The organism is Sediminicoccus rosea (genome assembly GCF_033547095.1).
Taxonomy (GTDB): domain Bacteria; phylum Pseudomonadota; class Alphaproteobacteria; order Acetobacterales; family Acetobacteraceae; genus Roseococcus; species Roseococcus rosea.
On sequence record NZ_CP137852.1, the window covers coordinates 967,121 to 1,021,302 of the forward strand.

A 54,182-nucleotide genomic window follows, 5' to 3' on the forward strand; every position below is an offset into this window, starting at 1 on the left:
TTCGGCATGGGCACCGCGCAGCGCCAGGCCAAAGACGCGCTCGCCCGGGGCGAAGCCGGCCACGCCCGCGCCCAGCGCCTCCACCACGCCGGCGAACTCCATGCCGGGCACCGGGTGGCGCGGGCGGAACAGGCCGAAGACGAGGCGCAGCGGCAGCCAGAAGAGCCCCGCGCCCCGGCAGCCGCGCAACCGCGCATCACCGGAGGTGACGGTGGTGGCATGGACGCGGATGCGGATCTCGCCCGGGCCGGGGAGGGGTTTTGGCGCATTGCCGAGGGTGAGGGTTTCGGGGGCGCCATAGCGGCGCCAGAGGACGGCTTGCATGGCTCCGCTCTAGGCGTGGCCAATGCATGCGGAAATTGCGGAAAATCGCATTTGCTTTATGCGTTCCCGCATGGATTGGCGCGCCGCCCGCTTCGACTGGAACCACGCCCGCGCCTTCCTCGCGACGGCCGAGGAAGGCTCGCTCTCGGCCGCCGCGCGCGCGCTCGGCATCACCCAGCCCACGCTGGGGCGGCAGGTCGCGGCGCTGGAGCAGGAGCTGGGCGCCGTGCTCTTCGAGCGCGTGGGCCGTGGGCTGCGCCTGACGCCGGGGGGTGAGGCGCTGCTCGGCCATCTGCGCGCGATGGGCGAGGCGGCGGGCCGCTTTTCGCTCGCCGCCGCCGGCCAGTCGGACAGCATCGCGGGGCGCATCCGCATCACCACCACGCATGTCTATGCGGCGCATCTCCTGCCGCCGGTCGTGATCCGGCTGCGGGCGCAGCATCCGGGGATCGAGGTGGAGATCGTGGCGGAGAACAAGCCGACCGACCTGCTGCGGCGCGAGGCGGACATCGCCATCCGCAACTACGCCTCCACCCAGCCGGAGCTGGTGGTGCGGAAGCTGCGCGATGATGCGGGGCATTTCTACGCGACGCCGGCCTATCTGCGGAGCATCGGCCGGCCGCGCAACGCGGCGGAGATGGCGCGCGGCGTCTTCATCGGCTTCCCCACGCCGGAGATGATGGCGGCGGCGCTACAGGCGCGCGGCTATGCGCTGACGCCGGCGCATTTCCCCATCACCTGCGAGAACCACCTGGTGCAGTGGGAATATGTGAAGCAGGGCGCCGGCATCGGCCTGATGACCGAGGCGGTGGGCGATGCCGAGCCGCTGGTGCGCCGCGTCCTGCCCCGCGCGGCCCCCATCCGCTTCCCCATGTATCTCGCCGCCCATCGCGAACTGCATGCGAGCCGCCGCATGCGTGTCGTGTTCGACGCGCTGGTGGCGGCCCTCGCGCGGCCCCCCATGGACGCGCCGCAACCCTGACGGCAGACTTCCCGCACAAAGCGAGGGAATGACGCGCATGGCCCATCTCAACATCGGCAGCCTGATCTTCGACGATCTCGACCAGGTGGACCTCACCGGCCCGCATGAGGTGCTTTCGCGCCTGCCGGATTCGACCTGGAAGATCTACGCCAAGACCATGGCGCCGGCGCGCGACATGAAGGGCCTTCGCATCCTGCCCGACGCCCTGCTGGAGGAGGCGCCGCAGCTCGATGTGCTGCACGTGCCGGGCGGCTTCGGCGTGGATGCGGCGATGGCGGACCCCGTGATCCTCGAATGGGTGCGCCGCCAGGCGATGGGTGCGCAGGCGGTCTTCACCGTCTGCACCGGCGCGCTGCTGCTGGGCGCCACCGGCCTGCTGCGCGGCAAGCGCGCCACCACCCATTGGGCGAGCCACCACATGCTGCCCATCTTCGGCGCGACCGCGGTGAATGAGCGCGTGGTGGAGGACGGCAAGTTCGTCACGGCCGCCGGCGTCACCTCGGGCTTCGACGGTGCGCTGCACCTGGCCGCCAAGCTGCGCGGGACGGAGGTCGCGCAGGGCATCCAGCTCTACATGCAATACGACCCGCGCCCGCCCTTCGATTCCGGCACGCCCGAGACGGCGCCGGCCGCGCTCGTCGCCTCGACCCGCGCGGCGATGGCCTCGGTGCTGGAGCGGCGCGAGAAGGCGGTGCGCGCTGTGGCGGCGGCCTTCACCTGAATCGTTCCGGGGGAGGATTGCGGAGCGTCCATCTTTCCCCCATGTGACGCGGCATGCTTCGCCGCCTCACCCTCCTGGCCCTGCTCTTCGCGAGCCTGGGCGCGCCCACCGCCCGGGCCGAGCCCGGGCTGCTCGCCGCGCTGCGCGAGGGGGGGCTCGTCATCTTCCTCCGCCATGCCGAGACAGGCAGCTCCGCGCCCGACCAGGCCAATGCCGTGCTGGGCGATTGCGCCACGCAGCGCAACCTGGACGAGACGGGCCGCGCGCAATCCGTGGCGATCGGCGCCGCCTTCCGTGACCTCGGCATCCCGGTCAGCCGCGTGCTGGCCAGCCCCTATTGCCGGACGCTGGAGACGGCGGCGCTGGCCTTTGGCGGCGCGGAGCCGGAGATCGGGCTCTCCCTGCCGCGCCATGTGGACGCGGCCGCCCATCGCGCGATGGGCGCGGCGCTCCGCGCCCTGCTGCCGGAGCCGGGCTTCGCGGGCAACTGGGTGCTGGTCGGTCATTCCTACCACATGATGGGCGCGGGCGGCCCGGCGCCGCAGCCGCAGGGCGCGGCCGTGGTGCTGCGGCCCGAGGGGCAGGGGCGGTTCACCGTGCTGGCCATGCTGCCGCCCGATGGCTGGGCCGGGCTTGGTCGCCTGCGCTTCGCGGGGACGCCGTGATGCCCGCCACCGCCCCCTATGCGGCGCTGCTGCTGCGCGTGACCATGGGCGTGCTCTTCCTCGCGCATGCCTTCGTCTGGAAGATCTGGACGGCGGGGATGGTGCATGTCGTCCCCTGGTTCGTGAGCCAGGGCTATCCGGCCTGGTTCGCCTGGTTCGTGACGGGGTTGGAGGCGCTGGGCGGCATCCTGCTCATCCTCGGCTGGCAGACGCGCTGGGTGGCGCTGGTGCTGGCCGGGCTGATGGCGGGGATCGTGCGGCAGCAATTCGGCAATGGCTGGATCTACAGCTCGACCCATGGCGGCTGGGAATATCCGGCCTTCTGGACCATGGCGCTGATCTCCCTGGCGCTGCTCGGGCCGGGTGCCTTCGCGTGGCGCGGGCGGGGCAAGGCGTCCTAACCCAGGGCCAGCGGCAGCAGGCTGAGCACCAGCAGCACCGCCATCACGATGTTGAAGGCACGCAGCCGGGCGCCCGCGCCCAGCAACTGGCGCGCGGCGCGGCCGATCCAGGCCCAGAACAGCAGGCAGGGCATCGAGACGAGGGCGAAGACCAGCGCGATCACCAGGGCCTGCGGCAGGATGGGCTGGCCCGGTACGGTGAAGGCCGGCAGGGCGGCGAGCGCGATCATCCAGGCCTTGGGGTTCACCCACTGGAAGGCTGCCGCGCCGAAAAAGCCGAGCGGCGGGCGGGCGGGCGTCTCCGGCGCCGGACCGACCGGGGCGGTGGCGATCTTCCAGGCGAGCCAGAGCAACCAGGCCGCGCCGAGGGCCTGCATGGCCTGGTGCAGCCCGGGGATCTGCGCGAAGGGCAGGCCGAGGCCGAGGGCGACGGCCACGATCATCGCCGGGAAGCCCAGCGTGATGCCGAGCATGTGCGGCATGACGCGCATGATGCCGACCTGCGCCGCACTGGCCGTCACCATCATGGTGTTCGGCCCCGGCGTGCCGGATGTGGCGAGGGCGAAGCCGATGAGGGCGAGGGCCTGGTCCATGGCACCAAGCCTCGCCGGCCCGTCCACGATATGTCAAATGCACTGACGTAATGGCGGTGCCCACGAAAAAGGGGGCCTCGCGGCCCCCTGATCCGTTCCAGCCTCGTGGGAGGTGGGCTTACTCGCGCGTGGCGGCGCCCAGCTCGGCCACCAGCTCGTCCTCGAGGGTGATCTCCTCCTCGCGGGCGATCTCTTCGCCACGGGCCTGCTTCTCGGCTTCCTCGGGGCTGCGGGCGACGTTGACGACGACCGGCAGCATCACCTCGGGGTGCAGCTCGACGCGGACCGTGGTCAGGCCGAGCAGCTTGATCGGCGAGTCCACCAGCACCTGCGAGCGGTGCACGGTCAGGCCGGCGGCGGTGCAGCCATCGGCGATGTCGCGCGCCGAGACGGAGCCGTAGAGGTTGCCGCTCTCGCCGGCGGAGCGGATGAGGACGATGGACAGGCCCTCCATGCGCTCGGCCACGCGCTCGGCCTCTTCGCGGCGCTTGAGGTTCTGGGCCTCGAGCTGCGCGCGGTCGGCCTCGAAGCGGGCGAGGTTCGCCTTGGTGGCACGCACGGCCTTGCCGCCGGGCAGCAGGAAGTTGCGCGCGTAGCCCGGCTTCACCTTCACCAGCTCGCCCATCTGGCCGAGCTTGTCCACACGCTGCATCAGGATGAGTTCAATCATGGCACGCCTCAGATCAGGTTTGGGGCGGCGCCGCGCGCCGCCGAATTTGGTCGTAGAGACCCACGCCGACCATCAGCGGGGCCATAATCTGGAGAAAAAGCACCATCAGCAGGTAGAAGCCGATGAGGAAGGCGACCCGTCCGGGGCGCCCGCGCAGCAGCCGGTGCACGCCCGCGACGCCGAGCAGGAAGACCGGCACCAGCAGGATCAGCATGGCCGAAAGCGCGACCGCGCCACCGACCAGCGCCCAGAGCGCCAGGCCCACCACCGGCAGCGGCAGGTACCAGTTCGGCAGGCGCAGATCCTCGGCCGGCGGCGTGGCATGGAGCGCCAGGCCCTGCCGGGTGACGAGGTGCTGCGCGGCCCAGCCATTGCCGACCATCAGCAGCGCCATCCAGAAACCGGCGGCGGCCGCCTTCACCTGCGCGATCTGCCCCACCATGCCCTCGGGCAGGGCCACGCCCATGCGGCGCACGCCCATCTCCACCGCGGCCCGCATCTCGCCCTCCAGGTCGGAGATCGAGACGGCGAGCAGCCCGAGCACCACCACCGGCCAGATGCCGAGGATGGCGAGCGGGAGGGAGAGGTCCATGCGGCCCGCCTGGACCGAGGTGCCGATGATGAGCGCCACCGGCACGCCGAAGACGGCGAGGAAGACCGCAAGCCCGATCATGGAGCTGCCGAACAGCACGGCGAGCGCCGCGATGCCGATGGCCAGGATGGCCGTGCGGGCGCCGAAGGCGAAGCCCGCCGCGAAGAGCGGCAGCGGCGTCGCCCAGAGCAGCATCCCGCCCAGCGGCATCCCGCGCATGGCCCAGAGGGCGAGCAGCGCCGAGCACAGCCCCGCGGCACCCGCCGCGAGGGCGCCGGGCTGGCCGAAGACCCCGCCTGGTGTTGCGCTCTGTGCCACCGGCCCGCCTGGGTGTCAGTCGTTGATCACGTAGGGCAGCAGGGCCAGGAAGCGGGCGCGCTTGATGGCATTCGCCAGTTCGCGCTGCTTCTTGCCGCTGACGGCGGTGATGCGGCTCGGCACGATCTTGCCGCGCTCGCTCAGGAAGCGGGACAGGAGGCGCACATCCTTGTGGTCGATCTTCGGCGCCTGCGGGCCCGAGAAGGGGCAGGACTTGCGGCGGCGATAGAAGGGACGGCGCGCGCCGACGGCGGCGCGGCGATTGGCGATGTTGGGTTCGGCGGATTCGCTCATCGGCTCACATCTCGTCGTTCAGGTTGAGGTCCATCTCGTCGCGCGGACGAGCCCGGAATTCCTCACGATCGTCACGGCCACCGGCGGCGCGGCCCGAGCCGAAGCGACCGGCGGGCTTGGGCCCACGGAAGCCGCGCTCGCGGTCACGGTCATCGGCGCGCTTGGCGAGGATGGCGGACGGCGTCTCCGGATCGATTTCCTCGACGCGGATCGTCAGCTCGCGCAGCACGTCCTCGTTCAGGCCGAGCTGACGGACGATTTCCTGCATGGCGGGGGCGGGGGCGTTGATCCCGAGGAGCATGTAGTGCCCCTTGCGGTTCTTCTTCACCTTGTAGGCGAGGCCGCGCAGGCCCCAATACTCGCGCTTGACGACGGCACCACCGTGCTCGCCGAGGGTCGTGCCGATATTGTCGGCGATCGCCTCGACCTGCTGCTGGGTCACATCATTGCGCGCGATGAACACGCATTCGTAGAGTGGCATGGTCTCTCCCTATGGCTGCTCAGCCCTGGCGGCCAACGGGGATCGTGGCGCGCAAGCGGGCATAGCCGCGGGCGTGCCAACGCCGGCGGCAGGGTGGCGCGCATAAAACACGCCTCGGCCTGCGAGTCCATGGGGGAATTGCGCGCTGCATGGCAGGCTTGCGCGGCTCCCTGCCGCCGGGGCCGCGCCGGGGAACCGCTAACGGCCGCGCGGCTTGCGGCCCGCCGCCACATAGGTGCAGCCATGCGGCGGCAGGTCGCCCGGCAGGAGTTCCAGCTCGGGCGCCTTCTCCGGCCATTCGGCGCGTGGGATCTCCAGCCGGGCGGCGGGCGGGATGCGCATCCATTGCCAGCCATCCATCGGCTGCCCGGGCAGCCACCAGAGCTTGAGCGGTGCGCGGCCCTTGCGCGGGATGGTGATCTGGCTGTGCGTCGGCCGGCTCAGCGGGCGGAAATGGGTCTCTGGCATCTGCGTCTCCCTGCGCTCCCTCATTGCATGCCGTCCGGCGGCGCGCGTTGCGCCACCGCAAGCCGCGGCCCCTCAGCGGCCGTCCAGCACGCGGCCCATGAAGCGGGTGATGCCGCGCTGCCAGCCCCAGGCGATGGCGGCCGGGCTGTCGGCGCCGAGCAGGATCACGCCCTCGCGCCAGGCGGGCAGGGCGGCGTCCAGCCGGGCGCGGGCGGCGGCATCGCCGGCCAGCAGCGCGGGGGTGAAGCGCAGACGGAGCTGCAGCCCGGCCAGCGCGCCCGGCCGCAGCAGGCGCAGAAGCTCGGGCTCCGCCTCGTCCAGCGCGAGGGTCCAGCCGCGCGCCGCGGCCAGGCGGCGCAGCAGGGCGAAGCCGGCTGGGTCGGCCAGCAGGTCCGCCACCGGGACGCCGACCATCAGGCGCGGCCGCCCGGCTGGGCCGAGCAGCGCCTCCAGCCGCAGGAACTCCGTCTCCAGCACGCTGGCCACGCTGAGCGGCAGGCAGGCATCGCCCAGCGCGCGCGCCTCCTGCGGGCGGGCCAGCTCTGCCAGCATCCGGCGCTCGGCGGCGAGGCGGAAGCGGCGCGCCAGCAGGGGGGCGGCAGCGAGGTCCCGCCCCGGCAGGACCGCGGCCGCGAGGTCGGGCAAGCAGGGGCGCAGCTCGGTCCAGAGGGGTTGCGGCTCGGCATCGCCGGGCGCGAGGCGCCAGATGGCCTGGCGGCGCAGGAAGGCGGCGAGGTTGGCGGTGACGAGCGCACGGGCCGCCGCATCCATCTCGGCCGCGCCGGGCGGGGGCAGGCCGGAGGGCGCGGGAAGCGGCGGCTCATCCCCCGGATCATCCAGGCCGAGCGCCGCCTCCACCACCGTCAGCAGCCGCGCCGCCTCGGCCGGCAGGCGCATCACCGGCAGCAGCGTCTCGGCCGGGATCTCGGGCAGCAGGCGGGAGAGGCCGCGCCGCGCTTCCTCCAGGTGGTCGCCGGGTGGCGGGGAGAGGGCGACGAGATCGCCGCCCGGCAATTCATAGAGACGCGCGCGGGTGGGGCGCAGCAGGGGCTCCAGCGCCTCGCGCACCAGGCGGTCATGCCGTGGCTCGCGCAGCCGGGGCGGGATGAGGGAGAGGCGGACATGCAGCACCCGCCGCTCCACGCCGGAATTGACGCAATCCCGCGCGAGGGCGGCCAGCGCCATGGCGTCGCGCAGCGTGGCGGCGGCATCCCAGCCGGGCTCGGGCGCGAGGGGGGCGAGGGCGTTCATGCCAGGCCCTCGTGCAGGATGCCAGGCGCGCGGCACCACCCGGGCACCGGCCGGCCGAGGGCGATGAGGCGGGGCGGCAGCAGGGGCGGCGGTGCCTCGGCGGCCGGGATCACCCAGGTGATGTCCGGCAGGTCCAGCGCAGCGGGGGCGGCCGCGTCATTCGCCAGCAGGCCGATCGCCCAGCCCGCCGCGCGCAGCGCGCCGGTGGCGCGGGCGAAGGCGCCGGGGTTGGCAAGGGCGGCGAGCGGCAGCAGGGCCAGCGGCCCATCCGGATCGCCCGGCGGGCCGGCGCGCAGCGCACCGCCCGACAGCCCGGCCAGCGGCACGTCGAGGATCAGGCGAAGGCCAGGGCGCAGCGGCGGCAATTGCCCGCGCTCGGCAGGATTGGTCAGCGCGGCGAGCAGGCGGCGGCAGAGCCCTTCGCGGGCCATCGCCTCCAGCCCGGGATCATCGAGGCCGAGCGGCGCGGGGCCGAGGCGCTGGGCCACCGGCGCACCCCCCGCGCCGGCGGCGAAGAGGGTGAGGCGCGCCGCCTCGGCCAGGCGCAGCCGCGCCACATGCGCCTCCAGCGCCGCGAGGTTCCAGGGCGGCGCGGGCGGGGCCAGGGCGGCCGCCTCGGCGCGGGCGGCGAGGGGCTGTTCCGCGGCGGGGAGGGGGAAGCTTTCGGGCGGCAGGCCGGTCAGTTCGGTGATGGCCTGGGCGGCGCGCTGGCCGGGGCCGGGGGTGGCGGTCAGCAGCAGGTCGCCGCCGGGCAGGGCGAGCACCTGGCCCCCGCCCAGCACCGCCGCCTCCTCCAGCAGGGCACGGGCCAGGCGGCGGGCGCCGCGCGGGCCGCGCGCAGGTTGCAGAACCGCAAGGCCGCCGGCGGGCAGGGCGGCCAGGGCGCTGCGCCAAGCGGGGATCTGGGGGGGTGGGATGGTCATTCGGACGGCACCTCCTGCGCCAAAACAGGGAGATACCGCGCAAGCCTTAACCAATGTTTATACCGGGCGGGTGAAAGATTCCGTCACAATCTGTTGCGGCCCCGCCCCCGGCTGCGCTACCCAAAGACCATATGCCCTCCAGGTTGCCCCCCTCGACCGGACGAGACGCCGTGACCCCCGCCCAACTCGCGGATGCGGTGCGCGCCATGGCGCGTGGCGCCGTCCTCGTCGTCGGCGATGCCATGGTGGACCGCTATGTCCATGGCCATGTCAGCCGGATCAGCCCCGAAGCGCCGGTTCCCGTCCTCACCGTGGAGCGCGAGGTCGTGCTGCCCGGCGGCGCGGGCAATGTGGTCCGCAACCTCACCGCGCTGGGCGCGGCCGTCGCCTTCGTCTCGGTGGTGGGGGACGACAATGCCGGCAGTGACCTGACGGGCCTGATCGGCGGCCAGCCGCGCGTCGAGCCCTGGCTGCTGGTGCAGGGCGGGCGGACCACCACGACCAAGACGCGCTTCGTCTCCGGCGGGCAGCACCTGCTGCGGACCGATCGTGAGCAGGCCGCGCCCATCCACCCGCGCCTCGCCGACCGGCTGGTGAAGATCGCCTCCGACGCGGTGGCCGCGACCACCACGCTGGTGCTCTCGGACTACAAGAAGGGCGTGCTGGCGGGCGACATCCCGGCGCGGCTCATCGCCTCGGCCCGCGCGGCCAATCGCCGCGTCGTGGTGGACCCCAAGGGCGGCGACCATGGCCGCTTCGCCGGCGCCGACCTCATCATCCCCGAGCCCGAGGAACTGGCCGGAGCCACCGGCATGCCGGTGCATGACGAGGCCTCGGTGGCGCTGGCGGCGAGCCACCTGCTGCGCGCCCACAATTTCCGCGCGGTGCTGGTGCCGCGCGCGCCGGATGGCCTCACCCTCGTCGAGCGCGAGGCGGATGGCAGCGAGACGGTGCGCCATTTCCGCGCCGAGGCGTCGGAGGTGCATGACCCCGCGGGCGGCGGCGATGCCGTCGTGGCCGTGGTGGCCGCCGGCCTCGCCACCGGGCTCTCGCTGGCTTCCGTGGCGCGACTCGCCGCTCTGGCGCTCGGCATCGTCAGCCGCAAGTCGGGCATCGCGCCGGTGCGGGCCGAGGAATTGCTGGAAGGCCTGGCGCCAGGCCGGACGGCCATGCGCAAGCTCGTCTCCCTGCCGCTCGCGGCCGAGGTGATCGAGCGCTGGCGGCACCGCGGCTGGCGCATCGGCCTGCTGCAGGTGAATGGCGCGCCCTGCCCCGAGGCGATGACCGAGCAGGCGCGCCGCTGGTGCGACCGCCTGCTCGTCGGCGTGCAGGATGAGGGCGAGATGGCGGGCCTGATGGCCGCACGGCCCGAGGTGGACCTTGTCGCCATCGGCGCGGACCATGGCGGCGAGGACCTGCTGCGCCTGCTGCGGCCCGACGTGCTGGTCGCGCCCTCGCCGAATGACGCGCTGGCGGCGCTGCTCAGCGAATGGGGCGGCGAGTTGCGCGCCGTCTGAGGTTCAGCGCGGCGTCATGCGCTCCACCAGCATGACATGCAGCGAGCGCCCGCAATCCATGTTGCCCTGGCACGAGGGATGCAGCACCTGGCCTGGCCGCCAGACCAGCGTCACCCGGCGGCCCATCACGGCCTCGGCCTGCTCGCACATTTCGAAGGACGCCATCCAGGTTCGGGTGCTGCCCGCCTCGTCGCGGATGCGCAGGTAGCAGGCGATGTCGCCCGCATCGGCGCCGAGGAGTGTGCCGCGCAGTGGCGGCGCGTTCTGCGCCTGGGCCGTGCCCGTGACGAGAAGCAGCGCGAGCGCCGCAGCGTGAAGGCCCCGATTGGCACGCATGGCCGATCCCTCCGTGGTTGCGGATAAAAATTCAGCGCGGACGATGCGGTTGTGCAATCACATTGTTCTGCAACCGGCCCGCCGCGCCCGGCGTTGCCTGCTGCATGAAGCCAGACGACAAGCCGCGAACCATCACCACCACCGAGGTCCGGCAGGGCCAGACGGTCAACATGACGCGCTGGGTGCTGATCTTCGGCCTGGCCCTCGTGGTGCCGGCCCTCGTCCTCGCCTGGCTGTTCACGCGCGGCTAGGGCGTGATGCGCTGTGGCGGAATCGCCGAAGCGCTGAATCATCTTCTCGGCCAGGGCCAGGCCCTGCGGGGTGAACGCAGCCTGGTCCAGCGCGCCGCCCTTCCGCGGCGGCTTGGCCCGGGGTTGCGCGATGGGGCTGGGGCCGGGATTTCCGGCCGCGCGCATCCGCGTTAGGGTCGCGCCATGCTCATGATCCCCGCCAGCCGCGCCAATGTGTACACCGGCAGCCCGCTCGACCGCTGCTCCGGCCAGCGGGACGACGAGGCCTTCATGGCCGCCGCGCTGGCCGATGAGGCGGCGCTCTTCGTCCCGGTCTGGCGCAGCCGCAGCCTGATGCTGGGGGTGGAGCAGGGCAAGCCGGAGGCGGTGCTGCTCAGCCGTGGCGGCGCCGAGGCGGTGCGGATGGCGGGCGGGCCCTGGGCCTTCCTCGGCCTCTGGGACAAGCGGCCGGTCTTCGCGGTGGATTGCTCGCACGCCGATGACCCGCTGCCGCTGCTGCCCGAGGGCATGGGCAGCTTTTCCGACCTCCGCGGCGTGGCCGGCCTGCTGCCCGAGGGCGAGGCGAGCGTGCTGGCGCATGCGCGGGGCCTGATGCATTGGCGGGTGAAGCACCGCTATTGCGGCGTCTGCGGCGCGCCCACCGAGCCGCGCAGCGCCGGCAATGCCATGCAATGCACGGGTTGCGGCGCGCAGCATTTCCCGCGCACGGACCCGGCCGTGATCATGCTGGTGGTGCGCGGCGACAGCTGCCTGCTCGGCCATTCGCATCGCTTCCCGAATGTGACGATGTATTCGACGCTGGCCGGCTTCGTGGAGCCGGGCGAGAGCTTCGAGGAGGCGGTGCGGCGCGAGGTGATGGAGGAGGCGGGCATCCAGGTCGGCTGGGTGAGCTATCACTCGTCGCAGCCTTGGCCCTTCCCGTCCTCGATCATGATCGGCTTCCACGCCGAGGGGTTGAGCGAGGAGATCACGATCGATCCCGAGGAGCTGAAGGATGCGCGCTGGTTCACGCGGGATGAGCTGCGCCGCCACCAGGAGCTTGGCTTTTCCCTGCCGCGCGCGGATTCCATCGCGCGGCGCCTGATCGAGGATTGGCTTTCGGCATGAAGACCCTGCCCCTTTCGCTTCCCCTGGCCCTGACCTTGTTGGTCGCCGGCTGCGGCGGGCTCGAGCCCGTTGCGGCGCCGCCGGTGATGAACGACCCGGTCTGCCGCGCCGAGGCGACGCGCGGGCCCGAGCGCGATGCGGCCCGGCAGTCGAACTTCACGAACCAGACGCAGGTGCGTTTCCTGCAGAACCAGGAGAACGAGGCGGAGCGCCGCCTCTACAATGACTGCCTCCGCCGCCGCGGCCTGCCCTCGCCGGGTGGTGTGGAAGCGATCCAGCGCAGCTGACGGGTGGCCCGAAGGGCCGCCCTCAGGACACAGCACCTTCCCCGCGAAGCCGGTTCCGCCCTCCAGGAATCCGCGCCGGACAGGCGCGGCGGGATGCTTCAGCATCCCGAAGCCAAGGCCGCGGACGCGGCCGCCCGACGTTTGAGGGCACAGCCAAGACTTATCCGCGCCGAACAGGCGCGGCGGGATGCTTCAGCATCCCGAAGCCAAGGCCGCGGGCGCGGCCGCCCGGCGTTTGAGGGCACAGCCAAGACTGATCCGCGCCGGACAGGCGCGGCGGGATGCTTCAGCATCCCGAAGCCAAGGCCGCGGCCGCCCGGCGTTTGAGGGCACGGCCAAGACTGATCCGCGCCGGACAGGCGCGGCGGGATGCTTCAGCCTCCCGGAGCCAGGCGCGCGGATGCGCGCGCCCGGCGTCCGAGGGCGTCAGTAATACCTCAGCTCCTTCGCCTTGCCGCCAAAGATGCGCCAGATGAAGAAGGTGTAGAGGCCGATCATCGGCAGCACGGCCAGCGCGCCGACGAGGATGATGACCAGCGATTCCGGCGCGCTGGCCGCCTGGAAGATGGTCAGCTTCTCCGGCACCACATAGGGCCAGAAGCTGTAGGCCAGGCCCTGGAAGCAGAGCACGAAAATCGCCGCGGTGGCGGCGAAGGGCACCCAGTCCAGGCTGTTGTCGGCACGCGGGAAGCGGCGCAGGAAGATGTGCAGCAGCAGGAACAGCGCGCCGGTGGCGAGCGGGATGGGCGCCAGCGCCAGCGTGTCGGGCATGCTGAACCAGCGCTCGAAGATGCGTGGGCTGGCGATGGGCGTCGCCGCACTCACCGCCAGCACGCCGGCCCAGCTGATATAGAGGGCGCGGCGCGCCCAGGTTGCGGCCAGCAGCTGCAGCGGGCCCTCGCCCCGCCAGACCAGCCAGCAGGCGCCGATCAGCGCATAGGCGGAGACGGTGAAGATGCCGGTGAGCATGGCGAAGCCGAAGGCGAGCCAGCCCTCGGCGAAGCCCAGGATGTAGCTGCCCAGCATCCAGCCCTGGCTGAAGGCGGCCAGGATGGAGCCGCCCTGGAAGACGACATCCCAGCGCGGCTTCTGCGTGACGGGCGCCTTGGCGCGGAATTCGAAGGCCACGCCGCGCAGGATCAGGCCCATGAGCATGAGCGCGACCGGGATGTAGAGCGCGGTGAGGATCACGCCATGCGCAGCGGGGAAGGCCACCAGCAGGAGGCCGACACCCAGCACCAGCCAGGTCTCGTTCGCGTCCCAGAAGGGGCCGATGCTGGCCACCATGCGGTCCCGCATCGCTTCGTCATCCGTGCCGCGCAGCAGGATGCCGACGCCGAGGTCGAAGCCGTCCAGCACGGCATAGAGCAGCATGGCGACCGCCATGAGCACCGCGAAGGTGATGGGCAGCCAGGCGCCTGGGGGCAGGGTGTCCATCGCTCTACTCCGCCGGAAGGGGCTTGGTGGAACCCTGCCCGCCGAGCTTCTCGGGCTCGGGCGCCGTCGGGCGGCGGGCCAGGTGCATCAGCGTCAGGATATAGGCCAGCAGCAGCGCCGCGTAGAGCGCCAGGTACATGATGAGCGAGCCGAGGATGGTGGTGGCCGCGACCGGCCCCGCCGCCTCGCCTGTGCGCAGGATGCCGGTGACGAGCCAGGGCTGGCGGCCGATCTCGGTCACGTACCAGCCGGCCAGCGTCGCCACCCAGCCGGAGAAGGTCATCCCCACCAGGACGCGGGCGAGGGTGGGCGTGATGCCGCGCTTGCGCAGCGTCCAGGCGCCCCACCAGGAGACGAGCAGCATGAGCACGCCGACGCCCACCATGATGCGGAAGGCGAAGAAGACGGGCGCGACCGGCGGGTGGTCATTGCCGAATTCGTTGATGCCCTTCACCTCGCCATCCAGCGAATGGGTCAGGATGAGGCTGCCGAGATAGGGGATCTTGATCTCGTAGTTGTTGGTGCGCGTGGCCGCGTCCGGGATGGCGAAGAGCACGAGGCCGGGGCCGCGCTCGGTCTCCCAGATGCCCTCCATGGCGGCGATCTTCTGCGGCTGGTGCTTCAGCGTGTTGAGGCCATGCGCGTCGCCCGCGAACATCTGGATGGGGATGAGGATGGCGCCCAGCACCACGCCGGTCTTCAGCGCGCGGACCACGCCCGGCGAATGGTCGCCGCGCAGCCAGCGCCAGGAGGAAAGCCCCGCCATGAGGAAGGCGACGGTGAGGCCCGAGGCCAGCATCATGTGCGCGAGGCGATACGGCATGGAGGGGTTGAAGATGATCGCCATCCAGTCCGTCGCGTGGACCACGCCCTCGCGGATCTCGTAGCCCGTCGGCGTGTGCATCCAGGAGTTCAGCACGATGATCCAGAAGGCGGACATGCTGGTCCCGCCGGCCACCAGCAGGGTGGCCAGGGTGTGGATGCGGTTGGGCACGCGGCCATAGCCGAAGAGCATGACGGCGAGGAACGAGGCTTCGAGGAAGAAGGCCGTCAGCACCTCATAGGCCAGCAGCGGCCCGGCGACATTGCCGACGCGCTCCATGAAGCCCGGCCAGTTGGTGCCGAACTGGAAGGACATGGTGACACCCGAGACGACGCCGAGCGCGAAGGTCAGCGCGAAGACCTTCACCCAGAACTTGTAGGCGTCCATCCAGGCGGCATCGCCCGTCTTGTCGAAGCGCAGCTTGAGGAAGAGCAGCACCCAGCCCAGCGCGATGGTGATGGTGGGAAAGAGGATGTGAAACGAGATATTCGCCGCAAACTGAATTCGGGCGAGGAGGATCGGGTCCATCAGATCAGGCCTTCTTCGAGGGGCGGTTGCGGCGGGTGACGATGTCCTGGAAGCGCTCGGTCGCCTCCAGCACGCGGGCGACGCGGCCGCCCAGTTTGAGCAGAGCGATCAGACGTTCATCTGGGAGTGATTTCACATCATCCATCCACCCGGTGAGAAGAGAAATCACTTCCAGCAGGTTTTCCATGCGGCCCTGGGCGTGCTCATCCGCCCGGGTGGCGGGCTTCTGCATGAGCACGTCGCGCAACAGCGAGAGCGTCGGGTCGATTTCCCGCTTGCGGCGCTCCTCCGCCAGGATGCGGACGATCTGCCAGACGTCGTCGGGGGTGGTGAAATGCTCGCGCCGGTCGCCGGGGAGGTGCTGGAGCTTCACGAGGCGCCAGGTCTCCAGCTCCTTCAGTCCCATGGAGACGTTGGAGCGGGAGAAGCCGAGCTGCGCCACGATGTCATCGGCGCAGAGGGGGCGGTCGGAGAGGAAGAGCAGGGCGTAGATCTGCCCCACGGTGCGGTTGATGCCCCAGCGCGAGCCCATCTCGCCGAAGTGGAGAACGAAGGCGGCGGTGGCGGGGGGCAGGTCCATGCCCGTCAGTATGTTCAGGAATTTCTGAAAATCAAGGTAACACGCTCGGACATTCCGCAGGCGGTCCGGCCGGGCGCAACGCTGCCGCCCGGCCCCGAACCTTGCAGGAAGCTGGCGTCAGAGGTTCGGGAGGTCCTCGGCGAGGATGGAGATGGTGACGTGGTAGGTCACCTCGCCATCCTCGGCGTCGCGGTCCACGGTGCCGATGGTCTCGGCGCCGGCCAGCACTTCGACCGGGCCGTTGCGCGTGGCCGCGGCGCGGATCATCAGGTTGGAGCTGCCGAGCAGCTTGCGGAGATGGGCCTGGACGGCCTGGATTTCAGCGGGCTTCATGCCGCCGGGCTTAGACCCGCGGGCGCGGCTTGGCAAACGCCGGGGAGCCGCGCGGCCTGCCCCATCACCCCGCCCGAGAGGACCACGCCCTCGGCCCGCACCGGCAGGCCGCCGGCGGCCAGCATCCCGGCGGTCCAGGTGTTGCAGGTATAGGCCAGGCTGTAGCCGCGCGCGGCCCGGAAGAAGCGGCGGCCGGGGCGCGCCTCGATCAGCGCCAGGCCGTGCGAGGCCGGGCCGGGCGCGAAGCTGGCCAGCAGCGCCTCGCCCAGCGGCCCTTCTCCCAGCCGCGCGGGGGCCACGGGGAGGCGCAGCGCGCGGGCAGGGATGCCGGACCAGGCGGTCACCTGCAGCGCGGCCTCGCCCGGGAAGGGGCCGGCCAGCCATTCGGCGGGGCCGGGCGATTCCGCCAGCATGAAGTGCCGCTTGCCGAAGCCGAAGAAGACCAGCGCCGCCTCGGGGAAGATGGCGGCGAGCGGGGGCGGCAGGAGGGCGGGCGGCAGGCCGATCTCGGTGTGCCAGCCGGCGTCGAGCAGCCAGAGCGCCGGGCCGGGCGCCGCCACGCAGCGGGGCAGATCAGCCAGAGTTGCGGGCATTGTGGCGCAGGCGGGCAGGGCCAGCGCCGCCAGCAGCACGCCACGCCGTGTCACGTCAGGTGACGCGGTCCAGCTCCGCATCGCTCATGCTACCGGGCACGATGGTCATGGGCACGGTCATGCGCCCGGCGAGCTTGCCGGTCAGCGCCGTCACCAGCGGGCCCGGGCCCTTGGCATTGGCGGCGGTGGCGAGCACGAGGATGGAGATGCGCGGATCCTCCTCCAGCAGGGCCAGCAGCTCGTCGGCCACCTTGCCCTCGCGCGTGATGAGGATGGGCAGGCCGCCGGTGATGTCGCGCACCTGGGCGGCGAGGCCGGCCAGCGTCGCCTCGGCCTCGTCGCGGCGCTCCTCGGCCATCATGGCGCCGATGCCGGCCCATTCGCTCTGCTCGACCGGCTCGACCACGCGCAGCAGGGCGACGCGGCCGCCGGACTTGGCGGCGCGCAGCGCGGCGTAGCGCAGCGCCACGGCACGCTCCGGGCTGTCATCCACGACGACGAGGAAGACGCGGTCGCGCCGGGCGGCTTCGGAAGCTTCGGGCATCAGTTTCTCCGAAAGAGCACGCTGCCGAGCCAGCCGGCGAGGGCGGCCAGGATGATGCAGATGAGAGCGTAGAGCACCGGCTGGCCGCGCGCGACTCTCTCGATCTCGGCCGCGGTGCCCACGCGCTCGACGATGAAGCCCAGTTGCTCGGTCGCCACCACGCGGCGGGCGCGGACCAGCATCACCTCGACGCGGTAGGAGCCAGGCTGGACGGTGGAGGGCAACGGCAGGCGCAGGTTGAACAGGCGCGAGCCCGCGATCTCGATCGGCTGCGCGTCCTCCTGCCAGAGGTTGGCGGATTGCTTCAGCGAGGCCAGCGCCCGGCGGAAGCCCGGCGCGCGCGCGCCGGTCGAGTTGAGCGGGATGGTGGCGAGGCCGATGCCGCGCGCCTGGCGGACATCCTCCGGCAGCAGGAGGGAGGCGGGGCGCGTGCCGGCGACGGCGTAGAAGCCGGGGACGTTCTCGAACCGGGCGGAGGGGCCGTTGAACCAGAGGCCCAGCACCTCGACCTTGCGGCGCACGACGAAGGGGCCGGAGGGGCCGCGCGCCAGGATGATGACCTCATCTCCGCCCGGCCCGAGCGGCTCCTCGGTGCTGCCGAAGACGAGGATGCTCTCGCCCACGAAGGCGGTGGTGATGGCGACGCGCTCGGTGGAGAGGCGGGCGACGAGGGGGGAGGGCTGGGCGAAAGCGAGGGCGGGGAGAAGCAGGAGCGCCGCAAGGCACGCGGCCCAGCCCAACCGCAGGGCCGCCAGTTGAAGATCCGGCCGCAACGCGGCCGGCGCCGCCCAACCGGACGCACGGCCTGGCGCGACAACGGCGCGGCGAAGCGAAGCCGCCGGAGGCGGCGCCCGGTGCCTGAGGGCATCAAGAAATTCGCGGGTGCCCATTACCAACCGGGCCCGACGGAGAACAGGTTCTCCGGCACCCGCCAGAGATCCCACAGCAGCGAGCCCGCGACCCCCAGCACCAGCAGGCCGAGCAGCGCGCGCGTCTCCTCGCCGCGCAGCTTGCCGCCCATGGCCGCGCCGAATTGCGCGCCCGCGACACCGCCGAGCAGCAGCAGCAGCGTCAGCACGATGTCCACGCCGCCCACCTGGATGGCCTGCAGGAAGGTGACCGAGGCGGTGACGCAGACCACCTGGAAGAGCGAGGTGCCGATGACCACCGCCGTCGGCATGCCGAGGATGTAGATCATGGCCGGCACCAGCATGAAGCCGCCGCCGACGCCCATGATCGCCGAGAGGATGCCGATGACGAAGCCCACCATCAGCGGCGGGATGATGGAGATGTAGAGGCGGCTCTTGCGGAAGCGCAGCTTGAACGGCAGGCCATGCGCCCAGGAATGCGTGTGCAGCCGGACCTGCTGCTTGCGGGAGCGGCGGAAGATGGCGCGCACGCTCTCCATCACCATCAGCGTGCCGACGGCGCCGAGCACGACGACGTAGAAGACGGCGACCGCCGCATCCACCTGGCCCGCGCGGCGCAGCATCGCGAAGATCTGCACGCCCACCACGCTGCCCACCAGGCCGCCCGCCACCAGCACGCCGCCCATCTGCCAGTCCACATTCTGCCGCCGCGCCTGGGCGATGAGGCCGGAGACGGAGGCGCCCAGCGTCTGGTTGGCGCCCGAGGCGACGGCGACGGTGGAGGGGATGCCGATCAGCATGAGCATGGGCGTCAGCAGGAAGCCGCCGCCGACGCCGAAGAGGCCCGAGAGCCAGCCCACGACGAAGCCGATGCCCACCAGCATCAGGGCATCCACGCTCATTTCGGCGATGGGCAGGTAGATCTGCAAGTGCGGCGACCGGGACATGACATGGGTCCACACGGCCCCGGGGGCGGCGCGCATGGCAGGGCCCCAGACTTCACCCGCAATGATGGCATGGCAAGGGCAGAAGCGATGTCATGCGGCATCTGCTTGCGGGCCGGGGCGTTTCGGCCACAGAAGAGGGATCATGTTCGCTCGCCGCACGCTTCCCCTCCTGCTGTCGCCCGGCCTGGGCGCCCCGGCCTTGCGCCCCGCCCGTGCCCAGGTGGCCACGCGCATGGCGCTGCTGCACCTGAACGACTTCCACAGCCGGCATGAGCCGATCGCGGTCACATCCGCCGTGTGCCGGCCCGATCCCCAGGGCGGGGGCGAGGCCTGCTTCGGCGGCTCGGCGCGGATGGCCACGGCGATCGCCGAGGGGCGGGAGGCGGCGCGGGCCGATGGGCGCGCGGCGCTGCTGCTGGAGGCGGGGGATGCGTTCCTCGGCAGCCTCTTCTTCACGCAGCATGAAGGCCAGGCGGAGGCGCAGGTGCAGCGCGCCTGGGGCGTGCAGGGCTTCGCGCTGGGCAACCACGAATTCGACCTGGGGCCCGAGGTGCTGGCCCGCTACATCGCGGCCGTGCCCTTCCCGGTGCTCTCGGCCAATCTGGACGCGACGGCGGAACCCGCGCTGGCCGGCAAGGTCTGGCCCACCATCGCCTTCCGGCGGGAGGCGATGCGCGTGGTGGTGGTGGGGCTGACCACGCCGGACACGCCGGGCATCTCCTCCTCCGGGCCCAACCTGCGCTTCACCGACCCGCTGGAGGCGGCGAACCGCGCGGTATGGGAGGCACGGCGCGAGGGGCCGGCGACGGTGGTCGTGCTCTCGCATCTGGGCCTCTCGCAGGACCGGCGGCTGGCGGCCGAGGTGGCGGGCGTGGACGTGATCCTGGGCGGGCATTCGCACACGCTGGTGGCGCCGCCCGTGGTGGTGGAGGGGCCGGACCGGCCGGTGACGATCGTCCAGGCGGGCGCCTTCGGCCGCTGGCTCGGCCGGCTCGACCTGGATCTCGCAGCGGATGGGCGGGTCACGCTTGCCGTGCAGCAGATGCGCGAATTGACGGCGAACATCGCAGAGGATGCGACGGTGGCGGCGCTGGTGGCGCAACTTGGCGCACCGCTGGAGGCGCTGCGGCGCCGCGTGGTGGGGCGGCTGCCGGCGCCGCTGAGCACGGCCGGCTGCGGCCTGGGCCCCTGTGAGATCGGCCAGCTGGTGGCCGAGGTGATGCGCGCGGCGTCCGGCGCCGAGATCGGCTGGCAGAATGGCGGCGGCGTGCGCACGGGGCTGCCCGCCGGCGAGGTGACGATGGGCGATGTGCTGGCCTCGCTCCCCTTCGGCAACACGACGGCGCGGATGGTGTTGCGCGGCGCGGCGGTGCTGGAGGCGCTGGAGAACGGGCTCTCGCGCCTGCCCGAGTCCTCGGGGCGCTTCCCGCAGACGGCGGGGCTGCGCTTCACCGCCGATGCGGCGCGGCCGGTCGGCAGCCGCGTGGTCGCGGCCGAGGTGCGCGAGGCGGATGGGACCTGGCGGCCGCTGGAGGCGGGGCGCGCCTACAGCGTTGCGACCAACAGCTTCCTGCGGCGCGGCGGCGATGGCTACCGCGTCTTCGCCGAGGGGGTGCTGGAGGCGCGGGATGACGGGCCCGCGCTGGATGACCTGCTGGCGCGGACGCTCGCGCGGTAGCACGCAATTCCGGCGTGACAGAGGGCGCGCGCCGGGCCCAGGATGCATGCCACGGCGCGCGAAGTCGCCGCGAGGAAGCATCCATGACGATCACCCGACGCTCCACGCTCGCCCTCCCGCTCGCCGGACTGGCCGCGCCCGCCCTGGCGCAGAACCGGGGCGACCCCAATGTGCTGCGGGTGAAGCTCTTCGGCGACCTGCGCGCGCTGGACCCCTTCATCTCGCCCGAATACATGGCCCGCAACCATGGCTACATGGTCTATGACACGCTCTTCGCGCTGGATTCCAAGCTGCGGCCACAGCCGCAGATGGTGGAGAGCCACAGCGTCAGCGCCGACCGGCTGACCTGGGATTTCACGCTGCGCGAGGGCCTGCGCTTCCATGACGGCGCGCCCGTCACCAGCGAGGATGTCGTCGCATCCTTGCGCCGCTGGGCCATCCGCGACGGTCATGGCGCGCAGATGCTGGCCGAGGGCAATACGCTGGTCGCGGTGGATGCGCGCCGCTTCCGCCTGACGTTGCAACGCCCCTGGGCGCTGGTGCTGGATGCGCTGGCCAAGCCCTCGGGCCTGCCTGCCTTCATCATGCCGGCGCGCGTCGCCGCCACGCCCATCACCACGCCCATCACCGACCCGACGGGCAGCGGGCCCTACATGCTGCGGCGGGAGGATTGGCGGCTGGGCGACCGCACCACCTATCGCCGCAACCCGGATTACCGCCCGCGGGCCGAGGCGCCGGACGGGCTGGCCGGCGCCAAGCTCGCGCGGATGGAGCGTATCGAATGGGTGGTGCTGCCGGATTCCAGCAATGCGCTGAACGCCCTGCAGACGGGCGAGCTGGACATCTTCGAGGAGCTGCCGCCCGACCTGTTCCCCATCGTCGCGCGCAACCGCAACCTTCGGCTCGCCGCGCAGGACGCGGCGGGCGTGCAGCCGATCTTCCGCATGAACCAGGCCGTCGCGCCCTTCGACAATGTGCGGCTGCGCCAGGCGATGCGCCTGCTGGTGGACCCGTCGGAGATGATGCCGGCCTACATGACGGATCGCGAGCGCTGGCGCGATTGCCGCAGCTTCTTCCCCTGCGCCTCGCCCTTCCACACGAATGAGGGCTGGGTGACGCCCAACCTGGATCTGGCACGCACGGCGGTGCAGCAGTCCGGCTATGACGGCACGCCGGTGGTGGTGCTGGACGCGCAGGACAGCACGATCAGCAGCACCTTCGCGCGCGTCTCGGCCGACCGGATGCGGCGGGCGGGGATGAATGTGGACCTCCAGGCGATGGACTGGGCGACGCTGGTGACGCGGCGCCTGTCGAAGAATCCGGTGAACCAGGGGGGCTGGAGCCTGTTCTGCTCGGCGCCCGCGGCGGTGGACCTGATGGACCCGGTGAGCCACATCGCGCTGCGTTCGGCCGGCGCGCGGACGGCCTTGCCGGGCTGGCCGGATGACCCCGAGCTGGAGCGGCTGCGCGATGCCTTCGCCTTCGCCGCGACGGAGGAGGAGCGCAAGGCGCTGGCCGTGCAGACGCAGCGCCGTGCGGTGGAGAGCGTGCCCTACCTGCCCTTGGGCATGATGAGCCTGGTGCGCGGCCACAGCGCGCGCCTGAACGGCATCCTGGAGGCCGCGATCCCGGTCTACTGGAACATCACCAAGGCGAGTTAACTCGTCGGAGATGCAAGAACCTGAGGTTCTTGCCGGGGTCGAGGGGCAGCGCCCCTCGATGCCCTGACCTTGCGGCGCATGACCTGCCGCCGCGCCCAAAGATAGATGCCGGTCCCCAGCAGCCCCAGCATGGCGAGGGCGGCGACGAGGTTGGCGAGGCTGCCCAGAACCCCAGCCCAATTCCCCTCATGCAGCAGCCGTGGCCAGTTCCGGGGCAGCGGCTCCAGGCCAGTGGCGGAGGCACGATAGACGGTGGCGGTGCCCGAGGCGTCCAGCACGCGGACATTGCGCGCGCCGCCGGCCGGCCGCACCCAGTCCAGCCCGTTCAGGTCATGCCGTTCGGCGACGAGGCGCAGTGTCTCGGCCAGGGGCGGCGGCGTGCCCGGCAGGCGCGGCGTGGGGGTGGCGAAGCTGATGCCATAGGCCAGGAAGAGGCCGGTGAGCGGGCTGCCGACCAGCAGCGGCAGCAGGGCCCAGCCGGCCAGGCGGTGCCAGCCCAGCACGGTGTGGCGCAGCCGCGGCCAGCCGAGCAGCAGGCCGAGGGGCAGGAGCAGGAGCAGCGCGATGGTGCTCCACTCCACGACCCAGCCGAGGTCGAGCAGCAGGGTCTCGTGGAAGCGGCGGGTGGTGCGGAAGGCGCTGGCGAGGGGACCGGGCTCGATGACTTGCGCGGTCGCGAGGTCGAAGACCTTGGCTCCCCCTGGGCCGTTGCGGCCGCCCAGCGTTGCGGTGCCGTCATAGCCGCGAATGAAGAGGGCGCCGCGCTCGCCCTCCGGCCCCGCGGCATCGAGGATGGCCTGGAGGCGTTCGAGCGTGACCGTGCCGGGGGGTGTGAGGGCCTTCGCGGCGGGCTCGAGGGCCAGGAAGGCGCCGCTGCCGATGACGGCGATGAGCGGCAGGGCGAAGCCCAGCGCCACCCAGAGATGCAACCGCCTGACCCAGGGTTTCAACATGCCACGCACTCCCGCCTCACCCCGGCGGGTTTAACCCGCAGGGGAGTCTCGGGGTGTAAGGCATCGTAGCGTTCTGTGACGCGGCGCTATTCGGCCTGGATGCGCAGCGAGGCGACGACGGGGCGCAGCGCCGCCACCTGCGCATGCACCATCGCGGTGAAGTCCGCCGTCGAATTGCCGCCCGGATCGGCGCCGAGTTCGTCAATGCGTGCGGCCAGCGGCGGGTGGCGGGCGGCGGCGGCGATCTCGGCCTGGAGGCGGACCATCACCGCCTCGGGCGTGCGGGCGGGGGCGAAGAAGCCGTTCCAGCCGAGGATCTCGGCGTTCGGGAAGCCCTGTTCGCGCACCGTGGAGATCTCCGGCAGCAGCCGGTTGCGCGTGGTGGAGCGGATGGCAATGGGGCGCACCGCCCCGGCGCGGATATGGGGCAGGCCAGTGGACAGCTGGTCCCCGCCGAACTGGATGCGGCCCACGATCAGGTCCTGGATCAGGAGCGAGGCGCCACGGAAGGGCACGTGCTCCATCTGGAAATTTCCGTCGCGCTTCAGCACCTCGCCCACCAGGTGGCCGGCGCTGCCGGGGCCGGTGGAGCCATAGAAGGGCGGGCGGGGCTGCTGGCGCGCCCAGGCGATGAATTCGGGCACGGTGGTGGCCGGCACCGAGGGGTGGACCATCACCACCGTCGGCACCAGGGCGCCCAGGCTGATGGGGGCGAAGTCGCGCTCGATCGAATGGATGGCGCGGTTCTGGAACTCCATCACCGCGCTGGTCGAGGAGAAGGTGGAGTTGTGGAACAGCAGCACCTGGCCGTCGGGCGGGGCCTTGGCGACGATGTCCGCGCCGATCGAGCCGCCGCCGCCACCGCGGTTTTCCACGAGGATGGGCACACCGAGCGTCTCGGTCAGTCGGTTGCCATAGAGGCGGGCCAGGATGTCGGTCGTGCCGCCGGCCGCGAAGGGGACGATCACGCGGATCGGGCCGCTGGGCGTCCAGGCCTGCGCGCGGGCGACGAGCGGCGCCGCGAGGACGGGCGTTGCGAGCAGCGCGCGGCGTTGCATCACTCGACCCGCATCTGGAGCGACTGCACGAGCGGACGCATGGCGGCGATCTGCGCGTGCACCTGCTGGGTGAATTCCGCGCTGGAATTGCCGCCGGGCTCGGCGCCCAGCTCCTGGATGCGCGCGGCCAGCGGCGGGTGGCGGGCGGCCGCGGCGATCTCGGCCTGGAGGCGGACCAGCACCGCCTCGGGCGTGCGGGCGGGGGCGAAGAAGCCGTTCCAGCCCAGCATCTCGGCGTTCGGGAAACCCTGCTCGCGCACGGTCGGCACATCCGGCAGCGCGCCGGCGCGGGTGGCGGCCAGGGTGCCGATGGGGCGCAGCGCGCCGCCGCGGATATGGGTGAGCGAGGAGGAGAGCTGGTCTCCGCCGAACTGGATCCGGCCCGCCAGCATGTCCTGCACCAGCGGCGCGGCGCCGCGGAAGGGCACGTGCTCCATCGGGAAGTTGCCGTCGCGCTTCAGCACCTCGCCCATCAGGTTCATGGTGCTGCCCGGCCCGGTCGAGCCATAGAAGGGCGGCGTGGGCTGCGCCCGCGCCCAGGTGGCGAATTCCGTGATGGTGCGGGCGGGCACATCACGATGCACCAGCAGCATCATCGGCACATTGGCGCCCATGCTGATGGGGGCGAAGTCGCGCTCGATGGAATGGGGCGCGCGGTTGGCGAATTCCAGCGCGGCGGTGGTGGTGCTGAAGGTGAGGTTGTGGAAGAGCAGCGTCTGCCCGTCCGGCGCCGCCTTGGCCACCACGTCCGAGCCGATGGAACCGCCGGCGCCGCCGCGATTTTCCACCACGACGGAGACGCCCATCGTCTCCGTCAGGCGCTGGGCATAGAGGCGCGCCAGGATGTCGGTGGTGCCGCCGGCCGGGAAGGGCACGATGATCCGGATGGGCCCGGTGGGCGTCCAGGCCTGCGCGCGTGCGCGGCCAGGGGCCAGGGCGGGCACCACGGCAGGGGTGGCTAGCAGGGCAAGGCTCAGGCTGCGGCGGGACAACATGGATCCGGCATCTCCCAGTTCGCGCCGGATTCCTGTTTCGTCCGGCTGCGGGAGACAGCTTGCGGGCCGCGGATGGAAGCCGTCAACCGGTGCCGGAAAACACCCAGGCCGTCATGACGATGGCGCCGGAGACGGCGGCGGCTTCCAGGCTGAAGCGCAGCAGGTCGGCCGCTTCGCGCCAGCGGCTGGCGCGGGCCACGGGTTGCGCGCTGCGGGCGCGTTCGGCACTCGGATCCTGCATGCCCGACCACTCCGGTTGGAGACACGGCATATAAGTCGGGCAACGGGTCCGGAACAAGTCGCAAGCGATGCGAATTTGTTAAAAAAGAGGCAGCCGGCTCAGTGGCCGGCATTCTCCCCCGAGAAATCCGGCGCTTCGAGGCCCGATGCCTCCAATTGGCGCACAAGCTGGGCCTTCAGCCGCTCCAGCCCCGCCTCGGTCTTCGCCTCGCAGCGGGCGACCAGCACGGCCTGGGTGTTGGAGGCGCGCAGCAGCCACCAGCCATCCTCGCTCAGCACGCGCACGCCATCCACCGCCTGGACCTGCGCGCCCTCGGTGGCGAGGCGGCCGCGGACCTCCTCGATCACCTCGAACTTGCGGGTCTCGTCGCAGTTGAAGCGGAGCTCCGGGGTGTTCAGCACCACGGGCAGGGCGGCCCGCATCTGGGCGAGCGTCTCGTCGCTGCGGGCCAGGATGTCGAGCAGGCGGACGCCGGAATAGAGCGCGTCGTCGAAGCCATACCACTTGTCGGCGAAGAAGGTGTGGCCGGACATCTCGCCGGCCAGCGGGCAGCCGGTCTCGGCCATCTTCTGCTTGATGAGGCTGTGGCCGGTCTTCCACATCAGCGGCTGGCCGCCGGCCTTCGCCACTTCGTCGAAGAGCACCTGGCTCGCCTTCACATCGGCGATGATGGTCGCACCCGGATGGGCCTTCAGCACGTCGCGGGCGAGGACGACCAGAAGCTGGTCGCCGAAGAGCATGTGCCCCTCGCCATCCACCACGCCGATGCGGTCGGCGTCACCATCGAAGGCGATGCCGAGATCGGCGCCCTCGGCCTTCACGCGCGCGATGATCTGCTCGAGGTTCTTGAGCACGGTGGGGTCGGGGTGGTGGTTCGGGAAATTGCCGTCGATCTCGCCATTGATGACGACATGCTTGCCCGGGAGCTTCTTCACCAGCCGCTCGGTGATGGCGCCGCCCGAGCCATTGCCCGGGTCCCACACCACGTTCAGCGTCTTGGCCCCGCCCGCGTAGTCCTGGACCATGCGGGCGATATAGGCCTCGCTCACATCCACGTCGTGCGCCGTGCCGGGCTTCTCGGGCACCACGTCACCGGCGGCGGCCATGGCGCCGAGCGCCTGGATGTCTTTCCCGAAGAACGGCTTCTTGCCGATCATCATCTTGAAGCCGTTGTAGTTCGGCGGGTTGTGACTGCCGGTCAGCATCACCGCGCCATCGGCCTTCTGGTCGTAGCTCGCGAAATAGAGCATGGGCGTCGGCCCGCAGCCGATGCGGATCACCTCCATGCCGGAGGCGACGAGGCCATCCACCAGGTGCTTCTGCAGCTCGGGCGAGGAAAGCCGCCCATCCCAGCCCACCGCCACGCGATGGCCGCCGGAGCGCGCGATGATGCTGCCGAAGACGCGCCCGATGGCGAAGGCATCCGCCGGGTTCAGCGTCTGCCCGACGATGCCGCGAATGTCGTATTCGCGCAGCGACGTCTTGTCGAACTGGTGAGAAAATCCGGGCATCAGGGTCGTCCGATCGAGGAATAGATGAAGCCCGCCTCGCGCATCGCGGCCGGGTCATAGATGTTGCGCAGATCGAGCATCACGCGGCCAGACATGGCGCCTGCCAGCTTCTCGGGCGATATGTTGCGGAACTCGTTCCACTCGGTCAGCACCACCGCCGCCTCGGCGCCGGCCACCGCGTCCAGCGCGTTGTTGGCGTAATGGACCGCGGCGGGCAGCAGCGGCCGCGCGAAATTCATCCCCTGCGGGTCGAAGGCGCGGATGATCGCACCGGCGGCGACGAGCTTGGGCACGATCTCGAGCGAGGGCGCGTCCCGCATGTCGTCCGTCTCGGGCTTGAAGGTCAGGCCCAGCACGGCGATGGTCTTGCCCGCCACGCTGCCGCCGCAGGCCGCGATCACGCGGTCCGCCATGGCGAGCTTGCGGCTGTCATTCACCGCGATCGTCGCCTCGACCAGCCGGAGCGGCGTGCCGAGATCCTGGCCGGTCCGCGCGAAGGCCAGCGTGTCCTTCGGGAAGCAGGAGCCGCCATAGCCCGGCCCCGCATGCAGGAACTTGCGGCCGATGCGACCATCGAGGCCGATGCCGCGCGCCACCTGCTGCACATCCGCGCCGGCCTTCTCGCAGAGGTCGGCCACCTCGTTGATGAAGCTGATCTTCATCGCGAGGAAGGCGTTGGCGGCGTATTTGATGATCTCGGCCGTCTCGAGGCCGGTCGCCACGATCGGCGTCTCGATCAGGTAGAGCGGGCGGTAGAGGCGCTTGAGCACGGCCTCCGCGCGCGCCCCCGCCTCGCCCTCCTCGATGCCGATGACCACGCGGTCCGGGCGCATGAAGTCGCCGATGGCCGCACCCTCGCGCAGGAATTCGGGGTTGGAGGCGACGGCGATGTCGAGGTCGGGCCGGACGGCCTTCACCCGGCGCTTCACCTCGCGCCCCGTGCCCACCGGCACGGTGGACTTGGTGACGAGGACCAGCGGGCCCTTGGCGGCGCGGGCCACCTGCTCGGCCGCGGCGAAGACGTAGCTGAGGTCGGCATGGCCATCGCCGCGCCGCGTCGGCGTGCCGACGGCGAGGAAGACGGCCTCCGCCCCCTGCATCGCCTCGTCCAGGTCGGTCGTGAAGGTCAGACGGCCCTCGCGGGCATTGTCGTCCACCAGGTGATCCAGGCGCGGCTCATAGATGGGGATGCGGCCGGCCTTCAGCGCCTCGATCTTCGCGGGGTCGGTGTCCACGACCGCCACATCCACCCCGAACTCGGCGAAGCAGGCGCCCGAGACCAGGCCGACATAGCCAGCACCGATCATCACAATCTTCATGCTCTCAGCCTCTCCGGAAAACGCGCGCCAGGATCAGGGATCCGGCTTAACGATAGCTGTCGAGGAAGCGCCGGACGGCGGGCGCGATCTCGGGGCGGGCGAGCGCGAAGGCGATCTGCGCCTCCAGGAAGCCCACCTTGTCGCCGCAGTCGAACCGCCTTCCCTCATAGCGCAGGCCATGGAAGGGCTGGGTGCCGATCAGCTTCGCCATGCTGTCGGTCAGCTGGATCTCGCCGCCCGCGCCCTTCTCCATCTTGGAGAGATGGCCGATCACCTCGGGCATCAGCACATAGCGGCCGATGATGGTGAGGTTGGAGGGCGCCTTGTCCACCGGCGGCTTCTCGACCAGGCCCTTCACGGAGACGAGGCGGCCCATGTCCTTCTCGATGTCGAGCACGCCATACTTGTTCACGCGCTCCATCGGCACTTCCTCGATGGCGACGACATTCCCGCCGGTCTCGGCATAGGCTTCCGCGAGCTGGCCGATGCAGGGCTTGTCGCACTGCATGAGGTCATCGGGCAGGAGGATGGCGAAGGGGTCGTCGCCGATGAAGGCGCGGGCGCACCAGATGGCGTGGCCGAGGCCGAGCGGCACCTGCTGGCGCACGGTGAGCAGGCTGCCGGGCGTGATGGCGAGGCCGCGCAGCTCCTCCAGGATCTCGGTCTTGTTGCGCTCCTCCAGCGTCTTCTCCAGCTCATAGGCCACGTCGAAATGCTCGACGATGCTGGTCTTGCCGCGGCCGGTGACGAAGCAGAACTGCTCGATGCCGGCGGCGCGCGCCTCATCCACCGCGTATTGGATCAGCGGCCGGTCCACGACGGGCAGCATCTCCTTCGCCAGCGCCTTGGTGGCGGGAAGGAAGCGCGTCCCCATGCCTGCAACGGGCATGACGGCCTTCTTCAGCGGCTTGGGCATCGGATCTCATCCCTGACTATCAACACGTCGACTGTTGCCACGCCCAAGCCCCAGGCGACAAGCCGTGCCGCGTAACGATTCGCGGCGTGAGGATGGGATTCAACCTCCGTTGCGGGCCACCTGCTGCGGCCGCGGGGCGGCGGGCGCCTGGGTGGTGCGCGGTGGCGTGCGCGGGGTGGCGGCGGGGCGGCTCTGCGGGGTGGCGGGCTGGCTGGCGGGGCGGCGGGGCTGCGCGGGCTGGGTGGCCGCGGGGCGTGTGGCCGGGCGCGTGGCGGGGCGCGTCGCGACCGGCCGCGTGGTCGAGACATTCTGCATGCGCGGCTGGCCGCTGGCCGGGCGGGCGGCGGTCTGCACGCGGCGCGGGCCGGGGCCGACCGTCGGGTCGCGGCCCGCGACGACGCGGGGCGCCGCCTGCGCCATCACCGGCACGGAGCGGACGCCCATGCGCTGGAATCCGTCATCGAGCAGTCCGGCCATGTGGTTGTTGCGCTGCGGCCAGGAGGAGCCGCCGAAGACGGCGCCGACGAGGCGCACGCCCTCGCGCTGGGCGGAGGTGACGATGTTGAAGCCCGAGGCGTTGATGAAGCCGGTCTTGATGCCATCCGTGCCCGGATAGTCGCGCAGCATGCCGTTGTGGTTGCGGATCATGCGGTTGCCATGGGCGAAATACTGCGTGCCGAAATAGTGGTAGTGCTCGGGGAAGTCGGCGATCAGGCGGCGGCCCAGCAGCACCATGTCCCGCGCCGTGGTCACCTGCTCGGGGTCGGGCAGGCCGGAGGCGTTGCGGAAGGTGGTGCGCGTCATGCCGAGCGACCGCGCCCGCATCGTCATGGCGCGGGCGAAGGCATCCTCGTCGCCCGAGAGCGCCTCGCCCACCGCGGCGGCCACGTCATTGGCCGAGCGGGTGACCAGGGCCAGGATCGCGCTCTCGGCCGAGATGCTGCCGCCGGCCGGCACGCCGAGCTTGGAGGGCGGGCGGGAGGCGGCCTCGGCGCTCATGCGGATCGGCGTGGAGAGGTTGAGGCGGCCGTCGCGCATCGCCTCGAACAGCATGTAGAGCGTCATCATCTTGGTGAGCGAGGCGGGGTGGCGCGTCTCATCCGCGTTCGCGGCGCTGAGCACCTGGCCGGTCCGTGCCTCGACGACGATGGAGGCGTAGCGGTCCCGCGCGGTGATCTGGGCGCCGGCGGGGCCGGTGGCGGCGAGGCCCGTGCAAAGGCCGAGGAAAACCGCCAGCGTGGCGCGCGACAAGAAAGAGATGGTCATTCGGTTCCCCAGCGCGCACCGGTGTCGCCTCCCCCAAGGCTCAGTCGGCACGCTCACGCTCTGCGCGCAAAGAAACAGCCAAGCGGCCGTTTGTCCATCCGTTTCGCGGGGGAGGGGTGGTTTTGAGGGGGTGCCGGCGGTTTTGTGCAGTGCACAAAAAAATCCTTGCATCGGGGCGGGCGGGGTCCTAGATAGGCTCCATGCTGCATTGCAGCAAAACACGGCCTCCCAGTTCGTCCCTCGGGCTTTCCCTCTCGGACCGGCTGACAGGCCACTGACGAAGGAAGACGATCATGGCCACCCAGGCTGACATGAAGAAGGCGATGAGCCAGGCCGCGCAGACCGGCGCCGCCACCGCGAAGAAGCTGGTCGAGGACACCACTGTCCAGGCCCGCGCCGCCGTCGAGAAGACGATGGAGACCGCGAACAAGACCGCGGGCGACCTGCTGAAGGCCGCCGAGGAAGCCGCCGAGTTCGGCCGTGGCAACCTCGAGGCGCTGACCAAGGCGTCGCAGCTCTACGTGACCGGCGTGCAGGACCTGTCCCGCCAGACGATGGCGATGTTCCAGGCCTTCTCCGAGCACACGATCGAGGGCGTGAAGGCGCTGTCGAGCGTGAAGAGCCTCAAGGAAGCCGCCGATTTCCAGGCCTCCTTCACCAAGACGGCCTTCGAGCGCGCCGTGAACGACACGACGAAGATCTCGGAAGCCGCCATGAAGCTGGCCGAGACCTCGATCGAGCCGATCTCGGCCCGCATGACGCTCGCCATGGAGAAGATGGCGAAGCCGATCGCGGCGTAATGCATCGCCCTCAGGGGCCGGGCGCGCGCCCTGCGCGCCTCGCTTCGGCTCGCTGAAGCGATCCGGCCTGGGGGTGATCGCCTGCACTTGCGGGCTCCGGCTCGCTTGATGGAACCCGGCCGTTCGCGCGGCCGGGTTTTCGCGTTTCGGGGCGAGTCGTGCCGGCTGGCGTGGGGCGCGGCGCCTCCGCGCCCGGATTTTCCGGCCCTCATGCCCTGTTTCCGCGTTTCGTTTCGGTTATTCGGCGCCCGGATGTGCCAAACCCCTTTCCGTGGGGCCTCGGCAACCGATATTCTGCACGGCGTAGACCCGCGCCCAGACTGTGAATGGATGGACCCCCGGAACGTTATGATGAAGCCGATCACCATGTCCGATCCGGATAAGCGCGACGGCGATGGCGGGCCCGCCACCGGCGTCGTCGTCAAGCCGCGCCCGAAGACCAAGAAGCCGGCGATGTACAAGGTCCTGATGCTGAACGACGACTACACGCCGATGGAGTTCGTCGTCCACGTGCTGGAGCGCTTCTTCCAGAAGAACCGGGACGAGGCGACGCGCATCATGATGCACGTCCATCGCCGCGGCGTGGGCGTCTGCGGGGTCTATACCTACGAGGTCGCCGAGACCAAGGTGACGCAGGTGATGGATCTGGCCCGCCAGAACCAGCACCCGCTGCAGTGCACGATCGAAAAAGAGTAGGGCTCGAAAGAGTAGGGCTCGAAAGAGTGAGACGTAAGACTATCACCGCACGGCATGAAAATTTTGACATGACGTGCGGGGTGTGACGGCAAGGGAGCGCCACCACATCATCATCAATCCGCCACGATCCGATCCTCGGATCTGGCCTTCTCCAGTGGGAGCGTTGATCCATGCTGTCCCGCAACCTTGAGCAGACGCTCCATCGCGCGCTTGGCCTCGCCAATGACCGCCGCCATGAATACGCCACCCTCGAACACCTGCTCCTCGCCCTGGGCGATGACGCGGATGCCACCACCGTGCTGCGTGCCTGCGGCGTGGATGTGGACCGCCTGAAGCGGGAACTCACCGAATTCCTCGACAAGGACCTGGCCGGCCTGGTCAGCGACCGCACCGGCGATCCGAAGCCCACCGCCGGCTTCCAGCGCGTCGTGCAGCGGGCCGCCATCCATGTGCAGTCCTCCGGGCGGGACGAGGTGACGGGTGCGAATGTGCTCGTCGCCCTGTTCAGCGAGCGCGAGAGCCATGCCGTCTATTTCCTGCAGCTGCAGGACATGACGCGCCTGGATGCCGTGAACTTCATCAGCCATGGCATCGCCAAGGCCCCCGGCCGCTCGCAGCCGCGCCCCGTCCAGGGCCAGGCGCCGACGCCGGAGGAGAATGCCGGCAAGGAGGAGCGCGAGGAGAAGCCGCGCGGCGGCAACCGCAACCAGGATGCGCTCAGCACCTATTGCGTGAACCTCAACAAGCGCGCCCAGGCCGGCAAGATCGACCCCTTGATCGGCCGTGACCACGAGATCGAGCGCACGATCCAGATCCTTTGCCGCCGCACCAAGAACAACCCGCTCTATGTGGGTGACCCGGGCGTGGGCAAGACGGCCATCGCCGAGGGCCTCGCCAAGCGCATCGTCGAGGGCGACGTGCCGGAGGTGCTGGCCAAGTCCACCATCTACTCGCTGGACATGGGCAGCCTGCTGGCCGGCACGCGCTATCGCGGCGATTTCGAGGAGCGGCTGAAGGCCGTGGTGAATGAGCTGGAGGCCCAGCCGGGCTCCATCCTCTTCATCGACGAGATCCACACGGTGATCGGCGCCGGTGCCACTTCGGGCGGTGCGATGGATGCGTCGAACCTGCTGAAGCCGGCGCTCGCCCAGGGCACGCTGCGCTGCGTGGGTTCCACCACCTACAAGGAATACCGCAACCACTTCGAGAAGGACCGCGCGCTGGTGCGGCGCTTCCAGAAGATCGACGTGAACGAGCCCACGGTCGAGGATGCGGTGAAGATCCTGCTGGGGCTGAAGACCAACTACGAGAAGCACCACAAGGTGAAGTACACGCCGGAGGCGATCCGCGCCGCGGTGGAGCTCTCGGCCCGCTACATCCATGACCGCAAGTTGCCGGACAAGGCGATCGACGTGATCGACGAAGTCGGCGCCTCGCGCATGCTGGTGCCGGAGAACAAGCGCAAGAAGACCGTGACGCTGAAGGATGTGGAGGAGGTGGTGGCGAAGATCGCCCGCATTCCGCCCAAATCCGTCTCGGCGGACGACAAGGAGACGCTCCGCACGCTGGAGCGCGACCTCAAGGGCATGGTCTTCGGCCAGGATCGCGCGATCGAGGCGCTGGCCGCGGCCATCAAGCTCAGCCGCGCCGGCCTGCGGGACCCGGAGAAGCCGATCGGCAACTACCTGTTCAGCGGCCCCACCGGCGTCGGCAAGACGGAGGTGGCGAAGCAGCTCAGCAAGACGCTCGGCATCGAGCTGCTGCGCTTCGACATGTCGGAATACATGGAGCGGCACAGCGTCAGCCGCCTGATCGGCGCGCCGCCGGGCTATGTGGGCTTCGACCAGGGCGGCCTGCTGACCGACGGCATCGACCAGCATCCGCATTGCGTGCTGCTGCTGGACGAGATCGAGAAGGCGCATCCGGATCTCTATGCCATCCTCCTGCAGGTGATGGATCACGGGAAGCTGACCGACCACAACGGCAAGACGGTGGATTTCCGCAACGTCATCCTCATCATGACGACGAATGCGGGTGCCGCCGACATGCAGAAGGCCGCCATCGGCTTCGGCAGCGACGTCCGCAAGGGCGAGGATGAGGAGGCGGTGAAGCGCATGTTCACCCCCGAATTCCGCAACCGCCTGGATGCGGTGATTCCCTTCGCCGGCCTCTCCGCCGAGATCGTGGCGCAGGTGGTCGAGAAGTTCGTGATGCAGCTCGAGGCGCAGCTCGCCGACCGCAACGTCACGATCGAGCTCAGCTCCGCCGCCAAGGAATGGCTGGCCGAGCGCGGCTACGACCCGCTCTATGGCGCGCGGCCGCTGGCCCGCGTGATCCAGGAGCATGTGAAGAAGCCGCTGGCCGAGGAACTGCTCTTCGGCAAGCTGGTGAAGGGCGGCGCCGTCAAGGTGAACCTGGTGGACGGCGCGCTCAGCTTCGACATCACCGAACCGCCGCCGGCCGCCCTGCCCAAGCCCGAGGGCGATGGCGAGTCGGAGAAGGAGTCGGAGGCGACCGCCGAATAGCGTCTGGTGGCCTTCGCGAAGCGAAGGCCCGAATCAGCCGCGCGAGAGCGGCGGCGTTCAAGCCTTGCCTACAGGGCCCCGGTGGGAAACCATCGGGGCCTTCTGCATTTCCAGGGAATGACGCCATGACCGAAGACACGCGCATCGAGGATTGGGACAGCTACAGCGCCGGGCTCCGCGCCCGCGGCAAGGAGCTCTCCGCGATCCATCCCGAGCTGATGAAGGGCTTCGGCGCCCTCTCGCGCGGGGCTTCGACCACGAAGCACCTGGATGCGAAGACGCGGGAGATGATCGCGCTCGCCGTCGCCGTCACCACGCGCTGCGAGGGCTGCATTGATGCGCATGCGCGCAAGGCGCGCGCGGCCGGCGCCACGAAGGAGGAAGTGGCCGAGGCGCTGGGCGTCGCCATCGCGCTGAACGCCGGCGCGGCGCTGACCTATTCGCTGCATGTGCTGGACGCGCTGGACGGCGCGACCGGCTGAGCCGTCACGCCCGCAGGAAGCGGGCGACCTCCTCCCGCACGCCTTCCTCCGCGAGGCCGAGGGCGCGCAGCGGCTCGGCCAGGGCGGCGAGGACGCCGACATGACCCATCCCGGGCCAGGTGACGTGCCGCGCCGGCACGCCGGCCGCGCGCGCGCGTTCCGCCATGATGCGCGAGTGATAGGGGCCCACGATGGTGTCGGCCTCGCCATGCAGCAGGAGGAGGGGCGGCGTCTGTCCCGCGCGCAGCGGCGTGGGCGCGGCCTGGATGCGCGGCTGCGGGAAGATCTGTGGCGGCGTCACCTCATGCGCGCCGAAATCATAGGGGCCGGCCAGCCCGATGAAGCCGCCCACGGAAGGCTGCACGCCCCAGGCGGGGTCGAGCGCCACGCAGGCGGCGTTGAAGGCGCCGGCCGAATGGCCCATCAGGACGAGGCGCCGGCGTGGCTCGCGCGCGGCCAGCACGCGCACCGCGCGCGCCGTATCCGTGACGAAATCAGGGAAGGCCACTTCGGGCCAGAGGCGGTAATCCGGCACCGCAACCAGGCAGCCCATGCGCGCGAGGGGCAGCGCCACGAAGCGGTATTCGCCCCGCGCGCCGTCACGCCAGCCGCCACCATGCAGGAAGATCAGCAGAGGCGCCGTCTCCGGCAAGCTGGCCGGGCGATAGAGGTCCATGCGCTGGCGCGGCAGCGGGCCATAGGCGATCCCCTCCTCGCGCGTCACGTCGCGCGTGGGCGTCAGCGCATTGGCAAGGTCGGTGGCCGAGCAGCCGGTGAGCGGCAGCCCGGCGCCGAGGGCCAGGAGGGTGCGGCGGTGCGGCATGGCCAGGATACGCGCCAGCCCCCGCGCCGGATGCAGCCCCTTACCGCCCGATCGCCTGATAGGCCGCCAGCGTCGCCATATCGAGCAGCTGGTTCACGCCGGCACCGGTCGGCACGATCTGCGCCGGGCGGGAGAGGCCCATCAGCACGGGGCCGATGGTCGTCGCACTCGTCAGATGCGGCACCGCCTTCGTCAGGATATGCGCCGCGTGCAGGCCAGGCATCACCAGCACATTCGCGGGCCCCGTCAGGCGGCAGAAGGGATAGAGGCTGGCGCGCAGGTTGGAGTCCAGCGCGACCTCGGCACTCATCTCGCCATCATACTCGAAATCCACGCCCTGCTGGTCGAGCAGCTTCACCGCATCGCGCAGGCTGCCGGGGATGCTGCCCTTGGGGTCCCCAAACGTCGAGAAGGAGAGGAAGGCAACGCGCGGCGTGAGGCCGAGGCGCCGGGCCGTGGCGGCGCTGCGCGTCGCGATGGCGGCCAGCGTGGCCGCATCCGGCCGCTCATGGATGGCGGTATCCGCCACCAGCACCGTGCCCGAGCGGCGGGCGATCATCATGGTCAGGCCGAACAGCACGCCCTCGGCGTCGAGCGCCATCCGCACGCCTTCGAGGGCCACGGAATAGCTGCGCGTCTCGCCCGTCAGCAGCGCATCGGCATCGCCCTGCGCCACCATGCAGGCGGCAAAGACGTTGCGGTCATTGTTCACGAGGCGCAGGCAGTCGCGATAGAGGAAGCCGTCGCGCTGCTTGCGGGCATAGAGCCACTCGGCATAGCGCGTGTTGTCGGAGGAGACGCGGGCATTGTGGATCTCCACGCCGTCCGGCAGCCGAACGCCGAGCGAGGCGACGGTGGCATGGATGCGCTCCTCGCGGCCCACCAGCACGGGCGTGCCGTAGCCCGCATTGCGGAAGGCGATGGCGGCGCGGATCACGCTCTCATCCTCGCCCTCGGCGAAGACGACGCGGCGCGGATTCTCGCGCACGCGCTCATGGATCGCCTCCAGCGCGTTCGCCGCCGCATCCAGGCGGTTGGTGAGTTCGCGGGCATAGCGCTGCGGGTCCACCAGCGGCTTGCGCGCCACGCCCGAGCGCACGGCGGCCTCGGCGACGGCGACGGGCACACGGCTGATCAGCCGCGGGTCGAAGGCGTTGGGGATGATGTAGTCGGGCCCGAACACGAGGCGCTTGCCCGCACCCGAGCGCGCGACCTCCTCCGGCACCGCCTCGCGCGCCAGTTCCGCGAGCGAGCGGGCGGCGGCGATCTTCATCGCGTCATTGATCGTGCTGGCGCGCACATCGAGCGCGCCGCGGAAGATGAAGGGGAAGCCCAGGACGTTATTCACCTGGTTGGGATAGTCCGAGCGGCCGGTCGCGATGATGCAGTCGGGCCGCGCCGCGCGGGCTTCCTCGGGCGTGATCTCGGGGTCGGGGTTGGCCATCGCGAAGATGATGGGCTTGTCCGCCATGGCGCGGATCATGTCCTGCGTCAGCGCGCCCTTCACCGAGAGGCCGAAGAACACATCGGCGCCGTCCAGCGCCTGGGCCAGGGTGCGGGCGGAGGTGTCCACCGCATGCGCCGATTTCCACTGGTTCATGCCCTCGGTGCGGCCGCGATACAGCACGCCCTTGGTGTCGCACATGGTGATGTTCTCGGGCCGCATGCCCATGGCGCGCAGCAATTCGGCGCAGGCGATGGAGGCGGCGCCGGCCCCGTTGATGACGAGCTTGGTGGTCGCGAGATCCCGCCCCGTCAGATAGGCCGCGTTGATCAGGCCGGCGGCGGCGACGATGGCGGTGCCGTGCTGGTCGTCATGAAAGACCGGAATGTCCATCAGCTCGCGCAGGCGCTGCTCGATGACGAAGCACTCGGGCGCCTTGATGTCTTCCAGGTTGATGCCGCCGAAGGAGGGGCCCAGGAACTTCACGCAGTTCACGAATTCGTCGGCATCCTCGGTGTTGAGGCAGAGGTCCATGCCGTCCACATCGGCGAAGCGCTTGAAGAGCGCGACCTTGCCCTCCATCACCGGCTTCGACGCCAAGGCGCCGAGATTGCCCAGCCCCAGCACCGCCGTCCCGTTGCTGATCACGGCCACGAAATTCCCCTTGCTGGTGTAGTCATAGGCCAGCGCCGGGTCGCGATGGATGTGCAGGCAGGGCTCGGCCACGCCTGGGCTGTAGGCCAGGCTGAGGTCGCGCGCGGTGACCAGCGGCTTGGTGAGGCGGGTTTCCAGCTTGCCGGGGCGGCCTTCGGCATGCATGGCCAGCGCCTCCTCACCCGTCACCCGCGCGGTGCGCGTATCGGCCGGTGCGTCCTGGCGCTTGTCACTCATGCTGTTCGCTTCCTCATCCCGGGCATTGCTGGATTCCCTTTTAGCCCCCGGCGCGGCGGATGCGAAAGCCGCCTCTTCGCGGGCCCCCTGGCGCTCCCCGGGCCGCCTCGGCTATCTCGGCTGCGTGTCCAGCCCCCGTTCCGCCGATGGTGCGACGCCCGCGATGGCGCAATGGTTCGCGGCCAAGGCCACGGCCGGGGCCGCGCTCGTCTTCTTCCGCATGGGCGATTTCTACGAGCTTTTCCACGAGGATGCCGAAGCCGCGAGCGAGGCGCTGGGCATCGCCCTCACCCATCGCGGCGAGCACCAGGGAAGGCCCATTCCCATGTGCGGTGTGCCCGTGCACAGCCATGAGGCCTATCTGGCGCGGCTGATCCGGCGCGGCTTCCGCGTCGCCATCTGCGAGCAGACCGAGACGCCGGAGGAGGCCAAGGCCCGCAAGGCCGCCACCCTGAACCGCGAGATCATCCGCGTCGTCACCCCCGGCACCGCGACGGAGGAGGCGCTGCTGGACGCGGCGCGCCCGGCCTGGCTGCTGGCGCTGGTGCCCGGCGGGGCCGCCTGGCTCGATGTCAGCACCGGGCTGTTCCACACGCAGAAGGGGGCGGAGCCTGCGGCGCTGATCGCCCGCCTCGCCCCGGCCGAGATCCTGGCCGAGGAGGCGATGGGGATCGAGGGCGCCATCCCCGCGCTGCCGCCGCGCGATGCGGAAGGCCGGCTGGCGGCCGCACTCGGCGCGGGCTCGCTGGAGGGCTTCGGCCAGTTCAGCGAAGCCGAGATCGCCGCCGCCGCCATGGCGGTCGAATATGTGCGGGCGGTGAACAATGGCAGCCTGCCGCGCCTCGCGCCCCCCGTGCCGGAGGGGGCGCGCGGCGTGCTGCTGCTGGATGCGGCGACGCGCCGCAGCCTCGACATTCTGGAGGGGCCGCGCGGCGCCTCGCTGCTCGCTGCGGTGGACCGCACGCTGACCGGGCCGGGTGCCCGCGAATTGGCGGCGCGCCTGGCCGCGCCGCTGGATGACCTGCCCGGCATCCGCGCCCGGCACGACGCGGTGGCGGCCCTGCGCGAGGACAAGGCGCGCCGGGCCAGGCTGCGCGCCGCCCTCAAGGGCGCGCCCGACATGGCGCGCGCGCTGGCCCGCATCAGCCTGGAACGCTTCTTCCCGCGCGACCTCGGCGCCATCCGCGACGGGCTGCGCCGCGCCGCCCAGCTCGCGGGCGCGCTGGAGGGGGCGGGGGCCGCGCTGCTGGAGGGCGCGATCGCGCCGCTCGGCGCGGCACCCGCCACCGCCGCCGAACTGGAGCGGGCGCTCGCCGCCGAACTGCCGGCCCGGCTGGAGGAAGGCGGCGTCGCCGCGCCCGGCTATGATGGCGAGCTGGATGCGTTGCGCCGCCTGCGCGACGATGCGCGCGGCGCCATCGCCGCCATGCAGGTGGAACTGGCCCAGGCCTGGGGCATCGCGGCGCTGAAGATCCGCCATCACCAGCAATTGGGCTACCTCGCCGAGGTGCCCTCGGCCGCCGGCGAGAAGCTGCTGCGCGCGGCACCCGAGACGGCGACGGGCGACCTCGCGCCGATCCATCGGCAATCCATGGCCAATGCCCACCGCTTCACCTGCGCGGCGCTGGCGGCACTCGACCGGCGGCTTTCCGAGGCGGGCGAGCAGGCGGCGCGGCGCGAACGGCTGGTCGTGGCCCACCTGCGCCGGATGATCCTGGCGGATGCCGAGGCCATCGCCGCCGCCGCGCGGGAGATGGCGGCGCTCGACGTGCTGGCGGCGAGCGCGGAACTCGCCACCGAAGGCGCCTGGTGCCGGCCGGAACTGACGGAGCGGCCCGACTTCGCCATCGAGGCCGGGCGGCATCCGGTGGTGGAGGCGGCCTTGCGCCGCGCGCGTGGCCCGGCCTTCGTGCCCAATGATTGCGACCTCTCGCCCGGCCGGCGGCTCTGCCTGCTGACGGGGCCGAACATGGCGGGCAAGTCCACCTGGCTGCGGCAGAACGCGCTGATGGTGATCCTGGCGCAGGCGGGGCTGTTCCTGCCGGCGGCGGCGGCGCGCGTGGGCCTGGTGGACCGGCTGTTCAGCCGGGTGGGTGCGGCGGATGACCTGGCGGGCGGGCGCTCCACCTTCATGGTGGAGATGACGGAGACCGCTGCCATCCTGAACCAGGCGGGGCCGCGCAGCCTCGTCGTGCTGGACGAGGTGGGACGTGGGACGGCGACCTGGGATGGGCTCGCCATCGCGACGGCGGTGCTGGAGGCGCTGCATGACCGCATCCGCTGCCGCACGCTGTTTGCCACGCATTTCCACGAATTGACCGCGCTGGCCGAGAGGCTGCCGGAGCTGCGCCTCGCCGCCATGCAGGTGCGCGAATGGCGGGGCGAGGTGGTGTTCCAGCACGCCGTGGCGCCGGGCGCGGCCGAGAAGAGCTGGGGCGTGCATGTGGCGAAGCTGGCCGGCGTGCCCGCACCCGTGCTGAAGCGCGCGGCGGCCGTGCTCGCCTCGCTGGAAGCGCGGGCGGCGGCCGGGGCGGACCCGCTGGCGGCGGAGATGCCGCTCTTCGCGCGCGCCCCCGTGGCACCCGCCCATCCGGCCGCATCGCATCCGGTGCTGGCGGCCCTGGCGGAGCTCGACCTTGACACGCTCTCCCCGCGCGAGGCGCAGGAGGCGCTTTACAACTTGAAGGCACTCGCGGAGGGCAAGGAAGCTCTGTAGTGTGCCTGTCATGAGGACCGCGATGGCCGAAACGGCCGAGCCATGCTTGCAGGACCAGCTGCTTCCCGGCGGCGCGCCCATTGCGCGCGACCTGGCGCTGGGCCTGTTGCGGCGGGAGCTCGGCCGGATGCAGGGCCAGGTGCAGCGGGCCTTCGAGGCGCGCGAGATCCATGGGCTGGCCGCCGCTCGGCGCCTCGGCCACCACATGGACGCCATGATGCTGGTGATCCAGGATTATGCGGCGGCGATGGTGCCCAGCGCCTCGGGCTTGCGCAGCGTGGATTACGCCCTGCTGGCGACCGGCGGGTATGGCCGCGGCGTGCTCGCGCCGCATTCCGACATCGACCTGCTCTTCCTGACCGAACGCGAGCCCGGGCCGCGCACGCGGCGCATGATCGAGTTCATGCTCTACCTGCTCTGGGATCTGGGGCTGAAGGTGGGGCACGCGACGCGCAGCCCGAAGGAGTGCATCACCGAGGGCCTGCGCGACGCCACCATCCTGACCGCGCTGGTGGATGCGCGTTTCCTCGCCGGGGATGACCGTCTCTTCGCCGAATTCCAGGTCGAATTCGCCAAGCTGCGGGAGGAGGGCGGCCTTGCCCCCTTCCTCGCCGCCAAGCGGGCCGAGCGCGCCACGCGCCATGCGCGCTATGGTGAGAGCCCCTTCCTGGTCGAGCCGCATGTGAAGGAAGGCCGCGGCGGCCTGCGCGACCTGCAGACGCTCTACTGGCTCGCGCGCTACGCCTTCGGCGTCTCCCGCATGCCGGAGCTGGTGGGGCCCGACAGCCCCGGCGGCGGCCTGCTGACCGAGGGCGAGGCGCGGGCCGTGAAGCGCGCCTGGGACTTCCTCTGGACGCTGCGCTTCCACCTGCACTACGTCACCGGCCGCGCCGAGGAGCGCCTGACCTTCGACCTGCAGCCGGTGGTGGCCGCCCGCATGGGCTATACGCGGCACGGCAGCCAGGACGGCGCCGAGCGGCTGATGAAGCACCTCTTCCTGACGGCGCGCGAGGTGGTTCGCCTCTCCCGCGTGCTGGAGCCGGCGATCGAGCGCGCGGCCCTCGGCCCGCCCGCCACGCGGCGTGGCGGCGATGAGGGGTTGGCGGAACTGGGCCTCGCCTTCGCCGATGGCAAGCTGGTAGCGGCCCCGCCGGATCGCGATTTCGGGCGCGAGCCCATCCTCATGCTCCGCATCGTCAAGGCGGCGCGGGACCGCTGCCTCGACATCCATCCGCTGGCGATCCGGGCGCTGATCCGCCACTCGCGCCGCGCCGACCGGCTGCGCGGCGACCCCGAGGCGAGCGCCATCCTCATTGACCTGCTGATGGGCAAGGACGCCGCCAAATGGCTGCGCCTGCTGAACGAGGCGGGGTTCCTGGGCCGCTTCCTGCCGGAATGGGCGCGCATCGTCGGGCTGATGCAGTTCGACACCTATCACGTCTTCACCGTGGATGAGCACACGATCGAGGCGATCGGCATCCTGAAGCAGGTGGAGCAGGGCGAGTTGCACGAGATCGCCCCCGTCGCGACCGAGCTGATGGGGCAGTTGCAGTCCCGCCGCGCGCTGTTCGTCGCGACCCTGCTGCATGACATCGCCAAGGGGCGCGGCGGCGACCATAGCGAGATCGGCGCGCGCCTCGCGCAGGAAATCTGCCCGCGCCTGGGCGTGAGCGCCGAGGAGACGGAGACCGTCTCCTGGCTCGTGCTGCATCACCTGCTGGTGAGCCAGACCGCCTTCAAGCGCGACATCGAGGATCCCAAGACCATCCTCGACATCGCCGACCAGGTGCAGTCGCCCGAGCGGCTGCGCCTGCTGCTGGTGCTGACGGTGGCGGACATGCGCGCGGTCGGTCCACGCGTCTGGAATGCCTGGAAGGCCACGCTGCTGCGCGAGGTCTATTGGCGCGTCAGCGAGGTGCTGGCCGGCGGCATGACGGTGCCCGAGCGCGACGTGCGCGTGGCCCGCGCGAAGGAGGCGGCGGCGGCCATGCTGCCCGGCTTCTCCAAGGCCGAGACCGAGATGTTCATGGGCCTGGGCTATCCCGGCTACTGGCTCTCCTTCGATGCCGAGACGCATGCGCGCCATGCCGCCATCATCCGCGAGGCGGAGGCGGAGCAGGCGCCGCTCACCGTCCGCACCCGCGTGCTGGCCGATCGCGGCGTGACCGAGGTCACCATCTATTGCAGCGATCATCCGGGGCTGTTCAGCCGCATCTCGGGCGCGCTGGCCGTGGCGGGCGCGTCCATCGTGGATGCGCGCATCCACACGCTGACCAACGGCATGGCGCTCGACACCTTCTGGGTGCAGGACAGCGCGGGCGGGCTGTTCGACGCGCCGCACCGCCTCGCGCGGCTCGCCGTGCTGATCGAGCAGGCGCTGTCCGGCCGCCTCAAGCTCGCGGCCGAGATCCGCAAGGTGCGGCGCGAGCCCGCGCGGCTCGCCGCCGTGACCGTGCCGCCGCGCGTGGTGGTGGACAATTTCGCCTCCAACACCCACACGCTGATCGAGGTGAACGGGCGCGACCGCCCGGGCCTGCTGCATGACGTGACCGCCGCGATCTCGGAGCAGGGGCTGCAGATCGCCAGCGCGCACATCACCACCTATGGCGTGCGCGCGGTGGACGTCTTCTACGTGAAGGACGTGTTCGGCCTGAAGGTCGAGAATGAGCGCAAGCTCGGCCCGCTGCGCGCGGCGCTGCTGGAGGCGCTGACGCCGCCGGATGCGCCGGGGGGCGGGCCTTCGCCCTATCGCGAAGCGGCCGCGCCGAGCTGACCCGGCCGGGCTGATGTTCCGCGCCATCGCCACCGTCGGCGGCTGGACCATGGTCAGCCGCGTGCTTGGCTTCCTGCGCGACATGCTGATCGCGGCGAAGCTGGGCGCCGGGCCGATGGCGGATGCCTTCTTCGTCGCCCTCAAGCTGCCCAACCTGTTCCGCCGCCTCTTCGGCGAGGGCGCGTTCAATGCCGCCTTCGTGCCCGCCTTCGCGCAATTGCTGACGCAACGCGGCCCGGCCGCCGCCCAGGCCCTGGCCGAGCGCATGGCGACGCTGATGACGCTCTGGCTCGCGCTGCTGACGGGCCTGGGCCTCGTCTTCATGCCGCAGCTCATGCAGGTGCTGGCGCCGGGCTTCATCGAGCGGCCGGAGAAATTCGCGCTCGCCGTCGAGCTCACGCGCATCACCTTCCCCTATCTGCTGCTGATCTGCCTGACGGCGCTGGTCAGCGGCGTGCTGAACGCGCTGGGCAAGTTCGCGGCCGCCGCGGCGGCGCCGATCTTCTTCAACCTGCTCTCGATGCTGGCCCTCTTCGCGCTCACCCCCGTGGTCGCGACGCCCGCGCATGCGCTGGCCTGGGGCGTCACCCTCTCGGGCGTGGTGCAGCTCGGCTTCGTCTGGTGGGCCTGCAAGCAGGCGGGGATGGCGCTGAACCCGCTCCAGCGCCCCTCGCTCGCGCCCGAGGTGCGGACCGTGCTGCGCCGGATGGGGCCGGGCCTGATCGGCGCGGGGGTGACGCAGCTCAACCTGGCCGTGGATGTGATCATCGCCTCCTTCCTCGTCTCGGGCTCCGTCTCCTACCTGTATTACGCGGACCGGGTGGCGCAGCTGCCGCTCGGCGTCATCGGGGCGGCGGTGGCCACGGCGCTGCTGCCGCTGCTGGCCAAGCAGATCCACGCTGGCCAGCCGCTCTCGGCGCATCGCAGCCTGAACCGCGCGGTGGAGATCGCCCTCGCTTTGGCAGTGCCGGCGGCCGTGGCGCTCGCCGTGCTGGCCCTGCCCATCCTGGCCGCGCTGTTCCAGCGCGGGGCCTTCGGCGCGGCCGAGGCGCTGGCGACCTCGCGCGCGCTGGTGGCCTATGCCTTCGGCCTGCCCGCCTTCGTGCTGGTGAAGGTCTTCGTCCCCGGCTTCTTCGCCCGCGGCGACACGGCGACGCCGGTGAAGATCGGCCTCGGCTGCGTGGCGCTGAACCTCGCCTTGAACCTGGTGCTGATGGGGCCCTTGCAGCATGTGGGTGTCGCGCTCTCCACCACGCTGGCCGCCTGGGCCAATGCGGGGCTGCTGGCCTGGGTGCTGCACCGGCGCGGGCATTGGGTGGCGGACCGCCGGCTGCGCCGCACCGCGCCCCGGCTGATGGGCTCCGCTCTCGGCATGGGGGGGCTGCTCTGGGCGCTGGCCCTGCTCCTGGCGCCAGGGGCGGGGCTTTCGGGCCTGCTTTGGCTCGGCCTGATCTGCGCGCTGGGGGCATCGGCCTATTTCGGCCTCGCGCAGGTCTCGGGCGGGCTGGATCTGCGGGAGCTGCGGCGGCTCATGCGCCGGAAGGCTTGACCACAGCGCCCAGCCGCGCAAACCCTGCCGCACCCATTCACACAGGTTTCGTTTCATGCAGCGCGTGTTTTCCGGCATCCAGCCTTCCGGCGTTCCCACCCTGGGCAATTACCTCGGCGCCATCCGCAACTGGGTGCCGATGCAGGACCAGCATGAGAGCCTGTTCTGCATCGTGGACCTGCACGCCATCACCGTCTTCCAGGAGCCGGCGCAGCTTCTCGCCCAGACGCGCGAGATGGCGGCCACGCTCCTGGCCTGCGGCCTCTCCCCCGAGAAATGCATCCTCTTCGTGCAGAGCCATGTGCCGGCCCATGCCGAGCTCGGCTGGATCTTCAACTGCATCGCCCGTCTCGGCTGGCTGAACCGGATGACGCAGTTCAAGGACAAGGCCGGCAAGGACCGCGAGGCGGCGAGCGCCGGCCTCTACGTCTATCCAAACCTGATGGCGGCCGACATCCTGGCCTACAAGGCGACCAGCGTGCCCGTGGGCGATGACCAGCGCCAGCACCTCGAACTCGCCAACGACATCGCCGAGAAGTTCAACCACGACTACGGCGTGAAGCTGTTTCCCCGCATCGAGCCGCACATCATGGGTGTGGCCGCCCGCGTGATGAGCCTGCGCGACGGCACGAAGAAGATGTCCAAGTCCGACCCCTCGGACCAGTCGCGCATCAACCTGAACGACGACAATGACGCGATCGCGCTGAAGATCCGCCGCGCGCGCACCGATGCCGAGCCGATCCCCGGCCACATGCTCCAGCTCGAGGCGCGGCCCGAGGCGCGCAACCTGGTCGGCATCCTCGCCGCCATCACCGGCACGATGCCGGAGAACGTGCTGCGCGAGCATGAGGGCCAGGGCTTCGGCGCCTTCAAGGAGGTGCTGACCGAGGCGCTGGTGGCGCATCTCGCCCCGATCCGCACCGAGATGCTGCGCCTGCTGGAAGACACCGCCTCGCTTGACGCGGCGCTGCGGCGCGGCGCCGAGAAGGCCGAGGCCATCGCCAATCCGATCCTCGCCGAGGTGAAGCAGGCGATGGGCTTCCTGCCCCGCCGCTGACGCCATGGCGGCGCTGCTCCCGGGCGATCCGGTGCCCAACTGGATCGCGGCTTCCGACACCAATCCGCGCTACAGCCTGCAGGCGACGGGCGGGCGCTGGGTGGTGCTGGGCGTGCTGGGACGTGCGGCGGCACCCGAGGCTGCGGCGGCGCTGGCCGTCTTCGCCGCGGGCGCGCCCGCGGTGCTGGACGCCAATCACCGCGCCGCCCTGCTGATCAGCGCCGATCCCGAGGACCGGGCGGCGGCGCGCATCCCGCAGCACCTGCCGCAATATCGTGCCATCTGGGATGAGGCAGGCGCGGTGACGGCGTCCCTCGGCGGCCCCGGCTGGCTGCTGCTGGACCCGACGCAGCGCCTCTTCGCCCGCTGGGAGCTGGGCGAGACGGCGGCGATGCTGGCGATGCTGGCCCGCCTGCCGCCGCCCGCGCTGCATGCCGGGGTGGTGGCGCCCGCCCCCGCGCTCATCGTGCCCCGCATCTTCGAGCCGGAGCTCTGCCGCCTGCTCATCGCGCGCTATCGCGAGGCGGGCGGCCAGGCCTCGGGCTTCATGCGGGAGGTGGATGGCCGGACCGTCGGCACGCATGACCCGAGCTTCAAGGTGCGGCGCGACCACCTGATCGAGGATGAGGGGCTGCGGGCCACGCTGCGCGGGCGCCTCGCGCGGCGGCTGGCGCCCGAGATCCAGAAGGCCTTCCAGTTCCAGGCGACGCGGCTCGAGCGCTATCTCGTCGCCTGCTACCGCGCCGATGAGGGCGGCCATTTCGCGGCCCATCGCGACAACACGACCAAGGGCACGGCGCATCGGCGCTTCGCCGTGACCATCAACCTCAACGCCGAGGAATTCGAGGGCGGCGACCTCGTCTTCCCCGAATTCGGCCGCACCGCCTATCGCGCGCCGACCGGCGGTGCGGTGGTCTTCTCCTGCTCGCTGCTGCACCAGGCGCTGCCGGTGACCGAGGGGGAGCGCTTCGCCTTCCTGCCCTTCCTCTATGACGATGCGGCGGCGAAGATCCGCGAGGCGAACGCGCAGTTCATCGGCGCGTCACGCGGCTGACGCGGCGGCCTCCCCGCTGAGCCAGGCGCCGGCCACGGTGCCGGCGAAGCGCGCGTGGCAGGCCTCGCCCGCGAAGCACAGCCGCCCCCCGCCCAGCGGCGCCGCGAGCATGGCGCGGGAGGCGTGGTGCCATGGGCGCGCATGGGTGTAGCTGCCACGGAAATGGGGGTTCTCGCCCCAGTCGCTGACCAGGCATTCGCCCAGCGCCGCCTCGGCGCGCGGGCCGAACAGGGCGGCGAGGTCGGCCCGCGCCGCGGCCTCCGTGGCGGCGGCGCCCTGGCGGGAGAGCGCCCAGGCGCGGGCGCCGCCGACGAAGCCGAAGACGTGATCCGCCCCGAAGGGCCAGAAGACCCAGCTCATCGGCGGCTCCGCCCCCGCCGCCACGGCGCGGCGCGCGCTGTGGAAGGGGGCGATGCCCAGGCGGTCGGCGCCGCGCGCCCGGAAGGCGATCTTGGTGAGCAGCCCCATGGGCAGGCCGGCGATGGCCGCCTGCGTGGCCGCCGGCAGCGCGGGCGTGAAGGTGATCGAACCCGCGGCCAGCACGCCGTTGGAGACGGTGACGATGGCCCGGCCCGCGCGCATCTCGCCCCAATCGCCCCGCGCCACCACGCCGGGGCCGGACCAGTCGAGCCCCGTGACGGCGTGGTTCAGCCGGATGGGCAGCCCCTCGGCGAGCCGCGCGACCAAGCCGCCCACGCCCTCGCGCGGTAGCAGGTTCGGGCCGTCGAGATCGGTCTTCACATAGTCTTCCAGCGAGATGCCGGTGAGTTCCATCGCGTTGATCTGCGAGCCCAGCCAATGCGCGATGGTGGCATCCCAGGGGCCGCCCTGCGGCGCGGCCTCCATCACGCTGCGGTCGGGCGCGAGTGGGGCGGCCTGCAGCGCCGCCTCGAAGGCGCGATGGGCGCGCCAGTATTCGGCGAATTCGGCGCGGGTCGCGAAGCGCGCGCCCAGATGCAGGTGGCGCTCGCGCACCGTGTCGTGGTCGAGGTGGTCGCCCACGAAGGCGGTCAACGGATTGTCATCCGCCTGGTGCAGCCAGGTGGCGCCGAGGTCGAGGGGGGCGCCCAGCGCGGTGGTGGTGTGGGCCCGGCCGCCCACGCGGCCGCCCGCCTCCAGCACCACGCAGCTCCGGCCCTGGCGCAGCAGCGCCCGCGCGGCGGCGATGCCGGCGCAGCCCGCGCCGATGATGAGGACGTCTGGATCATTGCCGTGCATGGCCGCATCATAGGGCAAAGCCGCCCCGGCGGCTGCCTGAAGGAAAGCACCCATGCTGCAAGCCCCACCCGCCGAACCCGGCATGCGCGAAGACGAGGTGGACACGCCCGCGCTGCTGATCGACCTCGACGCCTTCGAGCACAACCTCGACACCATGGCGGCCTTCCTGGCGCCCACGGGGGCGAAGCTGCGGGCGCATGCGAAGACGCACAAGTCGCCGGTGGTGGCCAGGCTGCAGATGGCGCGCGGCGCGATCGGGCAATGCGTGCAGAAGGTGGGCGAGGCGGAAGTGCTCGCCTGGGGCGGCATCCCCGACATCATGGTGACGAACCAGGTGGTGGGCGCGCGAAAGCTGAACCGTCTGGTGGCGCTGGCCCGCATCGCGCAGGTCTCGGTCTGCGTGGATGACCCGGCGCAGGTGGCCGCGATCGAGGAGGCGGCGGCGGCGGCGGGCGTGCGGATTCCCGTTCTGGTCGAGATCGACGTGGGCGGCGCGCGCTGCGGCGTGCAGGCCGGCCCGCCGGCGGTGGCGCTGGCCGAGGTGATCGCCGCCTCGAAGCATCTGAGCTTCGGCGGCATCCAGGCCTATCACGGCAGCGCCCAGCATATCCGCGAGCCGGAGCGCCGCGCCGCGGCCATCGCCGGCGCGGTCGAGGCTTCGCGCCGCACGGTGGAGCAGCTGCGCCAGCGCGGCCTGGCCTGCCCCGTGGTGGGCGGTGCGGGCAGCGGCAGCTTCCAGCATGAGGTGGCGAGCGGCGTCTATACCGAGATCCAGGCCGGCTCCTACGCCTTCATGGACGCCGACTACGCCCGCAACATCGAGGCGCCGCCCTTCCGGCATGCGCTCTTCGTGCTGGCGACGGTGATGAGCGCCGCCACCCCGCACATCGCGGTGGTGGATGCGGGCCACAAGGCGGTGCCGACGGATAGCGGCTATCCGCTCATCGCCGGGCGGCCGGGTGTCAGCTATGTCGGCGCCTCGGACGAGCACGGGAAATTGACGGTGGAGGACCCGGCCTTGCGCCCGCGTCTGGGCGAGAAGCTGCGCCTGATCCCCGGCCATTGCGACCCGACGGTGGACCGCTACGACTGGTATGTCGGCGTGCGGAAGGGCCGCGTGGAATGCCTCTGGCCGGTGGCGGCGCGGGGTGCGATGGCCTGATGCCTCCGTCCCACCTGGCGCCTCCGCCCTTCGGCGTCGGCCGCGCGAAGCCGCAGGACCGGCTCGACCACTGGATCGCCGCCGTGGCGCCGGGCCGGACCTTCCTGGACCTCGGCGGCATCCGCGAGCGCAGTGGAAATGAGCGGGCGAGCTGGGCGCAGCGCTGCGGCGCGACCGATGTGGCGATGGCGGACATGCTGCCGCTGGACCATGAGCTGTGGGGATATTTCCGCGACCAGGTCCGCGCGCATGGCGTGCGCGACATCGATTTCCGGCCGGAGGTGGATGTGGATTCGCCGAGCTTCGCGGCCAAGCTCAACCGCTATGACATCGTAAGCGCGCCGCTGCTGCTCTATCACGCGCCGAACCCGGTCCATACCCTGCTGAACCTGCGGCGCGTGGTGGGGGAATATCTGATCGCGGGCACCGTCACCGTGCCCGACGTGGTGGAGAATGCCGAGGGGCGCGTGGCCTTCCCGGCCTCTTCCGCGCTGTTCCTGCCCGCGCTGCGCGGGCGGGAACGGGCGGTGATGCGGCGCTACTACCTGGACCGCTTCGGCCTCGACCTCGACACCCATGCGCCGGCGGGCGATGGCGCCACCATGCCCTATGTGACCGAGGGCGGGCCGAGCCCCTGGCCCTATTGGTGGTTCTTCACCAAATCCGCCTTCGAGCGCGCGCTGGATCTGCTCGAGATGCGCCTGCTGGACCGCCACACCTGGCAGGACCACGCGCATTTCGTCTTCCTGCGGCGGAAATAGCGATGCGCGCGCGCCGCTGGTTGCGGCCGCTGGCGTTGCTGATCGCACTGCCGCTGGCCGTGCTGGAGGTGACGCTCTGGGCCTGGCTCACGGCACTCGGCGCGCAACTGGCGCGGCTGCCGGTCTTCGCCTGGCTGGAGCGGCTGGTGGCGCGGATGAGCCCGGGGGCAGTGATCGTCGTCTTCGTGGTGCCCTTCATCCCCGCCATTCCGCTGCTGAAGCTGGGCGAATTGTGGCTGCTGCGCGAGGGGCATTTCATCTGGGCGGCGGTGGTGATCATCGGCGCGAAGGTGGTGGGGGCGGCGTTTTCCACGCGGGTCTTCGCGATCGCGAAGCCGAAGATGATGCAGGTGGCGTGGTTTGCGCGCGCCTATGGCGTGGTGATGGGCCTGGTGGAGCTGGGCCACCGCGCGCTGGAGGCACTGCCGGGCTGGATGGCCGCGCGGGCGGCGTTGCGCGGGTGGATCGCGCGGGGCCGCGCCTGGCTGCGGCGCGCGCGCGGCCCGCTGGGGCGCGGTATCGCCGCCGCGCGGCGCTGGTGGCGGGCGAAGTGGGGCTAGGGCTCCCGTATCATCCGGCCGCAAAGCGGCCGGCGCCGCCCAACCGGACGCCCGGCCTGGCGCACCAGCCACGCGGCGAAGCCAAGCGCGCTGCGCGCGCCCGGCGTCTGAGGGCGCAAAACTAAGCCAAGGCGACGCGGCGGGCCTTTCGCATCTCCTGCCAGAGCGCGCTGGCCACGGCGAGGCCGAGGCAGGAGGCGGCGGCGACGAAGACGAAATCCGGCTTGCCATGGTCGAGCAGCCAGCCGCAGGCGATGGGGCCGACCATGCCGCCGATGTTGAAGCCCGTGCTGACCACGCCGAAGACGGCGCCGGCCTGGCCGGGCGGGGCGGCGGCGCGCACCAGCATGTCGCGCGAGGGCATGATCATGCCCGAGAGGAAGCCCGAGACTCCCATCACCAGCAGCAGCGGGAAGGGCGCCCAGGCGATGAGGCCGGCGACCAGGAACAGCACCGCGGAACAGCCCAGGCCCGCCGCGGCGACGAGGCCGTGGCGCTTGGTGCGGTCGGCCACATGGCCGCCCACCAGCACGCCGATGGCGCTCATCGCGAGCCAGGCGGTGAGCGCGATGTTGCCCGCGGTGAGCGAGGTGCCATGCGCCGCATTCCAGGCCGAGACGGCGAAGCCCTGGATGCTGGAATTGGACAGCGCCAGCACCACGAAGAAGCCGAGCAGCGTGAGCACGGCGGGGCTGAGCACGCGCGGCGCGCCGGCGGCGGGCTTGGGGCGCGCGGGCTGGATGCGCTCGGCCAGCGCCTCGCGCAGCAAAGGCAGGGCGGCGATGGGGCCGAGCAGGCCCGCGATGATGAGCGCGAAGCCGACGCCGCCAAGGCTGGCCGCGCCCAGCATCAGCGCGGGTGCCACGGCGCTGCCGGCATAGCCCGCGAAGGTGTGGAAGGAGAAGGCACGGCCCACATGGGCCTCGCCGATCGAGGAGCCGAGGATCGCGTAGTCGGCCGGGTGATAGACGGCGTTGGCGAGGCCGGCCATGGCCATCGCCACCAGCAGCCAGGCATAGCTGCCGCCGATGCCGGCCAGCGCGAAGGCCGCGCCGCCCAGCAGCAACCCCGCGACGAGCGCGCGGCGCGGCCCCACGCGATCCACCAGGAAGCCCATCGGCGCCTGGGTGAGGGCGGAGACGATGTTGAACAGCGTCAGCGCGAAGCCGAGCTCGAGGAAGGAGATGCCCATGCCGTCGCGCAGCAGCGGAAACAGCGGCGGCAGGACGAGGATATGGACGTGGCTGACGAAATGCGCGCCGGAGACGGAGGCGAGGATGCGGCGTTCCTCGGGGGCGAAGGCCGTCACCTCAATGCGCCTCGGCCCAGGAGGTGCCGTGGCCGACCTCGACCAGCAGCGGCACGCGCAGTTCGGCGACGCCTTCCATCACGCGGCGCAGGATGGCGCCGGCCGCTTCGACCTCGGCCTCGGGAACTTCCAGCACCAGCTCGTCATGCACCTGGAGCAGCATGCGGGACTTGAGGCCCGCCTCGCGCAGCGCCATCGGGACGCGCACCATGGCGCGCTTGATGATCTCGGCCGCACCGCCCTGGAAGGGCGCGTTGATGGCCTGTCGCTCCGCGCCCGCGCGCAGCATCGCGTCCTTCGCCTTGATGTTCTGGATCCAGAGGCGGCGGCCGAAGGGGGAGAGGACGTAGCCATTCATCCGCGCCTCCTCCTTCAGCCGTTCCATCTCGGCGCGGATGCCGGGGTATTGCGCGAAATAGGCGTCGATGATGCCGCGCGCCTCGCCCGCCGGGATGCCCAGGCGCGCGCCGAGGCCGAAGGCGCTCATGCCGTAGATGATGCCGAAATTGATGGTCTTGGCGCGGCGGCGCGCTTCCTTGTCCACGCTGCCGGGATCGAGGTGGAAGATTTCCGCGGCCGTGCGGCTGTGGATGTCCTCGCCCTTCGCGAAGGCCTCGCGCAGGGTCGGGACCTCGGCGAGGTGGGCGAGGAGGCGGAGTTCGATCTGGCTGTAGTCGGCGCTCATCAGCACATGGCCGGGCTCGGCCACGAAGGCGCGGCGGATGCGCATGCCCTCCTCGGTGCGGATGGGGATGTTCTGCAGATTGGGCTCGGTGGAGGAGAGGCGACCCGTGCTGGTCACCGCCATCGCATAGTCGGTGTGGACGCGGCCGTCGGGCGCGATCTGCGCGGCCAGGCCCTCGACATAGGTGGATTTCAGCTTGGCGAGCTGGCGCCATTCCAGCACCACGCGCGGCAATTCCGCGCCCTGTGCGGCCAGGTCCTCCAGCACGGCGGCATCGGTCGAATAGGCGCCGGTCTTGCCCTTCTTGCCGCCCTTCAGGCCCATCTCGTCGAAGAGGATCTCGCCGAGCTGCTTCGGGCTGCCCACGTTGAAGGCGCGGCCGGCGAGGCGGTGGCACTCGGCCTCCAGCACGACGAGACGTTCCGCGAAATCCTGGCCGATGCGGGCGAGTTCGGCGCCATCCACCTTCACGCCGGCCTGCTCCATGCCGGCGAGCACGTTGATCATGCGCCGCTCCACCTGCTCATAGAGGGCCAGGGCGCGCTCGGGGCGAAGGCGGGGGCGGAGGTGGTGCCAGAGGCGCAGCGTCACATCCGCATCCTCGGCCGCATAGGCGGTGGCGCGGTCGAGCGGCACATGGGCGAAGCTGATGCGTGCCTTGCCCGTGCCGGTTACCTCGTCGAAGGAGATGGGCTTGTGGCCGAGATGGAGCTGCGAGAGCTCATCCATGCCATGCCCATGCGCGCCGGCTTCCAGCGCGCAGGAGATCAGCATGGTGTCATCCACCGGCGTGACCGCCAGGCCGCCATTCTGCGGCTGCGCCAGCACCTCCAGGTCGTATTTCGCGTTGTGCAGCACCTTCAGCACGCCAGGGTCTTCCAGCAGCGGGCGAAGGGCGGCCATCGCGTCCTCGAAGGGAATCTGCGGCGGCGTTTCGGTCAGCATGTCCGCGCCGGCATGGCGCAGCGGGATGTAGCAGGCACGGCCCGGCGCCACGGCCAGGCAGACGCCGACGAGGCGCGCGGCCAGCGCATCCAGGCTGTCCGTCTCGGTGTCGAGGGCGATCACACCGGCGTCGCGCGCCAGCGCCACCCAGCGTTCCAGCGCCCCCAGCTCCGTCACGCAGTCATAGGGGCCGAAGGCGGCGGCACTCGGCTCGGGCGTCGCGGTGCTTTCCACGGGGCGCGCGCGCTGCGGCGCGCCGCCATCGCCGAGGCCCAGCCGCGCGGCGAGGGACCGGAAAT

At 71.2% G+C, this 54,182-nt stretch carries 53 protein-coding genes (2 of these 53 running past the window's edge); 22 read left to right on the forward strand and 31 right to left on the reverse strand.

The genetic code is table 11. The features are described from left to right. On the reverse strand, nucleotides 1-324 hold the 5' portion of the coding sequence (locus R9Z33_RS04540) for an NAD(P)-dependent alcohol dehydrogenase (protein WP_318650117.1). The gene continues 669 nt to the left of window position 1, outside the view; only the first 324 of its 993 coding nucleotides appear in the window; its start codon is at nucleotides 322-324; the stop codon falls past the left edge of the window. Nucleotides 325-394: 70 nt separating this feature from the next. Here R9Z33_RS04540 and R9Z33_RS04545 point away from each other — a divergent pair, with 70 nt between their 5' ends. From R9Z33_RS04545 to R9Z33_RS04560, 4 genes are read left to right on the forward strand one after another with little or no spacing between them, the layout of a single operon-like run. Next, nucleotides 395-1,306: a LysR family transcriptional regulator gene (locus R9Z33_RS04545; protein ID WP_318650118.1), complete on the forward strand. Its 912-nt coding sequence runs from the start codon at nucleotides 395-397 to the stop codon at nucleotides 1,304-1,306. A 37-nt stretch (nucleotides 1,307-1,343) separates the two neighbouring features. After that, the gene (locus tag R9Z33_RS04550; protein ID WP_318650119.1) at nucleotides 1,344-2,027 is read left to right on the forward strand and encodes a DJ-1/PfpI family protein; all 684 of its coding nucleotides are present in this window, start codon (nucleotides 1,344-1,346) and stop codon (nucleotides 2,025-2,027) included. A gap of 53 nt (nucleotides 2,028-2,080) precedes the next feature. Next, complete coding sequence (locus R9Z33_RS04555; RefSeq protein ID WP_318650120.1) at nucleotides 2,081-2,692, forward strand: histidine phosphatase family protein; 612 nt, start codon at nucleotides 2,081-2,083, stop codon at nucleotides 2,690-2,692. Continuing rightward, complete coding sequence (locus tag R9Z33_RS04560) at nucleotides 2,692-3,093, forward strand: DoxX family protein (RefSeq protein ID WP_318650121.1); 402 nt, start codon at nucleotides 2,692-2,694, stop codon at nucleotides 3,091-3,093. The genes R9Z33_RS04555 and R9Z33_RS04560 overlap by 1 nt, the downstream gene beginning before the upstream one ends. Here R9Z33_RS04560 and R9Z33_RS04565 read toward each other — a convergent pair. The 8 genes from R9Z33_RS04565 to R9Z33_RS04600 all read right to left on the reverse strand — a co-directional run bounded on the left by R9Z33_RS04565 (nucleotide 3,090) and on the right by R9Z33_RS04600 (nucleotide 8,683). Then, nucleotides 3,090-3,686: a LysE family translocator gene (locus R9Z33_RS04565; RefSeq protein ID WP_318650122.1), complete on the reverse strand. Its 597-nt coding sequence runs from the start codon at nucleotides 3,684-3,686 to the stop codon at nucleotides 3,090-3,092. The two genes, R9Z33_RS04560 and R9Z33_RS04565, sit on opposite strands and share 4 nt — an antisense overlap. Before the next feature lie 118 nt (nucleotides 3,687-3,804). Beyond that, a complete protein-coding gene (gene rplI / locus R9Z33_RS04570) occupies nucleotides 3,805-4,356 on the reverse strand; it encodes a 50S ribosomal protein L9 (protein ID WP_318650123.1) in 552 nt (183 codons plus the stop codon). Nucleotides 4,357-4,369: 13 nt separating this feature from the next. Continuing rightward, complete coding sequence (locus R9Z33_RS04575; RefSeq protein ID WP_318650124.1) at nucleotides 4,370-5,266, reverse strand: hypothetical protein; 897 nt, start codon at nucleotides 5,264-5,266, stop codon at nucleotides 4,370-4,372. Nucleotides 5,267-5,281: 15 nt separating this feature from the next. Continuing rightward, on the reverse strand, nucleotides 5,282-5,560 hold the full coding sequence (rpsR, locus tag R9Z33_RS04580; RefSeq protein ID WP_318650125.1) for a 30S ribosomal protein S18: 279 nt from the start codon (nucleotides 5,558-5,560) through the stop codon (nucleotides 5,282-5,284). 4 nt (nucleotides 5,561-5,564) lie between these two features. Continuing rightward, entirely contained in the window at nucleotides 5,565-6,041 is a 477-nt protein-coding gene (gene rpsF, locus R9Z33_RS04585) for a 30S ribosomal protein S6 (protein WP_318650126.1), read from the reverse strand. Nucleotides 6,042-6,239: 198 nt separating this feature from the next. Further along, nucleotides 6,240-6,509: a hypothetical protein gene (locus R9Z33_RS04590; RefSeq protein WP_318650127.1), complete on the reverse strand. Its 270-nt coding sequence runs from the start codon at nucleotides 6,507-6,509 to the stop codon at nucleotides 6,240-6,242. Nucleotides 6,510-6,581: 72 nt separating this feature from the next. Continuing rightward, nucleotides 6,582-7,760: a hypothetical protein gene (locus R9Z33_RS04595; protein ID WP_318650128.1), complete on the reverse strand. Its 1,179-nt coding sequence runs from the start codon at nucleotides 7,758-7,760 to the stop codon at nucleotides 6,582-6,584. Beyond that, nucleotides 7,757-8,683 carry a hypothetical protein gene (locus tag R9Z33_RS04600; RefSeq protein WP_318650129.1) on the reverse strand — a complete coding sequence of 309 codons (927 nt, stop codon included), beginning with the start codon at nucleotides 8,681-8,683 and terminating at the stop codon, nucleotides 7,757-7,759. The genes R9Z33_RS04595 and R9Z33_RS04600 overlap by 4 nt, the downstream gene beginning before the upstream one ends. Before the next feature lie 170 nt (nucleotides 8,684-8,853). Between R9Z33_RS04600 and R9Z33_RS04605 the strand changes: the two genes are divergently transcribed. Beyond that, nucleotides 8,854-10,200 (forward strand): bifunctional heptose 7-phosphate kinase/heptose 1-phosphate adenyltransferase, encoded by a 1,347-nt coding sequence (locus tag R9Z33_RS04605; RefSeq protein ID WP_318650130.1) that lies wholly within the window; start codon nucleotides 8,854-8,856, stop codon nucleotides 10,198-10,200. 3 nt (nucleotides 10,201-10,203) lie between these two features. Here the strand turns inward: R9Z33_RS04605 and R9Z33_RS04610 are convergent, their stop codons facing one another. Continuing rightward, the gene (locus R9Z33_RS04610; RefSeq protein WP_318650131.1) at nucleotides 10,204-10,536 is read right to left on the reverse strand and encodes a hypothetical protein; all 333 of its coding nucleotides are present in this window, start codon (nucleotides 10,534-10,536) and stop codon (nucleotides 10,204-10,206) included. A gap of 104 nt (nucleotides 10,537-10,640) precedes the next feature. Here R9Z33_RS04610 and R9Z33_RS04615 point away from each other — a divergent pair, with 104 nt between their 5' ends. The 3 genes from R9Z33_RS04615 to R9Z33_RS04625 all read left to right on the forward strand — a co-directional run bounded on the left by R9Z33_RS04615 (nucleotide 10,641) and on the right by R9Z33_RS04625 (nucleotide 12,181). Next, on the forward strand, nucleotides 10,641-10,787 hold the full coding sequence (locus R9Z33_RS04615; protein ID WP_318650132.1) for a hypothetical protein: 147 nt from the start codon (nucleotides 10,641-10,643) through the stop codon (nucleotides 10,785-10,787). Between the two features lie 183 nt (nucleotides 10,788-10,970). Then, nucleotides 10,971-11,894: an NAD(+) diphosphatase gene (gene nudC, locus R9Z33_RS04620; protein ID WP_318650133.1), complete on the forward strand. Its 924-nt coding sequence runs from the start codon at nucleotides 10,971-10,973 to the stop codon at nucleotides 11,892-11,894. Beyond that, the gene (locus R9Z33_RS04625; RefSeq protein WP_318650134.1) at nucleotides 11,891-12,181 is read left to right on the forward strand and encodes a phosphoribosylamine--glycine ligase; all 291 of its coding nucleotides are present in this window, start codon (nucleotides 11,891-11,893) and stop codon (nucleotides 12,179-12,181) included. Before nudC ends, R9Z33_RS04625 begins: the two co-directional genes overlap by 4 nt. Before the next feature lie 426 nt (nucleotides 12,182-12,607). On the opposite strand, the gene R9Z33_RS04630 is transcribed toward R9Z33_RS04625, so the two are convergent. The 8 genes from R9Z33_RS04630 to R9Z33_RS04665 all read right to left on the reverse strand — a co-directional run bounded on the left by R9Z33_RS04630 (nucleotide 12,608) and on the right by R9Z33_RS04665 (nucleotide 18,835). After that, entirely contained in the window at nucleotides 12,608-13,618 is a 1,011-nt protein-coding gene (locus R9Z33_RS04630; RefSeq protein ID WP_318650135.1) for a cytochrome d ubiquinol oxidase subunit II, read from the reverse strand. Between the two features lie 4 nt (nucleotides 13,619-13,622). Then, nucleotides 13,623-14,969: a cytochrome ubiquinol oxidase subunit I gene (locus R9Z33_RS04635; protein WP_318650136.1), complete on the reverse strand. Its 1,347-nt coding sequence runs from the start codon at nucleotides 14,967-14,969 to the stop codon at nucleotides 13,623-13,625. Between the two features lie 4 nt (nucleotides 14,970-14,973). Continuing rightward, nucleotides 14,974-15,549, reverse strand: coding sequence for a GbsR/MarR family transcriptional regulator (locus tag R9Z33_RS04640; protein WP_213615648.1), 576 nt, complete (start codon nucleotides 15,547-15,549; stop codon nucleotides 14,974-14,976). Nucleotides 15,550-15,666: 117 nt separating this feature from the next. After that, a complete protein-coding gene (locus R9Z33_RS04645) occupies nucleotides 15,667-15,882 on the reverse strand; it encodes a DUF3126 family protein (RefSeq protein ID WP_296736503.1) in 216 nt (71 codons plus the stop codon). Further along, nucleotides 15,879-16,529 carry a DUF2459 domain-containing protein gene (locus R9Z33_RS04650; RefSeq protein WP_318650137.1) on the reverse strand — a complete coding sequence of 217 codons (651 nt, stop codon included), beginning with the start codon at nucleotides 16,527-16,529 and terminating at the stop codon, nucleotides 15,879-15,881. The genes R9Z33_RS04645 and R9Z33_RS04650 overlap by 4 nt, the downstream gene beginning before the upstream one ends. A gap of 1 nt (nucleotide 16,530) precedes the next feature. Then, nucleotides 16,531-17,019 carry a universal stress protein gene (locus R9Z33_RS04655; RefSeq protein ID WP_318650138.1) on the reverse strand — a complete coding sequence of 163 codons (489 nt, stop codon included), beginning with the start codon at nucleotides 17,017-17,019 and terminating at the stop codon, nucleotides 16,531-16,533. Then, nucleotides 17,019-17,759, reverse strand: a complete 741-nt coding sequence (locus R9Z33_RS04660; protein WP_318650139.1) for a TIGR02186 family protein — start codon at nucleotides 17,757-17,759, stop codon at nucleotides 17,019-17,021. Before R9Z33_RS04660 ends, R9Z33_RS04655 begins: the two co-directional genes overlap by 1 nt. A gap of 149 nt (nucleotides 17,760-17,908) precedes the next feature. After that, nucleotides 17,909-18,835, reverse strand: coding sequence for a sulfite exporter TauE/SafE family protein (locus tag R9Z33_RS04665; RefSeq protein WP_450104023.1), 927 nt, complete (start codon nucleotides 18,833-18,835; stop codon nucleotides 17,909-17,911). 142 nt (nucleotides 18,836-18,977) lie between these two features. Here R9Z33_RS04665 and R9Z33_RS04670 point away from each other — a divergent pair, with 142 nt between their 5' ends. Then, nucleotides 18,978-20,513 carry a bifunctional metallophosphatase/5'-nucleotidase gene (locus R9Z33_RS04670; RefSeq protein ID WP_318650140.1) on the forward strand — a complete coding sequence of 512 codons (1,536 nt, stop codon included), beginning with the start codon at nucleotides 18,978-18,980 and terminating at the stop codon, nucleotides 20,511-20,513. Nucleotides 20,514-20,596: 83 nt separating this feature from the next. Beyond that, nucleotides 20,597-22,174 (forward strand): ABC transporter substrate-binding protein, encoded by a 1,578-nt coding sequence (locus R9Z33_RS04675; RefSeq protein WP_318650141.1) that lies wholly within the window; start codon nucleotides 20,597-20,599, stop codon nucleotides 22,172-22,174. Here R9Z33_RS04675 and R9Z33_RS04680 read toward each other — a convergent pair. From R9Z33_RS04680 to R9Z33_RS04715, 8 genes are all read right to left on the reverse strand, one after another. Next, on the reverse strand, nucleotides 22,171-23,127 hold the full coding sequence (locus R9Z33_RS04680; RefSeq protein ID WP_318650142.1) for a PepSY-associated TM helix domain-containing protein: 957 nt from the start codon (nucleotides 23,125-23,127) through the stop codon (nucleotides 22,171-22,173). The genes R9Z33_RS04675 and R9Z33_RS04680 overlap by 4 nt on opposite strands. Nucleotides 23,128-23,213: 86 nt before the next feature. After that, the gene (locus tag R9Z33_RS04685; RefSeq protein WP_318650143.1) at nucleotides 23,214-24,185 is read right to left on the reverse strand and encodes a Bug family tripartite tricarboxylate transporter substrate binding protein; all 972 of its coding nucleotides are present in this window, start codon (nucleotides 24,183-24,185) and stop codon (nucleotides 23,214-23,216) included. Next, entirely contained in the window at nucleotides 24,185-25,180 is a 996-nt protein-coding gene (locus R9Z33_RS04690; protein WP_318650144.1) for a Bug family tripartite tricarboxylate transporter substrate binding protein, read from the reverse strand. Before R9Z33_RS04690 ends, R9Z33_RS04685 begins: the two co-directional genes overlap by 1 nt. Before the next feature lie 82 nt (nucleotides 25,181-25,262). Continuing rightward, nucleotides 25,263-25,421 (reverse strand): hypothetical protein, encoded by a 159-nt coding sequence (locus R9Z33_RS04695; RefSeq protein ID WP_318650145.1) that lies wholly within the window; start codon nucleotides 25,419-25,421, stop codon nucleotides 25,263-25,265. A gap of 98 nt (nucleotides 25,422-25,519) precedes the next feature. Beyond that, the gene (gene pgmG / locus R9Z33_RS04700; RefSeq protein WP_318650146.1) at nucleotides 25,520-26,932 is read right to left on the reverse strand and encodes a phosphoglucomutase/phosphomannomutase PgmG; all 1,413 of its coding nucleotides are present in this window, start codon (nucleotides 26,930-26,932) and stop codon (nucleotides 25,520-25,522) included. Then, the gene (locus R9Z33_RS04705) at nucleotides 26,932-28,251 is read right to left on the reverse strand and encodes a UDP-glucose dehydrogenase family protein (RefSeq protein WP_318650147.1); all 1,320 of its coding nucleotides are present in this window, start codon (nucleotides 28,249-28,251) and stop codon (nucleotides 26,932-26,934) included. The genes pgmG and R9Z33_RS04705 overlap by 1 nt, the downstream gene beginning before the upstream one ends. A 46-nt stretch (nucleotides 28,252-28,297) precedes the next feature. After that, entirely contained in the window at nucleotides 28,298-29,167 is an 870-nt protein-coding gene (gene galU / locus R9Z33_RS04710) for a UTP--glucose-1-phosphate uridylyltransferase GalU (protein WP_318650148.1), read from the reverse strand. 99 nt (nucleotides 29,168-29,266) lie between these two features. Further along, complete coding sequence (locus tag R9Z33_RS04715) at nucleotides 29,267-30,433, reverse strand: serine hydrolase (RefSeq protein WP_318650149.1); 1,167 nt, start codon at nucleotides 30,431-30,433, stop codon at nucleotides 29,267-29,269. Between the two features lie 293 nt (nucleotides 30,434-30,726). Here R9Z33_RS04715 and R9Z33_RS04720 point away from each other — a divergent pair, with 293 nt between their 5' ends. From R9Z33_RS04720 to R9Z33_RS04735, 4 genes are all read left to right on the forward strand, one after another. Then, on the forward strand, nucleotides 30,727-31,233 hold the full coding sequence (locus R9Z33_RS04720; protein WP_318650150.1) for a phasin family protein: 507 nt from the start codon (nucleotides 30,727-30,729) through the stop codon (nucleotides 31,231-31,233). 366 nt (nucleotides 31,234-31,599) lie between these two features. Then, on the forward strand, nucleotides 31,600-31,929 hold the full coding sequence (gene clpS / locus R9Z33_RS04725; protein WP_213617118.1) for an ATP-dependent Clp protease adapter ClpS: 330 nt from the start codon (nucleotides 31,600-31,602) through the stop codon (nucleotides 31,927-31,929). 170 nt (nucleotides 31,930-32,099) lie between these two features. After that, complete coding sequence (gene clpA / locus R9Z33_RS04730) at nucleotides 32,100-34,454, forward strand: ATP-dependent Clp protease ATP-binding subunit ClpA (protein ID WP_318650151.1); 2,355 nt, start codon at nucleotides 32,100-32,102, stop codon at nucleotides 34,452-34,454. 125 nt (nucleotides 34,455-34,579) lie between these two features. Further along, nucleotides 34,580-34,936: a carboxymuconolactone decarboxylase family protein gene (locus R9Z33_RS04735; RefSeq protein ID WP_404830654.1), complete on the forward strand. Its 357-nt coding sequence runs from the start codon at nucleotides 34,580-34,582 to the stop codon at nucleotides 34,934-34,936. 4 nt (nucleotides 34,937-34,940) lie between these two features. Here the strand turns inward: R9Z33_RS04735 and R9Z33_RS04740 are convergent, their stop codons facing one another. Beyond that, nucleotides 34,941-35,759 (reverse strand): alpha/beta hydrolase, encoded by an 819-nt coding sequence (locus R9Z33_RS04740; protein ID WP_318650152.1) that lies wholly within the window; start codon nucleotides 35,757-35,759, stop codon nucleotides 34,941-34,943. Between the two features lie 40 nt (nucleotides 35,760-35,799). Beyond that, entirely contained in the window at nucleotides 35,800-38,094 is a 2,295-nt protein-coding gene (locus R9Z33_RS04745; protein ID WP_318650153.1) for an NADP-dependent malic enzyme, read from the reverse strand. Between the two features lie 163 nt (nucleotides 38,095-38,257). On the opposite strand from R9Z33_RS04745, the gene mutS reads away from it, so the two are divergent. The 5 genes from mutS to R9Z33_RS04770 are packed head-to-tail and all read left to right on the forward strand — an operon-like array spanning nucleotide 38,258 to nucleotide 47,243. Then, nucleotides 38,258-40,810 (forward strand): DNA mismatch repair protein MutS, encoded by a 2,553-nt coding sequence (mutS, locus tag R9Z33_RS04750; protein ID WP_318651612.1) that lies wholly within the window; start codon nucleotides 38,258-38,260, stop codon nucleotides 40,808-40,810. Between the two features lie 22 nt (nucleotides 40,811-40,832). Next, complete coding sequence (locus R9Z33_RS04755; protein WP_318650154.1) at nucleotides 40,833-43,583, forward strand: [protein-PII] uridylyltransferase; 2,751 nt, start codon at nucleotides 40,833-40,835, stop codon at nucleotides 43,581-43,583. A 13-nt stretch (nucleotides 43,584-43,596) separates the two neighbouring features. Continuing rightward, on the forward strand, nucleotides 43,597-45,132 hold the full coding sequence (gene murJ / locus R9Z33_RS04760) for a murein biosynthesis integral membrane protein MurJ (RefSeq protein ID WP_318650155.1): 1,536 nt from the start codon (nucleotides 43,597-43,599) through the stop codon (nucleotides 45,130-45,132). Between the two features lie 55 nt (nucleotides 45,133-45,187). Continuing rightward, nucleotides 45,188-46,189, forward strand: a complete 1,002-nt coding sequence (trpS, locus tag R9Z33_RS04765; protein WP_318650156.1) for a tryptophan--tRNA ligase — start codon at nucleotides 45,188-45,190, stop codon at nucleotides 46,187-46,189. 4 nt (nucleotides 46,190-46,193) lie between these two features. After that, complete coding sequence (locus tag R9Z33_RS04770) at nucleotides 46,194-47,243, forward strand: 2OG-Fe(II) oxygenase family protein (RefSeq protein WP_318650157.1); 1,050 nt, start codon at nucleotides 46,194-46,196, stop codon at nucleotides 47,241-47,243. On the opposite strand, the gene R9Z33_RS04775 is transcribed toward R9Z33_RS04770, so the two are convergent. Continuing rightward, entirely contained in the window at nucleotides 47,232-48,515 is a 1,284-nt protein-coding gene (locus R9Z33_RS04775; protein WP_318650158.1) for a flavin monoamine oxidase family protein, read from the reverse strand. The genes R9Z33_RS04770 and R9Z33_RS04775 overlap by 12 nt on opposite strands. Here R9Z33_RS04775 and R9Z33_RS04780 point away from each other — a divergent pair. The 3 genes from R9Z33_RS04780 to R9Z33_RS04790 are packed head-to-tail and all read left to right on the forward strand — an operon-like array spanning nucleotide 48,514 to nucleotide 50,944. Next, a complete protein-coding gene (locus R9Z33_RS04780; protein ID WP_318650159.1) occupies nucleotides 48,514-49,623 on the forward strand; it encodes a DSD1 family PLP-dependent enzyme in 1,110 nt (369 codons plus the stop codon). The genes R9Z33_RS04775 and R9Z33_RS04780 overlap by 2 nt on opposite strands. Further along, nucleotides 49,623-50,384: a hypothetical protein gene (locus R9Z33_RS04785; protein ID WP_318650160.1), complete on the forward strand. Its 762-nt coding sequence runs from the start codon at nucleotides 49,623-49,625 to the stop codon at nucleotides 50,382-50,384. The genes R9Z33_RS04780 and R9Z33_RS04785 overlap by 1 nt, the downstream gene beginning before the upstream one ends. Nucleotides 50,385-50,386: 2 nt before the next feature. Further along, a complete protein-coding gene (locus tag R9Z33_RS04790; protein WP_318650161.1) occupies nucleotides 50,387-50,944 on the forward strand; it encodes a hypothetical protein in 558 nt (185 codons plus the stop codon). A gap of 121 nt (nucleotides 50,945-51,065) precedes the next feature. Here the strand turns inward: R9Z33_RS04790 and R9Z33_RS04795 are convergent, their stop codons facing one another. Together R9Z33_RS04795 and polA are read right to left on the reverse strand one after the other, a co-directional pair. Then, nucleotides 51,066-52,253, reverse strand: coding sequence for an MFS transporter (locus R9Z33_RS04795; protein ID WP_318650162.1), 1,188 nt, complete (start codon nucleotides 52,251-52,253; stop codon nucleotides 51,066-51,068). Between the two features lies 1 nt (nucleotide 52,254). After that, a protein-coding gene (gene polA, locus R9Z33_RS04800; protein WP_318650163.1) for a DNA polymerase I crosses the window boundary here: on the reverse strand, nucleotides 52,255-54,182 show its 3' portion. It continues 829 nt past the right edge of the window; the window shows 1,928 of its 2,757 coding nt (coding positions 830-2,757); its start codon lies beyond the right edge, outside the window; its stop codon occupies nucleotides 52,255-52,257.

What these genes read in the sequence shown, in the direction of transcription:
- R9Z33_RS04705 (WP_318650147.1), bottom strand. Translation starts at nt 28,251, where the DNA reads ATGAAGATTGTGATGATCGGTGCTGGCTATGTCGGCCTGGTCTCGGGC.
- R9Z33_RS04695 (WP_318650145.1), bottom strand. Translation starts at nt 25,421, where the DNA reads ATGCAGGATCCGAGTGCCGAACGCGCCCGCAGCGCGCAACCCGTGGCC.
- rplI (WP_318650123.1), bottom strand. Translation starts at nt 4,356, where the DNA reads ATGATTGAACTCATCCTGATGCAGCGTGTGGACAAGCTCGGCCAGATG.
- R9Z33_RS04595 (WP_318650128.1), bottom strand. Translation starts at nt 7,760, where the DNA reads ATGAACGCCCTCGCCCCCCTCGCGCCCGAGCCCGGCTGGGATGCCGCC.
- R9Z33_RS04720 (WP_318650150.1), top strand. Translation starts at nt 30,727, where the DNA reads ATGGCCACCCAGGCTGACATGAAGAAGGCGATGAGCCAGGCCGCGCAG.
- R9Z33_RS04550 (WP_318650119.1), top strand. Translation starts at nt 1,344, where the DNA reads ATGGCCCATCTCAACATCGGCAGCCTGATCTTCGACGATCTCGACCAG.
- R9Z33_RS04610 (WP_318650131.1), bottom strand. Translation starts at nt 10,536, where the DNA reads ATGCGTGCCAATCGGGGCCTTCACGCTGCGGCGCTCGCGCTGCTTCTC.
- R9Z33_RS04600 (WP_318650129.1), bottom strand. Translation starts at nt 8,683, where the DNA reads ATGACCATCCCACCCCCCCAGATCCCCGCTTGGCGCAGCGCCCTGGCC.
- R9Z33_RS04735 (WP_404830654.1), top strand. Translation starts at nt 34,580, where the DNA reads ATGACCGAAGACACGCGCATCGAGGATTGGGACAGCTACAGCGCCGGG.
- galU (WP_318650148.1), bottom strand. Translation starts at nt 29,167, where the DNA reads ATGCCCAAGCCGCTGAAGAAGGCCGTCATGCCCGTTGCAGGCATGGGG.
- R9Z33_RS04780 (WP_318650159.1), top strand. Translation starts at nt 48,514, where the DNA reads ATGCTGCAAGCCCCACCCGCCGAACCCGGCATGCGCGAAGACGAGGTG.
- R9Z33_RS04680 (WP_318650142.1), bottom strand. Translation starts at nt 23,127, where the DNA reads ATGTTGAAACCCTGGGTCAGGCGGTTGCATCTCTGGGTGGCGCTGGGC.
- trpS (WP_318650156.1), top strand. Translation starts at nt 45,188, where the DNA reads ATGCAGCGCGTGTTTTCCGGCATCCAGCCTTCCGGCGTTCCCACCCTG.
- R9Z33_RS04740 (WP_318650152.1), bottom strand. Translation starts at nt 35,759, where the DNA reads ATGCCGCACCGCCGCACCCTCCTGGCCCTCGGCGCCGGGCTGCCGCTC.
- R9Z33_RS04770 (WP_318650157.1), top strand. Translation starts at nt 46,194, where the DNA reads ATGGCGGCGCTGCTCCCGGGCGATCCGGTGCCCAACTGGATCGCGGCT.
- R9Z33_RS04560 (WP_318650121.1), top strand. Translation starts at nt 2,692, where the DNA reads ATGCCCGCCACCGCCCCCTATGCGGCGCTGCTGCTGCGCGTGACCATG.
- pgmG (WP_318650146.1), bottom strand. Translation starts at nt 26,932, where the DNA reads ATGCCCGGATTTTCTCACCAGTTCGACAAGACGTCGCTGCGCGAATAC.
- R9Z33_RS04745 (WP_318650153.1), bottom strand. Translation starts at nt 38,094, where the DNA reads ATGAGTGACAAGCGCCAGGACGCACCGGCCGATACGCGCACCGCGCGG.
- R9Z33_RS04545 (WP_318650118.1), top strand. Translation starts at nt 395, where the DNA reads ATGGATTGGCGCGCCGCCCGCTTCGACTGGAACCACGCCCGCGCCTTC.
- R9Z33_RS04555 (WP_318650120.1), top strand. Translation starts at nt 2,081, where the DNA reads ATGCTTCGCCGCCTCACCCTCCTGGCCCTGCTCTTCGCGAGCCTGGGC.
- R9Z33_RS04670 (WP_318650140.1), top strand. Translation starts at nt 18,978, where the DNA reads ATGTTCGCTCGCCGCACGCTTCCCCTCCTGCTGTCGCCCGGCCTGGGC.
- clpA (WP_318650151.1), top strand. Translation starts at nt 32,100, where the DNA reads ATGCTGTCCCGCAACCTTGAGCAGACGCTCCATCGCGCGCTTGGCCTC.
- R9Z33_RS04775 (WP_318650158.1), bottom strand. Translation starts at nt 48,515, where the DNA reads ATGGGTGCTTTCCTTCAGGCAGCCGCCGGGGCGGCTTTGCCCTATGAT.
- R9Z33_RS04790 (WP_318650161.1), top strand. Translation starts at nt 50,387, where the DNA reads ATGCGCGCGCGCCGCTGGTTGCGGCCGCTGGCGTTGCTGATCGCACTG.
- rpsF (WP_318650126.1), bottom strand. Translation starts at nt 6,041, where the DNA reads ATGCCACTCTACGAATGCGTGTTCATCGCGCGCAATGATGTGACCCAG.
- R9Z33_RS04590 (WP_318650127.1), bottom strand. Translation starts at nt 6,509, where the DNA reads ATGCCAGAGACCCATTTCCGCCCGCTGAGCCGGCCGACGCACAGCCAG.
- R9Z33_RS04630 (WP_318650135.1), bottom strand. Translation starts at nt 13,618, where the DNA reads ATGGACACCCTGCCCCCAGGCGCCTGGCTGCCCATCACCTTCGCGGTG.
- R9Z33_RS04690 (WP_318650144.1), bottom strand. Translation starts at nt 25,180, where the DNA reads ATGTTGTCCCGCCGCAGCCTGAGCCTTGCCCTGCTAGCCACCCCTGCC.
- R9Z33_RS04635 (WP_318650136.1), bottom strand. Translation starts at nt 14,969, where the DNA reads ATGGACCCGATCCTCCTCGCCCGAATTCAGTTTGCGGCGAATATCTCG.
- R9Z33_RS04625 (WP_318650134.1), top strand. Translation starts at nt 11,891, where the DNA reads ATGAAGACCCTGCCCCTTTCGCTTCCCCTGGCCCTGACCTTGTTGGTC.
- R9Z33_RS04655 (WP_318650138.1), bottom strand. Translation starts at nt 17,019, where the DNA reads ATGCCCGAAGCTTCCGAAGCCGCCCGGCGCGACCGCGTCTTCCTCGTC.
- R9Z33_RS04645 (WP_296736503.1), bottom strand. Translation starts at nt 15,882, where the DNA reads ATGAAGCCCGCTGAAATCCAGGCCGTCCAGGCCCATCTCCGCAAGCTG.
- rpsR (WP_318650125.1), bottom strand. Translation starts at nt 5,560, where the DNA reads ATGAGCGAATCCGCCGAACCCAACATCGCCAATCGCCGCGCCGCCGTC.
- mutS (WP_318651612.1), top strand. Translation starts at nt 38,258, where the DNA reads ATGGCGCAATGGTTCGCGGCCAAGGCCACGGCCGGGGCCGCGCTCGTC.
- R9Z33_RS04785 (WP_318650160.1), top strand. Translation starts at nt 49,623, where the DNA reads ATGCCTCCGTCCCACCTGGCGCCTCCGCCCTTCGGCGTCGGCCGCGCG.
- R9Z33_RS04565 (WP_318650122.1), bottom strand. Translation starts at nt 3,686, where the DNA reads ATGGACCAGGCCCTCGCCCTCATCGGCTTCGCCCTCGCCACATCCGGC.
- R9Z33_RS04675 (WP_318650141.1), top strand. Translation starts at nt 20,597, where the DNA reads ATGACGATCACCCGACGCTCCACGCTCGCCCTCCCGCTCGCCGGACTG.
- nudC (WP_318650133.1), top strand. Translation starts at nt 10,971, where the DNA reads ATGCTCATGATCCCCGCCAGCCGCGCCAATGTGTACACCGGCAGCCCG.
- R9Z33_RS04640 (WP_213615648.1), bottom strand. Translation starts at nt 15,549, where the DNA reads ATGGACCTGCCCCCCGCCACCGCCGCCTTCGTTCTCCACTTCGGCGAG.
- R9Z33_RS04665 (WP_450104023.1), bottom strand. Translation starts at nt 18,835, where the DNA reads ATGTCCCGGTCGCCGCACTTGCAGATCTACCTGCCCATCGCCGAAATG.
- R9Z33_RS04685 (WP_318650143.1), bottom strand. Translation starts at nt 24,185, where the DNA reads ATGCAACGCCGCGCGCTGCTCGCAACGCCCGTCCTCGCGGCGCCGCTC.
- R9Z33_RS04755 (WP_318650154.1), top strand. Translation starts at nt 40,833, where the DNA reads ATGGCCGAAACGGCCGAGCCATGCTTGCAGGACCAGCTGCTTCCCGGC.
- R9Z33_RS04615 (WP_318650132.1), top strand. Translation starts at nt 10,641, where the DNA reads ATGAAGCCAGACGACAAGCCGCGAACCATCACCACCACCGAGGTCCGG.
- clpS (WP_213617118.1), top strand. Translation starts at nt 31,600, where the DNA reads ATGTCCGATCCGGATAAGCGCGACGGCGATGGCGGGCCCGCCACCGGC.
- murJ (WP_318650155.1), top strand. Translation starts at nt 43,597, where the DNA reads ATGTTCCGCGCCATCGCCACCGTCGGCGGCTGGACCATGGTCAGCCGC.
- R9Z33_RS04715 (WP_318650149.1), bottom strand. Translation starts at nt 30,433, where the DNA reads ATGACCATCTCTTTCTTGTCGCGCGCCACGCTGGCGGTTTTCCTCGGC.